The organism is Streptomyces endocoffeicus (assembly GCF_016741935.1).
Taxonomy (GTDB): Bacteria; Actinomycetota; Actinomycetes; order Streptomycetales; family Streptomycetaceae; genus Streptomyces; species Streptomyces endocoffeicus.
Genome location: NZ_JAERRG010000010.1, coordinates 284,971 through 340,816, shown reverse-complemented (window position 1 = coordinate 340,816; position 55,846 = coordinate 284,971). Strand labels below are relative to the sequence as shown.

At 70.2% G+C, this 55,846-nt stretch carries 56 protein-coding genes and 3 pseudogenes (2 of these 59 running past the window's edge); 30 read left to right on the top strand and 29 right to left on the bottom strand.

Features of this window, described 5'->3' with window-relative positions; genetic code table 11:
• Both JK364_RS25900 and JK364_RS25895 read left to right on the top strand, forming a co-directional pair.
• Positions 1-58 carry the 3' portion of a YbhB/YbcL family Raf kinase inhibitor-like protein gene (locus tag JK364_RS25900; RefSeq protein WP_201853671.1) on the top strand. The gene continues 482 nt to the left of window position 1, outside the view, so the window shows 58 of its 540 coding nt (coding positions 483-540); its start codon lies off the left edge, out of view; the stop codon is at positions 56-58.
• A gap of 106 nt (positions 59-164) precedes the next feature.
• A complete protein-coding gene (locus JK364_RS25895; protein WP_037963497.1) occupies positions 165-668 on the top strand; it encodes an HNH endonuclease in 504 nt (167 codons plus the stop codon).
• Positions 669-757: 89 nt separating this feature from the next.
• On the opposite strand, the gene JK364_RS25890 is transcribed toward JK364_RS25895, so the two are convergent.
• The 3 genes from JK364_RS25890 to JK364_RS25880 all read right to left on the bottom strand — a co-directional run bounded on the left by JK364_RS25890 (position 758) and on the right by JK364_RS25880 (position 3,169).
• On the bottom strand, positions 758-1,717 hold the full coding sequence (locus JK364_RS25890; protein ID WP_044577455.1) for an SPFH domain-containing protein: 960 nt from the start codon (positions 1,715-1,717) through the stop codon (positions 758-760).
• Between the two features lie 152 nt (positions 1,718-1,869).
• Positions 1,870-2,295, bottom strand: a complete 426-nt coding sequence (locus JK364_RS25885) for an NfeD family protein (RefSeq protein WP_121825037.1) — start codon at positions 2,293-2,295, stop codon at positions 1,870-1,872.
• A gap of 82 nt (positions 2,296-2,377) precedes the next feature.
• Entirely contained in the window at positions 2,378-3,169 is a 792-nt protein-coding gene (locus tag JK364_RS25880) for an ABC transporter ATP-binding protein (protein WP_201853670.1), read from the bottom strand.
• A 110-nt stretch (positions 3,170-3,279) separates the two neighbouring features.
• Here JK364_RS25880 and JK364_RS25875 point away from each other — a divergent pair, with 110 nt between their 5' ends.
• Positions 3,280-4,083 (top strand): Rv1486c family protein, encoded by an 804-nt coding sequence (locus JK364_RS25875; RefSeq protein WP_201853669.1) that lies wholly within the window; start codon positions 3,280-3,282, stop codon positions 4,081-4,083.
• Between the two features lie 281 nt (positions 4,084-4,364).
• Here JK364_RS25875 and JK364_RS25870 read toward each other — a convergent pair whose 3' ends face one another.
• The 3 genes from JK364_RS25870 to JK364_RS25860 form a co-directional block, all read right to left on the bottom strand.
• Positions 4,365-4,604, bottom strand: coding sequence for a chaplin (locus JK364_RS25870; RefSeq protein WP_201853667.1), 240 nt, complete (start codon positions 4,602-4,604; stop codon positions 4,365-4,367).
• Positions 4,605-4,742: 138 nt separating this feature from the next.
• Entirely contained in the window at positions 4,743-5,387 is a 645-nt protein-coding gene (locus tag JK364_RS25865; RefSeq protein ID WP_201853665.1) for a response regulator, read from the bottom strand.
• Positions 5,380-6,537: a GAF domain-containing sensor histidine kinase gene (locus JK364_RS25860; protein WP_201853664.1), complete on the bottom strand. Its 1,158-nt coding sequence runs from the start codon at positions 6,535-6,537 to the stop codon at positions 5,380-5,382. Before JK364_RS25860 ends, JK364_RS25865 begins: the two co-directional genes overlap by 8 nt.
• Before the next feature lie 445 nt (positions 6,538-6,982).
• Here JK364_RS25860 and JK364_RS25855 point away from each other — a divergent pair, with 445 nt between their 5' ends.
• A complete protein-coding gene (locus tag JK364_RS25855; protein WP_201853663.1) occupies positions 6,983-7,753 on the top strand; it encodes a transglycosylase SLT domain-containing protein in 771 nt (256 codons plus the stop codon).
• A 106-nt stretch (positions 7,754-7,859) separates the two neighbouring features.
• Here the strand turns inward: JK364_RS25855 and JK364_RS25850 are convergent, their stop codons facing one another.
• Positions 7,860-10,589, bottom strand: a complete 2,730-nt coding sequence (locus JK364_RS25850; RefSeq protein ID WP_201853661.1) for an ABC transporter ATP-binding protein/permease — start codon at positions 10,587-10,589, stop codon at positions 7,860-7,862.
• A gap of 224 nt (positions 10,590-10,813) precedes the next feature.
• Here JK364_RS25850 and JK364_RS25845 point away from each other — a divergent pair, with 224 nt between their 5' ends.
• Together JK364_RS25845 and serB are read left to right on the top strand one after the other, a co-directional pair.
• The gene (locus JK364_RS25845) at positions 10,814-12,319 is read left to right on the top strand and encodes a streptophobe family protein (protein WP_201853655.1); all 1,506 of its coding nucleotides are present in this window, start codon (positions 10,814-10,816) and stop codon (positions 12,317-12,319) included.
• Positions 12,320-12,443: 124 nt separating this feature from the next.
• On the top strand, positions 12,444-13,676 hold the full coding sequence (serB, locus tag JK364_RS25840) for a phosphoserine phosphatase SerB (protein WP_201853654.1): 1,233 nt from the start codon (positions 12,444-12,446) through the stop codon (positions 13,674-13,676).
• 130 nt (positions 13,677-13,806) lie between these two features.
• Here the strand turns inward: serB and JK364_RS25835 are convergent, their stop codons facing one another.
• The 4 genes from JK364_RS25835 to JK364_RS25825 form a co-directional block, all read right to left on the bottom strand.
• Positions 13,807-14,325, bottom strand: coding sequence for a SixA phosphatase family protein (locus tag JK364_RS25835; protein WP_201853653.1), 519 nt, complete (start codon positions 14,323-14,325; stop codon positions 13,807-13,809).
• A 115-nt stretch (positions 14,326-14,440) separates the two neighbouring features.
• Positions 14,441-14,659: a hypothetical protein gene (locus JK364_RS25830; protein ID WP_201853652.1), complete on the bottom strand. Its 219-nt coding sequence runs from the start codon at positions 14,657-14,659 to the stop codon at positions 14,441-14,443.
• A 152-nt stretch (positions 14,660-14,811) separates the two neighbouring features.
• Positions 14,812-14,928 (bottom strand): SGM_5486 family transporter-associated protein, encoded by a 117-nt coding sequence (locus tag JK364_RS57100; protein ID WP_251983317.1) that lies wholly within the window; start codon positions 14,926-14,928, stop codon positions 14,812-14,814.
• 149 nt (positions 14,929-15,077) lie between these two features.
• Positions 15,078-16,391 (bottom strand): CynX/NimT family MFS transporter, encoded by a 1,314-nt coding sequence (locus JK364_RS25825; RefSeq protein WP_230992459.1) that lies wholly within the window; start codon positions 16,389-16,391, stop codon positions 15,078-15,080.
• A 226-nt stretch (positions 16,392-16,617) separates the two neighbouring features.
• On the opposite strand from JK364_RS25825, the gene JK364_RS25820 reads away from it, so the two are divergent.
• The gene (locus JK364_RS25820) at positions 16,618-17,292 is read left to right on the top strand and encodes a FadR/GntR family transcriptional regulator (RefSeq protein ID WP_201853651.1); all 675 of its coding nucleotides are present in this window, start codon (positions 16,618-16,620) and stop codon (positions 17,290-17,292) included.
• A gap of 43 nt (positions 17,293-17,335) precedes the next feature.
• On the opposite strand, the gene JK364_RS25815 is transcribed toward JK364_RS25820, so the two are convergent.
• The 4 genes from JK364_RS25815 to JK364_RS25800 all read right to left on the bottom strand — a co-directional run bounded on the left by JK364_RS25815 (position 17,336) and on the right by JK364_RS25800 (position 20,617).
• The gene (locus JK364_RS25815; RefSeq protein ID WP_020872332.1) at positions 17,336-17,659 is read right to left on the bottom strand and encodes a hypothetical protein; all 324 of its coding nucleotides are present in this window, start codon (positions 17,657-17,659) and stop codon (positions 17,336-17,338) included.
• Positions 17,660-17,942: 283 nt separating this feature from the next.
• On the bottom strand, positions 17,943-18,713 hold the full coding sequence (fabI, locus tag JK364_RS25810) for an enoyl-ACP reductase FabI (RefSeq protein ID WP_201853649.1): 771 nt from the start codon (positions 18,711-18,713) through the stop codon (positions 17,943-17,945).
• A gap of 5 nt (positions 18,714-18,718) precedes the next feature.
• Entirely contained in the window at positions 18,719-19,423 is a 705-nt protein-coding gene (gene fabG, locus JK364_RS25805) for a 3-oxoacyl-[acyl-carrier-protein] reductase (protein ID WP_037963432.1), read from the bottom strand.
• Between the two features lie 312 nt (positions 19,424-19,735).
• Complete coding sequence (locus JK364_RS25800; RefSeq protein ID WP_201853646.1) at positions 19,736-20,617, bottom strand: MBL fold metallo-hydrolase; 882 nt, start codon at positions 20,615-20,617, stop codon at positions 19,736-19,738.
• Between the two features lie 375 nt (positions 20,618-20,992).
• Between JK364_RS25800 and JK364_RS25795 the strand changes: the two are divergent.
• The 4 genes and pseudogenes from JK364_RS25795 to JK364_RS25780 all read left to right on the top strand — a co-directional run.
• A pseudogene (locus JK364_RS25795) lies at positions 20,993-21,880 on the top strand (ThuA domain-containing protein); the annotation flags it as partial.
• Positions 21,881-22,024: 144 nt separating this feature from the next.
• Positions 22,025-22,768 carry a class I SAM-dependent methyltransferase gene (locus JK364_RS25790; RefSeq protein ID WP_201853643.1) on the top strand — a complete coding sequence of 248 codons (744 nt, stop codon included), beginning with the start codon at positions 22,025-22,027 and terminating at the stop codon, positions 22,766-22,768.
• Between the two features lie 177 nt (positions 22,769-22,945).
• Positions 22,946-23,356 (top strand): SseB family protein, encoded by a 411-nt coding sequence (locus tag JK364_RS25785; RefSeq protein WP_201853636.1) that lies wholly within the window; start codon positions 22,946-22,948, stop codon positions 23,354-23,356.
• A complete protein-coding gene (locus JK364_RS25780) occupies positions 23,343-23,867 on the top strand; it encodes a hypothetical protein (protein ID WP_201853634.1) in 525 nt (174 codons plus the stop codon). The genes JK364_RS25785 and JK364_RS25780 overlap by 14 nt, the downstream gene beginning before the upstream one ends.
• A 41-nt stretch (positions 23,868-23,908) precedes the next feature.
• Here the strand turns inward: JK364_RS25780 and JK364_RS25775 are convergent, their stop codons facing one another.
• The gene (locus JK364_RS25775) at positions 23,909-25,129 is read right to left on the bottom strand and encodes an RNA-guided endonuclease InsQ/TnpB family protein (protein ID WP_201853633.1); all 1,221 of its coding nucleotides are present in this window, start codon (positions 25,127-25,129) and stop codon (positions 23,909-23,911) included.
• A 304-nt stretch (positions 25,130-25,433) separates the two neighbouring features.
• Here JK364_RS25775 and JK364_RS57095 point away from each other — a divergent pair.
• The 3 genes and pseudogenes from JK364_RS57095 to JK364_RS25760 all read left to right on the top strand — a co-directional run bounded on the left by JK364_RS57095 (position 25,434) and on the right by JK364_RS25760 (position 30,632).
• Positions 25,434-29,912, top strand: a pseudogene (locus JK364_RS57095) (putative T7SS-secreted protein).
• A 4-nt stretch (positions 29,913-29,916) separates the two neighbouring features.
• A complete protein-coding gene (locus JK364_RS25765) occupies positions 29,917-30,300 on the top strand; it encodes a DUF5958 family protein (RefSeq protein ID WP_201853632.1) in 384 nt (127 codons plus the stop codon).
• Positions 30,273-30,632 (top strand): immunity protein CdiI family protein, encoded by a 360-nt coding sequence (locus JK364_RS25760; protein ID WP_451640079.1) that lies wholly within the window; start codon positions 30,273-30,275, stop codon positions 30,630-30,632. Before JK364_RS25765 ends, JK364_RS25760 begins: the two co-directional genes overlap by 28 nt.
• A gap of 48 nt (positions 30,633-30,680) precedes the next feature.
• Here JK364_RS25760 and JK364_RS25755 read toward each other — a convergent pair whose 3' ends face one another.
• Positions 30,681-31,313 (bottom strand): Uma2 family endonuclease, encoded by a 633-nt coding sequence (locus JK364_RS25755; RefSeq protein ID WP_230992456.1) that lies wholly within the window; start codon positions 31,311-31,313, stop codon positions 30,681-30,683.
• Positions 31,303-31,803 (bottom strand): ATP-binding protein, encoded by a 501-nt coding sequence (locus JK364_RS25750; protein ID WP_307841382.1) that lies wholly within the window; start codon positions 31,801-31,803, stop codon positions 31,303-31,305. The genes JK364_RS25755 and JK364_RS25750 overlap by 11 nt, the downstream gene beginning before the upstream one ends.
• Positions 31,804-31,953: 150 nt before the next feature.
• Here JK364_RS25750 and JK364_RS25745 point away from each other — a divergent pair, with 150 nt between their 5' ends.
• The 5 genes from JK364_RS25745 (at position 31,954) to tyrS (ending at position 37,579) form a co-directional block, all read left to right on the top strand.
• A complete protein-coding gene (locus JK364_RS25745; RefSeq protein WP_201853630.1) occupies positions 31,954-32,751 on the top strand; it encodes a helix-turn-helix domain-containing protein in 798 nt (265 codons plus the stop codon).
• Positions 32,748-32,951 carry a DUF397 domain-containing protein gene (locus JK364_RS25740; protein WP_201853629.1) on the top strand — a complete coding sequence of 68 codons (204 nt, stop codon included), beginning with the start codon at positions 32,748-32,750 and terminating at the stop codon, positions 32,949-32,951. The genes JK364_RS25745 and JK364_RS25740 overlap by 4 nt, the downstream gene beginning before the upstream one ends.
• 198 nt (positions 32,952-33,149) lie before the next feature.
• Positions 33,150-34,688 carry a TldD/PmbA family protein gene (locus JK364_RS25735; protein ID WP_201853627.1) on the top strand — a complete coding sequence of 513 codons (1,539 nt, stop codon included), beginning with the start codon at positions 33,150-33,152 and terminating at the stop codon, positions 34,686-34,688.
• Positions 34,685-36,079, top strand: a complete 1,395-nt coding sequence (locus JK364_RS25730) for a metallopeptidase TldD-related protein (protein ID WP_201853626.1) — start codon at positions 34,685-34,687, stop codon at positions 36,077-36,079. Before JK364_RS25735 ends, JK364_RS25730 begins: the two co-directional genes overlap by 4 nt.
• Positions 36,080-36,163: 84 nt before the next feature.
• Positions 36,164-37,579: a tyrosine--tRNA ligase gene (gene tyrS / locus JK364_RS25725; RefSeq protein ID WP_201853624.1), complete on the top strand. Its 1,416-nt coding sequence runs from the start codon at positions 36,164-36,166 to the stop codon at positions 37,577-37,579.
• Positions 37,580-37,728: 149 nt separating this feature from the next.
• Here the strand turns inward: tyrS and JK364_RS25720 are convergent, their stop codons facing one another.
• Entirely contained in the window at positions 37,729-38,013 is a 285-nt protein-coding gene (locus tag JK364_RS25720) for a GlsB/YeaQ/YmgE family stress response membrane protein (protein WP_201853622.1), read from the bottom strand.
• A 216-nt stretch (positions 38,014-38,229) separates the two neighbouring features.
• Between JK364_RS25720 and JK364_RS25715 the strand changes: the two genes are divergently transcribed.
• The gene (locus tag JK364_RS25715) at positions 38,230-38,619 is read left to right on the top strand and encodes a DUF3099 domain-containing protein (RefSeq protein WP_201853699.1); all 390 of its coding nucleotides are present in this window, start codon (positions 38,230-38,232) and stop codon (positions 38,617-38,619) included.
• 193 nt (positions 38,620-38,812) lie between these two features.
• Entirely contained in the window at positions 38,813-39,052 is a 240-nt protein-coding gene (locus tag JK364_RS25710) for a hypothetical protein (protein ID WP_201853620.1), read from the top strand.
• On the opposite strand, the gene moaA is transcribed toward JK364_RS25710, so the two are convergent.
• The 3 genes from moaA to JK364_RS25695 form a co-directional block, all read right to left on the bottom strand.
• On the bottom strand, positions 39,053-40,042 hold the full coding sequence (moaA, locus tag JK364_RS25705; RefSeq protein WP_201853618.1) for a GTP 3',8-cyclase MoaA: 990 nt from the start codon (positions 40,040-40,042) through the stop codon (positions 39,053-39,055).
• A gap of 102 nt (positions 40,043-40,144) precedes the next feature.
• Entirely contained in the window at positions 40,145-41,764 is a 1,620-nt protein-coding gene (locus JK364_RS25700) for a monocarboxylic acid transporter (RefSeq protein ID WP_044577384.1), read from the bottom strand.
• Positions 41,761-42,117 (bottom strand): DUF485 domain-containing protein, encoded by a 357-nt coding sequence (locus JK364_RS25695; protein ID WP_051572843.1) that lies wholly within the window; start codon positions 42,115-42,117, stop codon positions 41,761-41,763. Before JK364_RS25695 ends, JK364_RS25700 begins: the two co-directional genes overlap by 4 nt.
• A 642-nt stretch (positions 42,118-42,759) precedes the next feature.
• On the opposite strand from JK364_RS25695, the gene JK364_RS25690 reads away from it, so the two are divergent.
• Complete coding sequence (locus JK364_RS25690; protein WP_230992454.1) at positions 42,760-44,292, top strand: S8 family peptidase; 1,533 nt, start codon at positions 42,760-42,762, stop codon at positions 44,290-44,292.
• A gap of 64 nt (positions 44,293-44,356) precedes the next feature.
• A complete protein-coding gene (locus JK364_RS25685) occupies positions 44,357-44,905 on the top strand; it encodes a hypothetical protein (RefSeq protein ID WP_230992453.1) in 549 nt (182 codons plus the stop codon).
• Between the two features lie 121 nt (positions 44,906-45,026).
• Here the strand turns inward: JK364_RS25685 and JK364_RS25680 are convergent, their stop codons facing one another.
• Entirely contained in the window at positions 45,027-45,695 is a 669-nt protein-coding gene (locus JK364_RS25680) for a lysoplasmalogenase (protein WP_307841381.1), read from the bottom strand.
• Positions 45,692-46,639 (bottom strand): sterol desaturase family protein, encoded by a 948-nt coding sequence (locus JK364_RS25675; RefSeq protein ID WP_201853616.1) that lies wholly within the window; start codon positions 46,637-46,639, stop codon positions 45,692-45,694. Before JK364_RS25675 ends, JK364_RS25680 begins: the two co-directional genes overlap by 4 nt.
• A gap of 150 nt (positions 46,640-46,789) precedes the next feature.
• On the opposite strand from JK364_RS25675, the gene JK364_RS25670 reads away from it, so the two are divergent.
• From JK364_RS25670 to JK364_RS25645, 6 genes are all read left to right on the top strand, one after another.
• A complete protein-coding gene (locus JK364_RS25670) occupies positions 46,790-47,692 on the top strand; it encodes a hypothetical protein (protein WP_201853614.1) in 903 nt (300 codons plus the stop codon).
• A 186-nt stretch (positions 47,693-47,878) separates the two neighbouring features.
• Complete coding sequence (locus JK364_RS25665) at positions 47,879-48,865, top strand: DEDDh family exonuclease (protein ID WP_044577378.1); 987 nt, start codon at positions 47,879-47,881, stop codon at positions 48,863-48,865.
• A gap of 63 nt (positions 48,866-48,928) precedes the next feature.
• Positions 48,929-49,162: a metallothionein gene (locus JK364_RS25660; RefSeq protein WP_201853613.1), complete on the top strand. Its 234-nt coding sequence runs from the start codon at positions 48,929-48,931 to the stop codon at positions 49,160-49,162.
• A gap of 77 nt (positions 49,163-49,239) precedes the next feature.
• Positions 49,240-50,049: an SURF1 family cytochrome oxidase biogenesis protein gene (locus JK364_RS25655; protein WP_201853611.1), complete on the top strand. Its 810-nt coding sequence runs from the start codon at positions 49,240-49,242 to the stop codon at positions 50,047-50,049.
• 164 nt (positions 50,050-50,213) lie between these two features.
• Complete coding sequence (locus JK364_RS25650) at positions 50,214-51,995, top strand: glycoside hydrolase family 15 protein (protein ID WP_201853609.1); 1,782 nt, start codon at positions 50,214-50,216, stop codon at positions 51,993-51,995.
• 4 nt (positions 51,996-51,999) lie between these two features.
• Complete coding sequence (locus JK364_RS25645) at positions 52,000-52,755, top strand: SDR family oxidoreductase (RefSeq protein ID WP_201853608.1); 756 nt, start codon at positions 52,000-52,002, stop codon at positions 52,753-52,755.
• Positions 52,756-52,868: 113 nt separating this feature from the next.
• On the opposite strand, the gene amaP is transcribed toward JK364_RS25645, so the two are convergent.
• The 5 genes and pseudogenes from amaP to JK364_RS25620 all read right to left on the bottom strand — a co-directional run bounded on the left by amaP (position 52,869) and on the right by JK364_RS25620 (position 55,340).
• Entirely contained in the window at positions 52,869-53,423 is a 555-nt protein-coding gene (gene amaP, locus JK364_RS25640; protein ID WP_201853606.1) for an alkaline shock response membrane anchor protein AmaP, read from the bottom strand.
• A 7-nt stretch (positions 53,424-53,430) separates the two neighbouring features.
• A complete protein-coding gene (locus JK364_RS25635) occupies positions 53,431-54,123 on the bottom strand; it encodes a DUF6286 domain-containing protein (protein ID WP_201853605.1) in 693 nt (230 codons plus the stop codon).
• Positions 54,120-54,554 (bottom strand): Asp23/Gls24 family envelope stress response protein, encoded by a 435-nt coding sequence (locus tag JK364_RS25630; RefSeq protein ID WP_372461985.1) that lies wholly within the window; start codon positions 54,552-54,554, stop codon positions 54,120-54,122. The genes JK364_RS25635 and JK364_RS25630 overlap by 4 nt, the downstream gene beginning before the upstream one ends.
• A gap of 27 nt (positions 54,555-54,581) precedes the next feature.
• A complete protein-coding gene (locus JK364_RS25625) occupies positions 54,582-54,773 on the bottom strand; it encodes a hypothetical protein (protein ID WP_020872298.1) in 192 nt (63 codons plus the stop codon).
• A 41-nt stretch (positions 54,774-54,814) separates the two neighbouring features.
• Positions 54,815-55,340 (bottom strand): annotated as a pseudogene (locus tag JK364_RS25620) (Asp23/Gls24 family envelope stress response protein).
• Between the two features lie 171 nt (positions 55,341-55,511).
• Here JK364_RS25620 and JK364_RS25615 point away from each other — a divergent pair.
• A protein-coding gene (locus tag JK364_RS25615) for a hypothetical protein (protein ID WP_201853604.1) crosses the window boundary here: on the top strand, positions 55,512-55,846 show its start. 376 nt of this gene lie beyond the right edge of the window; the window shows 335 of its 711 coding nt (coding positions 1-335); its start codon is at positions 55,512-55,514; the stop codon falls past the right edge of the window.

The window sequence follows — 55,846 nt, the reverse complement described above, 5'->3', positions numbered from 1 at the left end:
CCACACGCTGGGGCGGGCCCAGTTGATCGGGGAGTACGAGGTGCCGACCGCGGGCTGACGCGGCGAAATTGCGTTGTTCTCGGCCACACTCCCGGCCAGAGTTGATCCCGGTCCCGCCGATCTCCGGCGCGGACCGGGACACCGGGATGCGGGGGGTGGTCGGGATGCGCGAGACGCTGGTTCTGAACGCGAGCTTCGAGCCGCTGGCGACGGTCACGCTGCGGCGCGCCGTGGTGCTGGTCCTCCAGGACAAGGCCGTCGTCGAACACGCCCACCCCGGGCTGCGGGTGCGGGCCGCGGACGTCGATCTGCCGCTGCCGCGGGTGATCCGGCTGTGCCGTTACGTACGGGTGCCGTTCCGAAGACGTGCCCCGTGGTCGCGGCGCGGGGTGCTGGTCAGGGACCAGCACCGGTGCGCGTACTGCGGCCGCCGGGCGACGACCGTGGACCATGTGGTGCCGCGGTCGCGCGGGGGCGGGGACACCTGGCTGAATACGGTGGCCTCGTGTGCCGAGGACAACCACCGTAAGGCGGACCGGACTCCGGAGCAGGCGGGGATGCGGCTGCTCAAGGCGCCGTTCGAGCCGACGCCTTCGGATGCGCTGCTGCTGGCGCTGGGGGCGGCGGAGCGGGACGGTCTGCCGGAGTGGCTCGCGCTGCCGGCCTGAGTCTCATCCCCTGGCACAAGGCCCTGACAGAAGGCCCTAAGGGGCCGCCCCGCCGCCGTGTCCTAAGGGGCCGCCCCGCCGCCGTCCGTTCAGTCGATCGTGGGCTGTTCGCGGCGCGGGGCGGGCTCCTTACCGGTGCCGCTGGGGGTGCCGCCGCCGTTTCCGCCGCCGGTCAGCGGGCCGAAGTTGCCCATGGCCCCGCCGAGGCCCTTGAGGGCGTCGCCGATCTCGCTGGGCACGATCCAGAGCTTGTTGGCGTCGCCCTCGGCGATCTTCGGCAGCATCTGGAGGTACTGGTAAGAGAGCAGCTTCTGGTCCGGGTCTCCGGCGTGGATGGACTCGAAGACCGTACGGATGGCCTGGGCCTCGCCCTCGGCGCGCAGCGCGGCGGCCTTGGACTCACCCTCGGCCCGCAGGATCGCGGACTGCTTCTCACCCTCCGCGCGCAGGATCTCGGACTGCCGGACACCTTCGGCCTGGAGGATCGCGGCGCGCTTGTCACGGTCGGCGCGCATCTGCTTCTCCATCGAGTCCTGGATGGAGGTCGGCGGCTCGATGGCCTTGAGCTCGACGCGGTTGACGCGGATGCCCCACTTGCCGGTGGCCTCGTCGAGGACACCGCGCAGCGCCGCGTTGATCTCCTCGCGGGAGGTCAGGGTGCGCTCGAGGTCCATGCCACCGATGATGTTCCGCAGGGTGGTGACGGTCAGCTGCTCGATCGCCTGGATGTAGCTGGCCACTTCGTAGGTGGCGGCGCGGGCGTCGGTCACCTGGTAGTAGATGACGGTGTCGATGTTCACCACCAGGTTGTCCTGGGTGATCACCGGCTGCGGGGGGAAGGGCACGACCTGTTCACGGAGGTCGACGCGGTTGCGGATCGAGTCGATGAACGGGACGACGATGTTCAGGCCCGCGTTGAGCGTGCGTGTGTAGCGTCCGAAACGCTCCACGATGGCGGCACTGGCCTGCGGGATGACCTGGATCGTCTTGATCAGTGCGATGAAGACCAGCACCACCAGGATGATCAGGACGATGATGATCGGTTCCACAGCGGCTCCCCGTGCCCTTCATGCGGCGATTCGGATGGTCGGGATGATCAAGTCTGGCGGTTCCCGAGGGTGGAGTCTGTCAGATCCATGGTCGACTCCGCAGCTCAACCGGGTCGTCCTCAACTCTTGGTAGGACACTCCCGGTACGGCGTCTACATGACGACGGCCGTCGCACCGTCGATCTCCACCACGTCGACCTGCTGCCCTGGTTCGTAAGCCTGGTCGGGGTCGAGCGAGCGCGCGGACCACACCTCGCCCGCGAGCTTGATCCGGCCGCCTCCGCCGTCGTCGACGCGCTCGAGGACGACGGCCTGGCGGCCTTTCAGCGCCTCGATGCCGCTGCGCAGCTCGGGCTGCTGACGGCGGCTGCGGACCGCCATCGGGCGTACGACGGCGACCAATGCCACGGAGACGGCGCAGAAGACGACGACTTGAAGCACGATGCCGCCGCCGAGCGCGTCAGTGATGGCACCGGCTACGGCGCCGACCGCGACCATCCCGAATTCGGGCATCGCGGTCAGCACGAGCGGGATACCCAGTCCTACGGCGGCGATCAGCCACCACACCCACGGATCCACATGGTCATGGTAGTTGTCCCAAGTCGCCGGGGACAGTGCGCGGATCACCTGCCGGTGGCACGGTGGGCGCAGGGGGCGGACATCAGGTCAGTGGCAGGCCCTGGGCGGTCCAGCGGTCGCCGTTGCGCTCGACGACCAGCGGCAGTCCGAAGCAGCGGGAGAGGTTGCGGGAGGTCAGTTCGGTCTCGACCGGCCCCGCGGTGAGCACCTTCCCCTGGCGGATCATCAGAACATGGGTGAAGCCGGGGGGGATTTCCTCGACATGATGTGTCACCATGATCATCGACGGGGCGAGCGGGTCGCGGGCGAGCCGTCCGAGGCGGCGGACGAGGTCCTCGCGGCCGCCGAGGTCGAGTCCGGCCGCGGGCTCGTCGAGGAGCAGCAGCTCGGGGTCGGTCATCATGGCGCGGGCGATGAGGGTGCGCTTGCGCTCGCCCTCGGAGAGGGTGCCGAACCTCCGGTCGAGGTACTCGGTCATGCCGAGGCGGTCGAGGAAGGCGCGGGCGCGGGTCTCGTCGACCGCGTCGTAGTCCTCCTGCCAGTGGGCCGTCATGCCGTACGCGGCGGTGAGGACGGTCTGCAGGACGGTCTGGCGGCGCGGCAGCTTCTCGGCCATGGCGATGCCCGCCATGCCGACGCGGGGGCGCAGCTCGAAGACGTCGACGCGGCCGAGTTGCTCGCCGAGGATCCGGGCGGTTCCGGCGCTCGGGTAGAGATAGCTGGAGGCGAGGTTGAGGAGGGTGGTCTTGCCGGCGCCGTTGGGCCCGAGGATGACCCAGCGCTCTCCTTCTTTGATCGACCAGGAGACCTCGTCCACCAGAGCCCGCCCATCGCGGACCACCGATACGTCCAGCAGCTCCAGAACCTCGCTCATGAGCGCGTTGTCTCCCATTGCAGTCTCGAGTCGTGCGTGCGCCTGTGGGCGCAGCCCCCTGAGGAAAACCTACGCCACACGTTGTCGGTGACAGTCCTTAGGCTGGTTCCATGCTCGATGAACCACGTTCAGGGCGCCTCGCAGCTTGGGGAAATGCCCTTATCGCCGGACTTGTCTCCCCCGATGAGGCGGCACATCGCATCGCGGGCGAGGACGCGTCGCACCGGGTGGCCGGACTTCCGGGGGAGTCCGCGCAGGTGGGGCTCACATTGGCGCTGGGGCGGCTGCGGGCGCTGGGGGCCAAGGGGCTGCGGGTGGCGCTGCCCATAGCGGGGCATCCCCTGGGGCTGAGCGGCCCGCCGGAGTTCAACGCCCACGCGCTCGACGCGGGCGAGGCGGTGATCGCCACCGGGGCGGCGCTCGGTCTGGTGCCCGAGGTGTCGGCGGCCGGGCCCGAGGGCGATCAGCACATCGAGGTGGTGTGGCGATGTCAGGCCGTGCGGGAGGCGCCGCCGGCCGACGTGCCGTCGCTGAGCGAGGCCGAGCGGGAGCTGGCGGAGGCCCTGCGGGAGGCCACGGAGGTGCTCTCGCGGCTGAACGTGGCCGGGGCGGGCCCGGTGGCCGAGGCGGCCCTGGAGGCGTATCGGGCGCGGGCCGAGCGGGGGCGCGAGGTGCTCGCCCCGGGCTATCCGCCGCGGGCCATACGGGTGCTGGAGCTGGCGCAGCGGGTGGGTGCGCTGGTGGAGATCGCGTATATGGCGGGCGGGGACGGCCGGGAGCACGGCGGGGCGGTGAGCGCGTCGGAGATCACGGCGCGGGCCGAGGCGCTGCGGCCGGTGGAGCGCACCTCGCGGCGGGCCCAGGTGGCGGCGTACAACGCGTATGTGGAGGAGCGGGAGCGGGGCGGTCTCTGACCACCGCGGGTCACCGGCCACCACAGGGCTCTGACCGCCATGGGTCTCTGGCCGCCATGGGTCTCTGGCCGCCATGGGTCCCTGACTGCCATGGGCCTTTGGCCACCGCGGGTCGCTGACCACCACGAGTCGCTGACCACCGCAGATCTCTGGCCGTCACGGGTCTCTGACCACCACGGGGGGGATGTCGCGGGGCTCGGAGGCCGACATGGGGCCGGCCCCGGAGGCGGGTGCCTCCGGGGCCGGCCGGTGGTGCGTCGGGATATCCGCCAGGGGGGCGGTCAGCGGCCGCAGGGGACGCCGTACGCCGGGTTCATGGCCCCGATGACCGAGATGGTGTTGCTGCAAGCGTTCACGGGCACGTGGACGGGCGCCTGAATGTTGTTGCCGGAAACGACACCCGGGGACGTCATCGCCCCACCGTCGGCCTGGGGGCCCTGGGCGGAGGCGACACCGGCACCGGCGACGGCGAGTCCGCCGGCCACGATCGTGAGGGCAGCGAACCTCTTGATGTTCTTCACTTCTCAAGACCCTTCATTCATCAGCGCATCACCGCGGCGGTACGCCGCGGTACGCCGTGAAGAACGGCCCGGCCGATGGCGAGTTGCGCTGTTCGAGTGATCGCCACACGTTGGTGTGATTTCACGGAGAAACGCTGTTCATGCTCCGATCCCGTGCCGTACCGCCCATAGGGCGGCCTGAGTGCGATCGGCCAGATCCAATTTCATAAGAATGTTGGACACATGGGTTTTTACGGTCTTTTCGGATAGCACCAGCGCACGGGCGATCTCCCGGTTGGACCGGCCGTCCGCGATCAGCGCCAGCACTTCGCGTTCGCGCTCGGTGAGCGACCCGCCGCGCCCCTGGCCGCCGCCGTCCTCCTGGGAGAGCAGCGCGAGGGCCACCTCGGACTGGAGCAGCACATGCCCGGAGTGGACGGACCGGATGGCGCGGGCCAGCGCCTCGGGGTCCACGTCCTTGTAGACATAGCCCGCGGCGCCCGCGCGCAGGGCGGGGACCACGGTGCGCTTCTCGGTGAAGCTCGTCACCACCAGCACCCGGGCGGGGTTGTCGAGGTCGCGCAGGGTGCGCAGCGCCTCGATCCCGTCCAGGCCGGGCATCTTCACGTCCATGAGGACGACGTCGGGGCGCAGCTCCTCGGCGCGGGCGACGCCCTCCTCGCCGTCCGACGCCTCCCCGACCACCTCGATGTCGTCCTGGACCTCGAGGAAGGTCCGCAGGCCGCGCCGGACCACCTGATGGTCGTCGACGAGCAGCACCCGAATCCGTCCCGGGTCAGCCACCGGGCACCTCCATCTCGATCACGGTGCCCTTGCCGGGCGCCGACTCCACCGTCAGACCGCCGCCGACGCCGCCGGCCCGGTACCGCATCGACACCAGCCCGAGGTGGTGCCCGGCGCGCCGTACGGCCGAGGGGTCGAATCCCCTGCCGTCGTCGGCGACGCGGAGCCGGGCGCCCTGGCCGCGCCGGGCGAGGGTGACGTCCACCTGCCGCGCGTCGGCGTGGCGCAGCGCGTTGTGCAGGGCCTCCTGGGCCACCCGCAGCACGGCCTCCTCCTGGGCGGCGGGCAGCGCCCGTACGCCGTGACAGGCGAAGGTGACATGGGCCGAGTGCGCCCGGTCGAGCACCTGCACCTGGGTCCTGAGGGTCGCCACGAGGCCGTCCTCGTCGAGGGCGGCGGGGCGCAGCTCCACGACGGCGGAGCGCAGTTCGTCGGCGGCCTCGGCGGCGAGCAGCGCGATTTGCTGGAGCTCGTCCTTGGCGCGGCCGGGGTCGCGGTCCACCAGGGCCGTGGCCGCCTGGGCGGTCAGCCGCAGCGAGAAGAGCTTCTGGGAGACCGCGTCGTGCAGCTCATGGGCGAGCCTGGCCCGCTCCCCGGCGATGGTGAGCTCGCGACTGCGCTCGTAGAGCCGGGCGTTGGTCAGGGCGATGGCCGCGTGCTGGGCCAGGATGGACAGCAGTTCCTCGTCCTCGGCGGTGAAACCGCAGCCACCCTCGGGCTTGGGACATCGCTTGTTGGCGAGGAATACCGCGCCGAGAACTTCATCGCCGTCGGCAATGGGAAGTCCCAAGAAATCCGACATAACGGGATGAGCTGATGGCCATCCCTCAAAACGGTCATCCAGCCGCACATCGGCGAGTCGCTGCGGAGTGGCGTCCTTGAGCATCGCGGCGAGAATGCCGTGCTGCCGAGGCAGCGGTCCGATGGCCCGCCACTGCTCCTCACTGACCCCATCTACTACGAACTGGGCGAAACCCCCGTGATCATCCGGAACCCCCAGAGCGGCATACTCCGCATCGAGCAGCTCACGGGCGGACACAACGATGGTCTTTAGGACATCACGGACTTCCAGATGTCGGCTCATGGCGAGCAGCGCCGCGCTCACCCGGCTCAGCCCGGCCTCGGCTCCGCCACCCCGTCCTTTCGTCATGGGCATTACCGTACCCACCGCCATCCGTGGGCATATCGGCCGGTCGGCGGCCACCCGATAAGACCTGAGCCCTAGGTCGAACGGCGCACACGAGGCCCCCAAAGGGGCTGTTACAGGGGTGGAAAAAACAAACACCCTGAGCATTTGCGTGGGCACAGCGCGCAATATGAGAAGCTCCGCGATGTGAGCCCGGACACACGACCGAAATCACGTACGAACGCGCTTAGTGGACGTTTCATAGGCGACTGAGCGGGGATGACGGCCGTCCGCGTGGGCATGAGCGGCCTACTTATCCACTAAGCAGCATCGTATGTCACGCCTTTGCGACAACTTTTTGCGGCAGCTAAGAATTTCACCCAGTCGCACGGCGCCGTAGATCCAGGAACGGCGCTCTGCGCGCCGATATGGCCTGCGACTCAAGCGATTGGAAGAGGTCTACTCCGCCATGCCCCTGCCCAAAATCCCCGGTTACAGCCGTCTCAACAAGACGCACAAGTACTCCGCCGCCGGAATCGCAGCCGCCGGTGCGGCCGCCATAGCCTTCGCCGTCGTCCCCGGTGGTGACGCCAGCGCCAAGACCACGGCCCAGGACCTGCCGAACAAGCCGGTCGCCCTCACCTCGCAGAAGGCCGACGCCCAGGCCCACCACGAGGTCCTGGTGAAGCAGTCCGCCCTCGCCTCCAAGCAGGCCAAGGAAGAGGCGGCCAAGAAGGCAGCGGAAGAGGCCGCCGCGAAGAAGAAGGCAGCGGAGGAAGCCGCCGCGAAGAAGGCGGCGGAAGAGGCCGCCGCGAAGAAGGCCGCCGAGGCCAAGGCCGCCAAGGAGCGCGCCGTCAAGCAGGCCGCGAGCCGCTCCGCCACGCGTATCGAGACGGTCGCCGTCCAGAAGAAGACCTACCCGGACAACCTCGACGGCTGGATCCGCGAATCCCTCGACATCATGAAGAAGAAGGGCATCCCCGGCTCCTACGAGGGCATCCGCCGCAACATCATCCGGGAGTCCGGCGGCGACCCGCGCGCCATCAACAACTGGGACATCAACGCCCAGAACGGCGTGCCCTCCAAGGGCCTGCTCCAGGTAATAGCCCCGACCTTCCAGGCCTACCACGTCGAGGGCACCGCCTGGGACGCCTACGACCCGGTCGCGAACATCACCGCCGCCTGCAACTACGCCGCCGACCGGTACGGCTCCATGGACAACGTGAACGGCCCGTACTGAGCCTGAAGGGCCCATCAAGAACCCGGCGTTCCGACGCCGAAGGGCGACGGCACCCCCTGTGTGCGAGGGGTGCCGCCGCCCTTCGGCGTAGCCGTGCTTTTCGCGGCTACTTGCGCATGACCTCCGGCTCATGGCGGCGCAGCAGCCGTGCGACCGTGATGCCGCACACGATGCCCAGGACGATCAGCGCGACCATGTCGATGCCCCACTGGGTGGTGGTGTGCTCCCACAACGGGTCGGTGTCCAGGGGCTTCTTGCTGTCCCACGGCGCCATCATGTGACCGACGCCCGGGCCGAGGTCCAGCGTGGCACCGGCCGCGCCGATCGCCCAGCGGGACGGCATCAGCCACGCGAACTGCTCCACACCCGGCGATCCGAAGATCTTGAACAGCACACCGGTGAAGACCACCTGGATGATCGCGAACATGACCAGCAGCGGCATGGTCTTCTCGGCGGTCTTCACCAGGGACGAGATGACCAGGCCCACCATCATCGAGGTGAAGCCGATCGCGATGACGGCCACGCAGAGTTCGGCGGCCGGCGGCATCAGCAGGCCCTCTTCGGGCAGCTTGCGCGTCGAGAGACCGATGGCGGAGATGATGACGCCCTGGCATGCGGTGATCACGCCGAGCACGATCACCTTGGACATCAGATACGCGGAGCGGGACAGGCCGACCGCCCGTTCCCGTTCGTAGATGACCCGTTCCTTGATCAGTTCTCGTACGGAATTGGCCGCGCCGGTAAAGCACATACCGACCACAAGGATCAGCAACACCGTCCCGGCGGCCTGGTTGAAACTGCCCTTCGGGGCCAGCTGAAGGCCGAACTTCGCCGGGATGACGACGCTCACCGCCCCCAGCACGGCGGGCAGGATCACCATCAGCCCCATGAAGCCCTTGTCGGAGCCGATCACCGACAGATAGCGGCGGATCAGCGTCCACAGCTGCGAACCCCAGCTCTGTGGCTTCTGCATCCGGGTCGGCGGCGCCTGGACATGGACGGACTGCGGGGCGACGGAGTCCAGGTCCGCGGCGTACATCTGGTAGTGCTGCGAACCGCGCCAGCGGCCCGCCCAGTCGTAGTCGCGGTAGTTCTCGAACGCCGAGAAGACATCCGCCCAGCTGCTGTAGCCGAAGAAGTTGAGCGCCTCGTCCGGCGGGCCGAAGTACGCCACCGAGCCGCCCGGCGCCATCACCAGGAGCTTGTCGCACAGCGCGAGCTCGGCGACCGAGTGGGTGACCACCAGCACCGTACGGCCGTCGTCGGCCAGACCGCGCAGCAGCTGCATGACATCGCGGTCCATGCCCGGGTCGAGACCGGAGGTCGGCTCGTCCAGGAAGATCAGCGACGGCTTGGTGAGCAGCTCCAGCGCGACCGAGACCCGCTTGCGCTGACCGCCGGAGAGGGCGGTGACCTTCTTCTCCCGGTGGATGTCCAGCTTGAGCTCGCGCAGTACCTCGTCGATCCGGGCCTCGCGCTCGGCCTCGGCGGTGTCACCGGGGAAGCGGAGCTTGGCGGCGTAGCGCAGGGCCTTCTGGACGGTCAGCTCCTTGTGGAGGATGTCGTCCTGGGGCACCAGACCGATGCGCTGGCGCAGCTCGGCGAACTGCTTGTAGAGGTTCCGGTTGTCGTAGAGGACATCGCCCTCGTTGGCCGGGCGGTAACCGGTGAGCGCCTTGAGCAGCGTGGACTTGCCGGAGCCGGACGGGCCGATGACCGCGACGAGGGACTTCTCCGGGACGCCGAAGGAGACGTCCTTGAGGATCTGCTTGCCGCCGTCGACCGTCACCGTCAGATGGCGGGCCGAGAAGGAGACCGCACCGGTGTCGACGAACTCCTCGAGGCGGTCGCCGACCAGCCGGAAGGTGGAGTGACCGACGCCGACGGTGTCGGCGGGGCCGATGATCTGCTGCCGGACCGGCTGACCGTTGACATAGGTGCCGTTGTGGCTGCCGAGGTCACGTATCTCGAAGCGGCCGTCGGGCAGCGCCTGGAACTCGGCGTGGTGGCGCGAGACCTGCAGATCGGAGACGACCAGCTCGTTCTCCAGCGCACGACCGATGCGCATCACCCGGCCGGCGGCCAGCTGGTGGAAGGTGGTCGGGCTGCGATCGCCCTGGGCGGTCGCGGTGCCGGCCGGGCCGGAGGGACCGGCGCCGGGGCCGCTCTGCGCGAGGTTGCTCTGCGGGGCCTGGGGCTGCTGCTGGTGCGGCTGGGGGGCCTGCTGCTGCGGCTGCTGATGGGGCGCCTGCTGCTGCGGGATGAACGGCTGCTGCTGGTGCGGGGCCTGGGGCTGCTGCTGCCAGCCTTGGGGCTGCCCCTGGGGCTGCGCCTGCGGCTGCCCTTGGGGCGGCTGTCCGCCCTGCTGCGGCCAGCCGCCGGGGCCGGGCTGCTGCGGCTGCTGCTGGGCGGGGGGCTGCTGGCCCTGGTGAGCCTGCTGGCCCTGCTGGGGCATGCCCATCGCCGCCTGCTGGCCGTACGCGCCCGCGGCACCCGCGGCACCCATCGAGGGCGCACCGCCCGAGGGGGCACCGCCGCCGGAGACGCTGAGCCGGGGGCCATCGGTGGCATTGCCGAGATGGACGGCCGAACCAGGGCCGATTTCCACCTGTTGAATTCTCTGGCCCTGCACATAGGTGCCGTTGGTGGAACCCTGATCCTCAATGATCCAACTGCGCCCACCCCAGCGCACCGTGGCATGTCGCCAGGAGACCCTGGCGTCGTCCAGCACCATGTCGCCCTGCGGGTCACGCCCCAGGCTGTACGACCTGGATGGATCAAGTGTCCAGGTCTGTCCGTTCAATTCCAGTACGAGTTCCGGCACTCCGCGCCCCACTAGTTGTCCCCCGAGTTACCCCCTGACACAGGGAGTCTAGGGATGGCGAACATCGTGAGGAACTATTTCAGGCTCAGTCCCTTCACCGGAAGTCGGGTTTTGACAAGACCGCATCTCGGGCGTCATTGACTCATCCGAAAGGCCCTCGGAAAGTGGTAAGCGCTCACGGATAGTGCGGATCATGGTTTATCCGGGCAACTCGCGACGATCGGGGGGTCGGCGGTATGAGCGCGAGCGGCGGCGTACGAGTGCCCTGGGGGCCCGCGCTGCTCGCCGCGATCGCCTCGGTGAGCTGGGCGTTCCTGGCCATGGTCGGCATCGCCGCGCTCGGTCTGCATCTGATCGGCGCGGACGGGGCGGGCGCGCTCGGGCCGATGGCCGCCGCGGCGACGGTGCTGGCGGTCGGCGGTTCCGTCACTCCGTCCGGCGATGTGGGCGTCTTCGGGCTGGAGGGGGCCCAGGCTCACGCCGCCATCGATATCGCGCCACTCGGGGTGAGTCTGGTCGGCGCGCTGCTGCTGGGATGGCTGTTCGTACGGTCGTTGCGGGGCGCGGGGGCGGTGATCGGCCGGGCCGAACTCGCGGCGCGGGCGGGCCTGGTGGCCCTGCTCTTCCTGCTGCTGCTCGCCGGGCTGACCTGGGTGGGCAACGATACGGTCACGATCGACGGCGCCACGCTCGTCCGCCGCGGCCTCGGCACCGAGCAGGCCGAGCATGATCTGCTGAGCCGGCTCCCCGAGCAGCTGGGCGATATCGCGGACATCGGCGGCGGGCTGCTGCCGGACCGGCTGTCCGACCTCGTCGGCGCCAAGGCGTCCGTCGGCTTCACCGTGGTCCCCGGCCGCTCGCTGCTGGGCGGCGTGGTGTGGGTCGTCGCCGTCCTGCTGCTCGCGCTGCTCGCCTCGCGCCGTACCCCGCTGCCGCCCGGTACGCGGGCGCTGCACCGCACGGTCCGGCCGGCGGTGTCCGCGCTGTGCGGGGTGCTGCTGCTCGCGGTCGGCGCGGGCCTGGTGGCCGGAATCTACGCGGCGATCGGGGACGACCATCCGGGGCTGGTGCTCGGGTCGGCGCTGCTCGGCGCGCCCAACGGAGTCTGGATCGGGGTACCGCTCGGGCTGTTCGTCCCCTGGTACGGCCGGGCGAGCGGTGCGCTGCGGCAGGTGCTGCCCGACCCGGTGGACGAGCTGCTCGCCGGGCCGGGCGGGGAGCGGCTCACGGTGGGGCGGCTGGCCGAGCTCGACGGCCGGGTCTGGCTGCTGGTGGTCGCGAGTGTGCTGCTGATGCTCGCCGCCGGGGTACTCACGGCGGCCCGTACGCCCGTGGGGGGCTCCCGGCCGTCACCCACCGGGGGCTCCCAGCCGTCACCCACCGGGAGCTCCCAGCCGTCACCCACCGGGAGCTCCCGGCCGCTCGCCTTCGCGGGGTGGTGTGCGCTGCGGCTGGCCGTGGTGACCGCGCTCGCGCTGCCGCTGCTGGTGGGGGTGACCCGGGTCTCGGCGGGGGCGAGCCTGTCCGTGCTCGGCTTCGACGCCTTCGGGGCGGGGATCGAGCTGTACGGGAACGCCGCGTCGGCGCTGGCGCTGGGCGCGGGGTGGGGCGCGGTGACGGGGGCCGCCGGGGCGCTGGCGGCATGGGCGACGGGGGCGGCGGGGCGCCGGGCGGTGGCGCTCGCGCGGCCGGACGAGGGCGACGGCGGGCCCCGGGAGCAGGGCGGCGGGCGTGGCGCATGACGCCGCCGATCATGCGAGGGGTGACATCATGGCGACCGGGACATGAATGTTCCGCCTCGGATGGCCGTCCACGGTGCGGGCTGCCGCGCGCACCGCGCGAACAGCCGGATACGGTGGGAAGACCATGAGCGCATCGCGGATCCCCCCTGTCACCACCGTTCCGGACGATGATGTCCCGACCCTCCTTGTCAAGATCTTCGGCAAGGACCGCCCCGGTATCACCGCCGGGCTCTGCGACACCCTCGCCGCCTACGGCGTGCACATAGTCGACATAGAGCAGGTCGTCACCCGGGGCCGCATCGTGCTGTGTGTCCTGGTCACGGCGCCCAAGGCCGACGGAGCGGAGGGCGATCTGCGGGCCACCGTGCACAGCTGGGCGGAGTCGATGCGGCTCCAGGCCGAGATCATCTCCGGCCGGGGCGACAACCGGCCGCGTGGCACGGGCCGGTCGCACGTCACCGTGCTGGGTAATCCGCTGACCGCCGAGTCGACGGCCGCCATCGCCTCCCGGATCACCGGCACCGGCGGCAATATCGACCGGATCTTCCGGCTGGCGAAGTATCCGGTGACGGCCGTGGAGTTCGAGGTGTCCGGCGCCGAGACCGAACCGCTGCGCACCGCGCTGGCCACCGAGGCCGCCGATATCGGCGTCGATGTGGCCGTGGTGGCGTCGGGGCTGCAGCGCCGGGCGCAGCGGCTGGTGGTCATGGACGTGGACTCCACCCTGATCCAGGACGAGGTGATCGAGCTCTTCGCCGCGCATGCGGGCTGTCAGGCCGAGGTCGCCGAGGTCACGGCCCGGGCGATGCGCGGTGAGCTGGACTTCGAGCAGTCGCTGCACGCGCGGGTCGCGCTGCTGGCGGGGATCGACGAGTCCGTGGTGGAGAAGGTGCGTGCCGAGGTCCGGCTCACCCCTGGCGCCCGTACGCTGATCCGCACCCTGAAGCGGCTCGGCTATCAGGTGGGCGTGGTCTCCGGTGGCTTTACGCAGGTCACCGACGACCTCAAGGAACGTCTTGGCCTGGACTTCGCCTCCGCCAACACCCTGGAGGTCGTGGACGGCAAGCTGACCGGCCGGGTGATCGGCGAGGTGGTGGACCGGGCGGGCAAGGCCCGGCTGCTGCGGCGCTTCGCGGCCGAGGCGGGGGTGCCGCTGGTGCAGACGGTCGCGATCGGCGACGGGGCGAACGACCTGGACATGCTGAACGCGGCCGGTCTGGGGGTCGCCTTCAACGCCAAGCCGGTGGTCCGGGAGGCCGCGCACACCGCCGTGAACGTGCCGTTCCTCGACACCGTGCTGTACCTGCTGGGCGTGACCCGCGACGAGGTCGAGGCGGCGGACGCGCACGTGGACTGACGGGCCCGGTCCGGAACGCGGAACGGCCCCCGCTCCCCCGTACGACTACGACGACGGTGGAGCGGGGGCCGGTCCGTTGGGACGTGGCATCACGCCCGGGGCGGCACGTCCGGCGAGCGGCTCGCTCGGCTCACTCGTGGGGCGCCCAGAAGCTGGTCAGCCGCCCGCAGCCGATCTCGACCGACTTCCACGAGCCGCTGAACGTCACGACCGCGAACGCGGAGGTGGGGAAGGCACCGCGGTCCATGTGCTCCTTGGCGTCCTCGTCGGCGTCGCCCGCCAGCGCGTCGGCGAGGCCGTGCATCCCGGGGTTGTGACCGACGACCAGCAGGTCGGTGATGTCGTCCGGAGTCTCGTTGATCACCTCGATGAGCTGACCGACCGGGGCGTCGTACAGCCGCTCCTCGTAGACGGTCTTGGGGCGCCGCGGCAGCTCGTGGACCACCAGCTTCCAGGTCTCACGGGTGCGCAGTGCGGTGGAGCAGAGGGTGAGTTCGGGGGTGAGACCGGCGTCCGCGATCCGGCGCCCGGCGAGCGGGGCGTCATTGCGGCCGCGCTCCGCGAGCGGGCGCTCATGGTCGGCCACCTGGGGCCAGTCGGCCTTGGCGTGTCGAAGGAGGACAATCCTGCGGGGCACATCGACGCTCATGCGTCCCAGCTTCGCATGAATCGGTGCACGAGGCGCAGGGTGTTGGAACGACCTCGTCAAACGTGAGCACACCCGCGATACGGCGGACACAACTGATCTCCACCACCTACGGTGGTCACGGTGCCGCCTCCCCGAAGGCCCGCTGCACCAACTCCACGACCTGCGAGACCGGCCCTGAGCCACCGCTGTCGGCATGGGCGTCGGTGGGTCCGGTCAGCAGGAGCAGCAGCGCCGCGAAGGCCACGGCCGGGAGGGCGACGGCCCACCACGGCAGCCGGGTGTCCATGCCGCTGTCCACCGGATGCGCGGGCCGGGTATGGGTGCGGGCGGACATGGGATCGCCTCCGGGGTCGCCGAACGTGTCGATGGTTCGACGGTACGGAGCGGGCGGGGCGTCTCCCATCCGGTGAGCCACCCAGTTACCCCTGAGCCCAGCCCCCTAGGGGATGGTGGGGCCAGCCCCACCATCCGGCGTCTCGCCCCAGGTCAGGGTGAGGCGATGGTGGCGATCACGCCGATGATCACGGTGATGCCCAGCATCACGCCGAAGATGACGAGGAGCTTCTTCTGGCCGTTCGGGGGGTTCTCATCGAGCACTGGCATGGCACCAGTGTCCCATCCCCGGTACGCGAGACCGCGCGAGCCTCGCCCTGCTCGGGCTTGGCGCTGGTCAGGCCTCGTCCTCGTCCGGCTTCGAGCTCGTCCGGCTTCGAGCTCGTCCGGCTTGCCTTCGTCCTCGTGCTTCGCGCTCGTCAGGCCTCGTCCTCGAGGTGGCGGTCGCGTCCGGCCAGTACGCCCGCGACGATCTGCGGCACCATGAACCCGGCCATCAGCGCGATGGGCTGCCCCCAGCCGCCGCTGTGCTGGTAGAGCACGCCGACCAGCAGCGGGCCGGGGATGGACAGCAGATAGCCGACGCTCTGTGCGAAGGCCGACAGCCGGACGACGCCCGCGTGGGTCCTCGTCCGCATGCCGATCATGGTGAGGGCGAGCGGGAAGGCGCAGTTGGCGATGCCGAGCAGCACGGCCCACGCCCAGGCGCCCTCGGCCGGGGCCAGCCACAGCCCGGCGTAACCGGTGAGCCCGAAGACGCCGAGGATGACGACCAGGACGCCCTGGTGCCGCAGCCGGGCGGCGATCCGCGGCAGGACGAAGGCGAGCGGCACGCCCATCGCCATCATCACGGCCAGCAGCAGACCGGAGGTGGAGGCGGAGACCCCGGCGTCCCGGAAGATCTGCGGCATCCAGCCCATGGAGATGTACGCGGCGGTGGCCTGGAAGCCGAAGAAGACGGCCATGGCCCAGGCGAGGGGGGAGCGGGTGATGCGCATCGCGGGGGCATCGGCGGGGGCCGCGGCGGTCTCGGCCGCGGCGGGTGCGTCCGTATCCGTACCGCCCGCCTCCGAGCCGCTCCCACCGGCTCGGGCGAGGAACAGCCAGGGCACCAGTGCCACCGCGGCGAGCAGCGCCCACACCCCGAGCCCGCTCCGCCAGGAGCCGCCCAGTGCGTCGGTCATCGGCACGGTGGCCGCCGCGGCGGCGGCCGTGCCCAGCGACAGGCCCATCGAGTACAGCCCCGTCATCGCGCCGACCCGGTCCGGGAACCAGCGCTTGACGATCACCGGCATCAGGATGTTGCTCACCGCGATCCCGGCCAGGGCGAGCGCGCTGGCGGCCAGGAAGACCACGGTCCCGCCGGCGAAGGGGCGCAGCAGCAGACCGGTGGCGATGGCGGCGAGCCCGGCGCAGACGACGGCCCCCGCCCCCCAGCGCCGGGCCAGCCGGGGCGCGGTGAGCCCGAAGAGCGCGAAGCAGGCCGCGGGCACGGAGGTGAGCACTCCGGCGACGGTGCCGCTCATCCCGAGGTCGTCGCGGACCTCCTCGAGCAGTGGACCGAGACTGGTGACGGCGGGGCGGAGATTGAGCGCGGCGAGCATGAGCCCTGCCGCCATGACGCGGCCGCGCCAGGGCGAGGCCGCGCGGCGCGGTCCTCCGTGTTCCGCCGGGCGGGGCGCGGAGGCGGCGGTCTCGGGCGTCGCGAGGTCGTCAGTCGGGGGCGTATGCATGCCGACCATCATAGAATCATGGGATGAATGCTCGTCCAGTGGATAGCGACCACCCGGTAACGGCCGGGCGGCATCATGGAAGGGTCGTCGTCCCTTCGCCCACCTCGGGCCCCATCCGCATCGCATCCGCGTCCGCGTCCATATCCACGTCCGTATCCACGTCCGCATCCGTATCCGCGTCCGCCGCAAGCACGCCCGCAAGCACAGCCGTAAGCACAGGAGAGTCATGCCGCTGACCTCGCCCCGGCGCTCCGCCCTCGCCGACCAGGTGATCGCCCAGCTGCGCGCCCAGATCACCTCGGGCGAGTGGCCGGTGGGCTCGCGGATCCCCACCGAGCCCGAGCTGGTCGAGCAGCTCGGGGTCGCGCGCAACACCGTGCGGGAGGCCGTGCGCGCCCTCGCGCACAACGGACTGCTGGACATCCGCCAGGGCTCGGGCACCTATGTGCTGGCCACCAGCGAACTGGCCGGGGTGATGCACCGCCGCTTCGCCGGTGCCGACCCCCGCCATGTGGCCGAGCTGCGCAGCGCGCTGGAGACGAAGGCGGCCCACCTGGCCGCGGAGCGCCGTACCGAGCAGGACCTCAAGCAGCTGGACGCCCAGCTGGACCGGCGCGAGCGGGCCTGGGAGGCGGGCGACCCGGACGCCTTCGTCGAGGCGGACGCCACCTTGCACATGGTGGTCGTGGCCGCCGCGCACAACGATGTGCTGGCCGAGCTGTACGCGGATCTGGGCGCGGTCGTACGGGACTTCCTGCGCGCGGACGTCGACAGCGGGATGGGCCCGGACACGTATGTGGACCACGGACGGCTGGTGGAGGCGATCCGGGAGGGGGCCGGGGAGCGGGCGGCGGCCGAGGCCAGCACCCACCCGTTCGGCTGCCGTTTCCGGAGCGGCTGAGCGACCTGGCCACGGGCTGACGCATGCGTAGTAGCCCCCGCGCTCAGCGGTGGCTCACCCAGGCCTTCCGTATCTCCTTCCAGCAGCGCTCGGCGAGCCGCACATACTGGGCTGGGCCGACCTCCACCGGGCGGGCGTCCATGTCCGGGTCCCACCAGTGGGCGCATTCGACGTGCAGCTGCACCCGGTCGGCGCGGGGATTGGGGTTGAAGCAGCTGGCCGTGGCGTGCGAGCCGCGCACCGTGGTGCTGCAGGCGGCCTCGCGCGGCCGGGGGCGGTCCTGCGCGGCGGAGCTGGAGGCGGCGATGATCAGACCCACCGTGGCGACGAGCAGCACCGCGGCCGCGACACGGCGGGTCGTACGCATGCGGGACCTCCTCGGCCGTGTCGCTGGCGCGGGCGCTCCGGTGAGTCGGTTCGTCGTATCAGGCGTATCGGGGGTATCGGGGGTATTAGGCGTTACGGGGTGTATGACTCCACAGTGCGTGTATCCACCACCCGTACGCGCGTCCTGCTCCCCCGAACGGGTGAACGTGAACGCGGACACGGAACGTGAACGCGGACACGGAACGGCCGCCGCCCGGACCCGCGGTGCGCGGGAGCGGGACGGCGGCCGTCACGCGGAAACGCCGTGGGCGCGGCCGGTGGGCTCAGGCACCCATCATGTGCACACCGCCGTCGACATGCACGATCTCGCCCGTGGTGCGCGGGAACCAGTCGGACAGCAGGGCGACGACGCCGCGGCCGGCCGGCTCCGGGTCGGTCAGGTCCCAGCCGATCGGGGCCCGGTGGTTCCACACGTCCGCGAGCTCCTCGAAGCCGGGGATGGACTTCGCGGCCATGGACTTGATGGGCCCGGCGGAGACCAGGTTGCAGCGCACGTTCTGCTCGCCGAGGTCGCGGGCGAGGTAGCGGTTGGTGGACTCCAGCGCCGCCTTGGCCACGCCCATCCAGTCGTACTTCGGCCAGGCGAACTGGGCGTCGAAGGTCAGGCCGACGATCGAGCCGCCCCGCGGCATGACCGGCAGGCACGCCATGGTGAGCGCCTTGAGGGAGTAGGCGGAGACGTGCACGGCCGTGCCGACGTCCTCCCAGGTGCCCTCGAGGAAGTTGAACGCGCCCTGGGGGCCGAAGGCGATGGAGTGCACCACGCCGTCGAGGTCGACGCCCTCGCCCAGGTGCTCGCGCACCTTGTCGGCCAGGCCGTCCAGCTGCTCCTGATTCTGCACGTCCAGCTCGATGACCGGGGCGGGCTTGGGCAGCCGCTTGGCGATCCGCTCGACGAGGGAGACGCGGCCGAAGCCGGTGAGGATGACCTCGGCGCCCTCCTCCTGGGCCAGCCTGGCGGCGTGGAAGGCGATGGACGCCTCGGTGATGACGCCCGTGACCAGGATGCGCTTACCAGCGAGAATTCCACTCATGACGTTCAGTGACCCATGCCCAATCCGCCGTCGACAGGGATGACGGCTCCAGTGATGTACGCGGCCTCGTCGGAGGCCAGGAAGCGGACCGAGGCGGCGATCTCCTCGGGCTGCGCGTAACGCGCGAGCGGTACCTGCTTCACGATGTTCTCGCGCTGATCGTCGTTGAGCGCGCGCGTCATGTCCGTGTCGACGAAACCGGGCGCGACCACATTGACGGTGATGTTGCGCGACCCCAGCTCACGGGCGAGGGAGCGGGCGAAGCCCACCAGACCCGCCTTGGACGCGGCGTAGTTCGCCTGACCGGCCGAACCCATCAGCCCGACGACCGACGAGATCAGCACCACGCGCCCCTTACGGGCCCGCAGCATCCCCCGGTTGGCCCGCTTGACCACGCGGAACGTGCCGGTGAGGTTGGTCTCGAGGACGGCGGCGAAGTCCTCCTCGGTCATCCGCATCAGCAGCTGGTCGCGGGTGACCCCGGCGTTGGCCACCAGGACCTCGACCGTGCCGTGCTTCTCCTCGATCTCCTTGTACGCCTGCTCGACCTGCTCCGGCTCGGTGATGTCGCACTTCACCGCGAGGAAGCCGGCCGGCGGCTCACCGGACCGGTAGGTGATGGCGACCTTGTCGCCAGCGTCGGCGAAGGCACGGGCGATGGCGAGGCCGATGCCGCGGTTGCCTCCGGTGACGAGAACCGAGCGGCTCAAGGGACCACCTTCTCTTGTCGATCTCCGTCGACGTCTGTCGACGATGTCTGTCGGGGTCCGCCACGGTTCTGACGCGGTCTGACGCGGTCTGTCCATGGACCGCCGGACGTCACGGACGTCACCATGAGTGCCGACCCCTACCCCCGCAAACTATCGGTCCCAGGCCCTCGAGGAGGAATCGGGCACCCACAGGGGCGGGTGCCCCTCCCTGTCGACTTCCTACAGAAACCCAGTGGTCACCGACCTCCGCCGGACCCGGTCCCGGTTTCCCCCAGCTCCCTCACCACCGGACGGCCTCACCCCCAGAGGGCCTCACCACCGGACGGCCCCGAAGTCGATCGGCCGGGGCCGCAGCAGCCCCGTGCGCTCCGCCAGCGCCCGCAACCGCCGGGACATCTCGTCGGCGCCCAGATGGCACCGATCCCCGTGGCCCGGCAGGACCCACTCACAACGCAGCCGTCCGGCCACCCTCGCCAGTGAGGCGGCCAGCTCCTCGATGGAGTGCCAGGTCACGCTCTCCGCCACGGCCAGATCTCCGAGCGCGCGCGACCAGTAGATGCTGTCACCGCTGAAGCAGTACCGGTCGTCCGCGAGGTAGAGCACACTGCCCAGAGTGTGGCCCGGCAGCGGATGGGCGGTGACCCCCGGGCCGATCTCCACGGGCTCCAGGCCCCGGATCACCTGGTCCGCGTCGGGCGCCGCGTCCAGGTCGCCCTCGTGGATCCACAGCCGGGCGCCGAAGTGATCGGCGTAGCGACGGCCGTGTGCGGCGTGGTCGCGGTGGGTCAGCAGCACATCGGTGACGGGGCCCGATGCCGCGTAACGCCCGGCCAGCTCCCGGCTCCAGCGCGGCGTGTCGATCATCATCGCCGTGCCGGACGGCCGCCGCAGCAGATAGGAGTTGGCCCCGGCGGTGTGCTGGGAGTTGTGACCGCAGATGAGCACGCCGTCGTCCAGGGCCATGGGGAACGGGTCGAGCGCCCGGTCCGGCTGCCCGGACGCCGGGCGGATCGAGCGGGTGGGGCAGGCGAACACGGCGGCATGCAGGCGCCGGGTCTCCGCCTCGTCGCGCGGCTGACGCACGATCTCCGACCGCCCGCCGACCTCGCTGATCAGCTCGGGCGCGAACTGCCGGGCGACATCGCAGTTGGTACAGCGGTCGTCCACATACCAGTCGTCGTACCAGTCGTCCATGACTGGGCTCCTTCCGGGAACGCGGCCCTGACCGGGACCGCCCTTCCAGGGATAGCCAGCCGCGGACAAAACCGGTAGGCCCTGCCGATCTTGTACTTCCGGGCCCGAGCCCCTCTGACGGGCCCGATGGCTCCCGAGCGATCTGTCATCAAAAGCATTGACATTTACCCATTGAGAAAAAGCTCCGCGCATCGGCTGAACGGCGGAATCTCTTGACGGGATTGGTTCAGACCTTTACGTTCACCTCGCCCATCTGCGAAGGGCCGTGCCTCTGCGGTGGTGAACGACCCGCTCCGCAGCCGTGTCGGCGTTCGCCGTCAATGTCCTGATCCCCCACCCGTGACAGCGGCATCATCCGTACAGCGAGGAGCACGCATGCGGAAGAGCGAAGACCTCAGATCGTCCAGGACGCCATCCGTGGCCATACGGCTGCTGGTGTTGCTGGCCACGCTGCTGGGGCTGGCGATCACCCCCGTCCACGCGACGGCGCGCGGCGCGGCCGCGCCGTTCAAGGTGTTGGCCCTGTACAACGGGACGTGGGACGCCGCCCACATCAACTTCGTTCACGAGGCGAACGACTGGTTCCCGAAGCAGGCCGAGCAGAACGGTTTCACCTATACGGCGAGCAACGACTGGAACCAGCTCAACGACATCGGGACCGACGACTACCAGGTGGTGCTGTTCCTCGACGACCTGCCGCAGACCGCCGCCCAACGGTCCGGGTTCGAGCGCTATATGCGCGCCGGCGGCGCCTGGATGGGGTTCCACGTGGCGGCCTTCACCACCGAGGCGCAGAGCTGGCCCTGGTACCACGACGAGTTCCTCGGCAGCGGCAACTTCAAGTCCAACACCTGGGGCCCGACCACGGCCACCCTGCGGGTCGAGGACCGGACCCACCCGTCCACCAAGGCGCTGCCCGCCACCTTCACCTCGTCGGTCAGCGAGTGGTACAGCTGGTCGAAGGACCTGCGGAAGAACCCGGACATCAAGATCCTGGCCTCCGTCGACCCGAGCAGCTTCCCGCTCGGCACCGACCCCGATCAGACCTGGTACGACGGCTACTACCCGATCCTGTGGACGAACAGCAAGTACAAGATGCTGTACGCGAACTTCGGGCACAACGCGATGGACTACGAGCACAACACCCCCCTGTCGTCCACCTTCGCGAGCCAGACGCAAAACCGGTTCCTGCTCGACGGGCTGAAGTGGCTCGGCGGCGCGGGTGGCTCCCGGCAACCGGCCGAGTCCATCGCCGGAACCGCCTCGACGCCCTGATCCAGAAGCTCGACGCCCTGATCAAGAAGCTCGGCGCCCTGATCCAGAAGCAGGCCCCGTAGCGGCACAGCGAAGGCCGCCCCGGACAACCGGGGCGGCCCTCTCCGTTCTCCCGAGAGCAGGTTCAAAGGCATGGCGATCTATGACACGCTCGGCGCGACGTACAGCCGGACGCGGCAGCCGGATCCGCGGATCGCCGCGCGGATTCACACCGCTCTCGGGGACGCCGCAGACGTGATCAACGTAGGAGCGGGCACCGGTTCCTACGAGCCGGCGCGGACAGTTCTCGCCGTCGAGCCCAGCCAGGTCATGCTTGCCCAGCGCCCACCCCGGTCAGCGCCCGCCGTAGCCGCGGTCGCCGAACGCCTTCCGCTGCGCGACAACGCCGCCGACGCCGTCATGGCACTGCTGACCGTCCATCACTGGAGTGACCTCGCGGCCGGCATCGCCGAACTCCGCCGGGTCGCGCGCCGTCGCATCGTCGTCCTGACCTGGGACCAGCGGATCTTCCGCGAGCGGTTCTGGCTGGTACGCGAGTACCTCCCCCAGGCCGCCGCCTTCGACGACACTCGCGCCATCCCGACCGACCGGCTGGCCAGTCTGCTCGGCGGGGCGCGTCAGGAGCCCGTCCACATCCCGCACGACTGCACGGACGGGTTCGGCGCGGCGTACTGGCGCCGCCCCCACGCCTACCTCGACCCGCGGGTCCGCGCCGGAATCTCCATGCTCGCCCAGACCGGAGACGACACCCTCGCCCCCGGCCTGACCATGCTCGCCGACGACCTCACAACTGGCCGATGGCATGACCGCCACACCGACCTGCTCGCACTCGACACCCTCGACGTCGGCTATCGGCTCCTGGTGGCGGACGCCTGACCTGGACGGGCGGCGGCCGCGGGGATCCGGCTGCGGGGAGCGGCGCGCCGGTTACCGAAAGTGTCGGTCAACTGTGTGAAGATAGCCCTCATGTTTGGCGGAGGGGACAGCAGACCGCCTGCTCAGGCTGGCAAAACGACGCTGGCGGACCTCATCCGCCAGGAGACCGCCGCGCGGATGCCGGAGCGGGAGAAGTGGGCGGCGCTGCGGAAGGCGCGGCTGTACTTCCAGCGTCCGGAGGAGCCGGGCTTCCTGGTCTCGGAGACCGCCGAAGACGGCCCGCTCATACCGGTCTTCACCTCGGTCGAGGGGCTCGCCCGCTTCGCGGGGGCGTGCGGATGGGCGTCCACGACCGTCGAGGACCTGGTGGGCCTGTTGCCCGAGGGCGTACGGGCGCTGGTGGATCCGCTGGGCGAGCGCCCCTTCCTGCTGGACGCGCGGACGCTGCGCGACGCGGACGGCCAGGAAGCGGAGCCCCACCAGGAAGCGGAGCCCCAGGAAGCGGAAGCTCAGGAAGCGGAAGCTCAGGAAGCAGACGGCCAGGAAGCGGACGGCCGCGAGGAGGGGGCCGAGCGTGGCGGATCCTGATGCCCGGAATGTGAACCGCGCCCCCAGCGAGGGCGGCGAACACGGCAAGTACGGCGGCAACGAGGGTGCCGACGGCTACAAGATCGAGATCGCTTCGGTGAAGGGCCTAATCGCCCCGCTGGAGGAGTCGGTCATCGGGGCCCGGGCCGTGAAGAACGGCCAGGAGAAGCTGACGTCCTATCTCCAGCACTGCGGCGCGCCCGAACTCCTCGAATCGGGCAAGGGGTTCCTCAAGGAGTGGGGCTTCGGCATGGGCGAGCTGGCCGATCACGCGGACGCGGTGGTGGAGCGGCTGTACGAGGCGATAGCCGGGTACATGCTGGCGGACCTGATGCGGATCAAGGACTTCTGGCCCTCGGACGAGAACATGGCCAAGCTCCCCTCGGGCACGGCCGGCAAGTGGTCCTGGGAGCACGTGGGCGCACCGGAGATGGAGAAGCGCCCGGAGGACACGGCGCTGTCGAAGTTCGCGCGCACATTGCAGAGTGAGTACGGGGACGAGTCCTGGTGACTCCGCCCACACGTAAACGCGCGGGCTTCCTGCGTCGCTGGCTAAGCAGCGTCGCAGAGGACCAGCCCGGCCCTATCGAGGACGTTCAGAGCGCCGACATGGTCCGCGTTCGCCGTGAACCCGCACGCTCTGCACTGGAACTTCGCTTGAGTAACGCGGTTCTCCCTCGCCACGTGGCCACACCCTCCGGCAGAGGGCGGGCACGTGCGGGAGGTGTTGCGGGCCTCCACCGGGATCACCAAGCGACCGGCACTCTCAGCCTTGTTCGCCAGGATTCCGAGGAACTGCCCCCAGCCCGCGTCGAGGATCCCCTTGTTGAGCCCGGCCTTGGCTGCCGCGCCGTTCGGGAGGAACGCACCGTTCTGGTGGGGGTCGGGCTTGGGTGCGGGCGCTTTCGTCATGCCCGTCAGGTTCAGCCGCTCGTGCGCGATGACGTCGTAGTGGCGGATCAGCGCGCGGGCGATCTTGTGGTGGTGATCGAGTCGCCGCCGCCGGATCTTGGCATGAAGCTTGGCGACCTTCCGAGCCGCAGCGCGGTGCTTTTTAGTGCGTTGGCGAGTCCGCCTCGGGAAGGTCGCAAGGTGCCGCTGGGCTGCGGCCAGCTCCTCGGCCGCGTCGTCGAGGAACTTCGGGTTCGGCTCGTGCACGCCGTCCGAGGTGGTGAACAAGTGAACGGTGCCCATGTCGATGCCGACGACCGTACCGGTGGGCGGCAGCACCTCGGCGGGGATCTTGTCGCACGCCATGATGACGTACCAACGCTTACCCTCACGCTTGATGCTGATCGTCTTCACCCGGCCCTGTACCGGCCGGTGCTGGTGCACCCGGACGTGCCCGACCCCCTTGAGACGCACACGGGTGTGCGGGTCGTGCGGGGTGGAGTCCCAGCGGCAGCCGTCCCCGTTCTTGGGGAAGACCACAGTGTCGAAATGCCCCACGCCCTTGAAGCGGGGGTAACCGGGTTTCTCGCCGTTCCTGACACGGCGGAAAAAGGCGGCGAAGGCGTTGTCCAGGCGTCGAAGCGTGGCCTGCTGGGAGGAGAACGACCAGCGGCCCTGCTGCTCAGGGTCGAACGCCCGGATCTCCTTCAACTGAGCCGACTGGTCCCCGTATTTGATGCTCGTCTTCGATCTATGCCGCCAGGCTTCCCGCCGCTCCTGCAACGCCCCGTTGTACAGCGAACAGTGGTCTTGCAGCATCTCTCCCAGCGCAGCCGCCTGACGGGCTGTGGGACGCAGGAGGAACTTGTAGGCGCGGATCACGAGCTGTCCTCCTTCGCCTTCCTTCAGGGGGGTTCCCACTGGATTTCGATCTACCGCTGTGCTGTCACCACACCACGTGCGGCGCGAGGTCACACACGGCGCCTGGGAACCGACGGACCTTCGCGGTCACAGCTGCAGGGCGAATATAGAAGCATCGTGGGTAAGTCCAGCATCGGTCTCCCGAACCTCACACATACGTGTGAACCGGCCGCCCCGGCTATACCGGGCCGACCTCCAAAGGGGCCTTCGATTCCCCACCGGCTCCCCACCGGCCAAAGCCGGTGACCCCCTCGAAGGAGAACTGATGGGCGATCCGGACGCTGGGCGGCCACCGCAGATACGGATACCGGAGGACGCCAAGCCCAAGGATCTGATCCCCGGCAATCCGGACGACATCGACGACCTGGTGCTGGAGCTGCGCGCGTACGCGGGGGCCTTCCAGGACGGCAAGGACAAGCTGCGGCCGCTGGAGCTGGCGGACTGGTCGGGCAAGGGGGCGAACGAGTTCCGGAAGTCGGTCGACCGGCTGCCGAAGGAACTGACCTCGGGCCATGACCAGTTCACCCATGCGGCGAGTGCGCTGGCGGCGTACCACCAAGCTGCGGTCGGTGCAGAAGCGGTGTGAGCCGATCATCGAGGACGCGGACGCGGCGCGGGCGGCGTCCAAGGCGTACGGCAAGAAGGTCGAGTCGTACAACGACGCGGTGACGCGCGGCGACGAGCAGCTGCCGGAGAAGCCTTCGGAGACCGATCCGGGCATCGCCGCGATGGAGGGGTGTGTCGGTCGGCTGGACAAGCTGATCGAGGAGTTGCAGCTGGTCGTCGACGCGTCCAAGAAGAAGATCGACAAGGCGGCGGAGAAGGCCCCGAACAAGCCGAGCAACTGGCAGAAGGTCGGGGACGGCCTCAAGGACGGGCTGTGGAAGGCCCACTACGGCATCCTGGGCATGGCCGAGCTCCCCGCCTCGCTCCTCAAGGGCGACGCCCAGGGCTTCGCGATGCAGCTGGCCGGCATGGTGGACGGCGCGGCGTACGCGGCCCAGCACCCCAAGGAGTTCGCGAAGGCGGTCACGAACTGGGACATGTGGTCCAAGGACCCGCTGCGCGCGGCGGGCGAGATCACCCCGTCGCTGCTGCTCGCCCTGGCCACGGGCGGCGCGAGCGCGCTGCGCAAGGAGCTGCGGACGGGCCAGACCGCCGCCCAGCGGCTGGCGGCCCGTAAGAAGGTCCTGGGCCGGGACGGCGAGGCGTCCGGGCGGGCGGACAGCGAGGGTACCCACGACCGGCACACCCACGACAGGGACTGCGAGGACGACCCGGTCGACGTCGCGACCGGCGAGATGGTCCTGCCGGCCACGGATGTGTCCCTGCCCGGGGCGCTCCCCCTGGTCCTGGAGCGCACCTTCGTCTCCGGGCACACCTGCGGCGGCTGGTTCGGCCGCACCTGGGCGGCCACGCTCGACCAGCGGCTGGAGCTGGACGCGGACGGGATCGTGTTCGTCACGGCCGACGGGATGGTGCTGCGCTACGGGGTGCCGACGCCCGGGGAGGACACTTATCCGGCGCGGGGCCCGCGCTGGCCGCTGCGCTGGGACGGCGCGGCGGGCGGCACGATGCGGATCGAGATTCCCGAGCGGGGCCGCACGCTGCACTTCACTCCGCTGGGCGGCAACGGCAATGAGCTCCCCTCGAGGTGATCGAGGACCGAAATGGCCGGTCCATCACGTTCACCTACGACGAGGAGGGCACCCCGCGCGAGGTGGCGCACTCCGGCGGGTATCGCATCGCGATCGACACCGATCCGGAGCTCGCGCGCATCACCGGACTGCGGCTCCTGGGCGTCGGCGCCGCCGAGAGGGGCACCACGCTGGTGTCCTTCGGCTACAACGGCGCGGGCGACCTGACCGAGGTCTTCAACTCCGCCGCCGAGCCGATGCGGTTCACCTACGACGACCAGCACCGCATCACCTCATGGACCGACCGCAACGGCACCAGCTTCGGGTACGTCTATGACCACCGGGGCCGGGTGCTGCGCACCATCGGCTCGGACGACATGATGACCGGCCGCTTCCACTACGACGAGGCGTCCCGCACCACCGTCTACACGGACTCGCTCGGCCACCGCATCACCTACGTCTTCGACGAGGCGTACCGGGCGGTGTCCCGCACCGACGCGCTGGGCCACACCACCCGCACCGAATGGGACTCGGAGACGCGCCGCCTGCCGCTGTCGGTGACGGACCCGCTGGGCCACACCACGCGTTACGCGTACGACGACTCCGGCAACCTCATACGCGTCGACCGCCCGGACGGCACGTCGGCCACGGCCAGGTACGACGGGGACGGCCGGCCGCTGGAGGTGTGCGAACCGGACGGCGCGGTGTGGCGCCACGCCTATGACGACCGGGGCAACCGCGTCCGGACGACGGACCCGATGGGCGCGGAGACGCACTACGCCTATGCCGAGTCGGGGAACCTGACCTCGGTCGTCGATCCGCTGGGCCATGCGGTGACCGTGGTGTGCGATGCGGCGGGCCTGCCGGTGGAGGTCACCGACGCGTTGGGCAACACGACCACCGTCCGCCGGGGCACCCATGGCCGTATCACCCGCGTCACCGACCCCCTGGGCCATGTCACCCGCCAGGGCTGGACCATCGAGGGCAAACCCGCCTGGCGCACCCGGCCGGACGGCAGCCGCGAGACCTGGGCCTGGGACGCCGAGGGCAACCTCGCCGAACACACCGACCCCGCGGGCAACACCACCCGCCACACCCACACCCACTTCGACCTCCCGGCGACGCGGACCGACCCGGACGGGGCGACGTACGCCTTCACGTACGACACCGAGCTGCGCCTGACCGGGATCACGAACCCGCAGGGCCTGACGTGGACGTACACGTACGACGAGGCGGGGCGGGTCACCGCGGAAACGGACTTCAACGGCCGCACGCTCAGCTACCGGCACGATGCGGCAGGCCGCCTGATATCCCGGGAGAACGGCGCGGGCGAAGCGCTGGCCTACACGCGTGACGCGCTGGGCCGCACGGTCGCCACCCGCACGGCGGACGGCACGGAGACGACGTTCGCGTACGACGCGGCGAGCCGCCTGACGCGGGCGGCGAACCCGGACACGGAGCTGAACCGCACGTATGACGGGCGGGGCCGGGTCCGGACGGAGACGGTGGGCGGTCGTACGACGTCATACGCGTACGACGCGGCGGGCAACCGCACCGAGCGGATCACCCCGAGCGGTCTGCGCTCGGCGTGGACGTACGACGCGGCCGGCCGGCCGCTGTCCCTCACCACGGCCGGCAACTCCCTGCACTTCGGGTACGACGCGGCGGGCCGCGAGACGACACGCGCCTTCGGCGACGACGTGACCCTGACCCAGGGGTGGGACGCCCTGGACCGCATGACGGGCCAGACCGTCACCGGCCCGGCCAACGCCCTCATCCAGCACCGGGCGTACGCCTACCGCCCGGACGACCACCTCACCGAGATCCGCGAGCTGACGTCCGGGACCCGCCGTTTCGACCTGGACCCGGTCGGCCGCGTAACAGCGGTCCACGCCCACGGCTGGACCGAGACCTACGCCTACGACGCGGCGGGCAACCTGACGCACGCCACGGCCCCGGGCCACGAGGCTCCCGGCGACCGCGAGTTCACCGGCACGGTGATCCACCGCGCGGGCCGCACGTTATACGAACACGACGCCCAGGGCCGCCTCACCCGCCGCACCCGCAAACTCCTCAACGGCCAGACCCGCACCTGGACCTACACCTGGAACGCCGAAGACCGCCTGACGGACGCGACAACCCCGGACGGCGAACGCTGGCACTACACGTACGACCCACTGGGCCGTCGCACGGCCAAGCAGCGCCTGGCCGAGAACGGCACGGTCGCCGAATCGGTGGACTTCGCCTGGGACGGCACGAGGCTGGCAGAACAACTCACGCCGGAGGGCGTGGCAACAACCTGGGACTACGCCCCAGGAACCCACCGCCCGATAGCCCAGACCGAGCACCGCCCATCGCGTGAGCCAGTGGAGGAAGCTTCATCGCTTCTCCGCCGCCTGACCGAGACGACTGCCCAATCGGAATACGACGCCCGCTTCTACGCCATCATCACCGACCTCATCGGCACCCCCACCGAACTGGTCACCCCCGACGGCACCCTGGCCTGGCAACACCGCACCACCCTCTGGGGCACCCCCCTCCCCGCCCCACCCGGATCAACCGACTGCCCCCTCCGCTTCCCGGGCCAATACGCCGACCCGGAAACGGGGCTGCACTACAACTACTTCCGCCACTACGACCCCGAAACAGCGCGATACGCCTCCCCTGATCCTCTGGGCCTCGCACCCGCCCCCAACCCGGCGTCCTACATCCGCAATCCCCACAGGTGGGCCGATCCCTTCGGCCTCGCACCGGAGTGCGGCGATAAGTGGAGTGGTCCAGGATCTAGAACGCCATCAGAGGCGGGCATAAGCCCGAACGATGCTCGGCGAATTCAGAATGCTGCCGACAAAGCAGGGCAGCCCATCATTGTGGTTGGAAGCCGCGCGGGAGGAACAGCCAACCCTGCATCTGACTGGGATTACATCCTATCCGGCCCGTCCAGGACTCGACACAGCGTCCAGAATTCTCTACCAAGAGGAACGGGTGACGGTGAAGGCAGTGGGCGCGGCCGAGACTTCTGGCAGACTTATAATCCAAACCGGCCAGACTATGCAGAGCTGGAAAAGGATAAGCCGTATGTCGTATTCGAGCCAGGGAGCGGGTGATCACATGAATGAGTCCGAGCGAATGATCAATGAGGTTGCCCAAGGTCTACGCGGCATGGACGAGGCCGCGAATTGGTTCGGTTCGCTGGACCAGGCCGAGCAGCGGGCTGTGCTGAAGGAGGTGGTTCGATATTCGATGCAGGCGCACGCAACAGCAGAGGATGGACGAAACGGCCTGGCGCAGTCGGGGGTGAAGCCGACGATGACCCCTGCTGTCTTGATTGTCCGAGAACCAATCCTCGAACAGATGGGGAAGATCATCAATCTCCCACCAAACGAGTACATAAAGTCCTTCCGCATTCTTCTCTCGACGTTCGCAGTTGCTGACACGCGGCGAAGAGAAACAGAGTGTCGCGGCGCATGCAATCACGCCTGGCACAACCTGTGAATTTCACAGCGAAGCATACGGTGCGTCTTTCCGTAGATTACGAGTGCCATCCCGTATGGGTCGTGACTGAACAAGGGCTGGATAACGTAGCACCCGAATCGCTTCTTCTCAGCAAACAGCTCATCGAGGATCTGGATCGCTGGGGGGACGAGTACGAGGCAACCTACAACCGGGATGACCCGATAACCTCCGGATTCGCTTCGGAAGAGGCAGAGCAAAGCTTCTTTGAACGGGGACATGGATTGGCTCGCCGCCTACGAGATGAGCTCGACGAGACCTGGCGTGTCTCCTACTTCGATCAGTCGACAGCGACACACGTCGAGATCGGTTGAACGCCGAGTGGAGCGAGCGATTGCCGACCGCCGACGGCGGTCAGCAGGTCAACGGTCCTCGGGATAGGTCCGCAGATCCGTGGCGGCGAGTGTCCAGTCACCAATGGTCACCTCGTCGCCAAAGGCGTAATCACTGCGGGTGCGGTAACGGGAGCCCTCCCCGCCGAGCCCGGGCCCCGGATCGGACAGGGCCGCGATCGTGCCCTTCCGTGGATCGACGAGAAGATAGAGCGGGATACCCATCGCCGGGTAGTCGTGCATCTTCTCGACATAATCGGTGGAGTGATTCGACGGCGAGACGATCTCGGCGACCAGAGCGACATCTCGAGGATGGAACGGCGCCATCGTGTTCTCGGCGAACACCGCGTCGGGAACGACGATCAGATCAGGACGCCGAAGTTTCCCAAGAGAGGAATCTTCCACCTCACCGCCCGTGTGAGCGACCAGAAAAGATGGGATTTTCCGGTCAAGCTGCTGGCGGATACGCAAAGCGATGAACTCGTGCGGACGCGAGGTCGACATCATCATGACGATCTCGTCACCACTGATCTCATAGCCCCGGAACGGGTCGGGGGCGTGCTCGGCGAGCCGCTCCGCGATTCCCCGTAGACGACCGTACTCCACGGCCGACGCCCCTTCACCACCGCGAACCTGCTCGTCTGTGCCCCCATCATCGCGCATCGCCGACTCCAGTGTCTCCCGTGACCTGCTGCGACCGGCACTCCTCGGACGCGAGAGCGTATTCGCACCACACCGTCTTACCGACGCCTCGTTCGGCCACTCCCCACTTCGAGGCCAGCGCGTCCACGAGCAGCAGCCCGCGTCCGCCCTCCGCCTCGTCTCCTTGGTCACGGAGCACAGGACGCCGCTCGTCGCGGGCGTCGGACACCTCGATACGGGCCGAGGCAGGGGCCCGACGGCCATCGGGACCGGGCGGCGGCTGAACGCTGAGCCGCAGATGGAAGTGCCGACCGGGCACGTGCCCATGGCTCACGGCGTTCGCCGTGAGTTCCCCCGCGATCACCGCAAGGCTCTGCGAGGCGTCACTGTCGCGGGCAATGCCCCATTCCTCCAGTCTGCGAACGACGAGGCGCCGGGCGAGCCGGGCACCGCGCCGCGAAGAGGTGAAGAACATCTCGAACGTACCGCCAGGGGGATTTTCGCCATTCACGTCACCGAGCGTGGCGAAGCGCGCCTAGCCTGACCAGACGGGCGGCGGGTACGCAGGGTCGCGGTACGGGCACGGCCGGTGCCCGTACGGGAGGACCGCCGTGACGCCGAGGGGAAGGGGCGCGTTCTCGCGCAAGGAGGTGGGTGGGTCATGGCGGGTGACATCGTCAAGTGCATCGGCAGGCAGGTGAAGCTCTTCCGCGAACGGGCGGGGCTCACACAGGCACAGTTGGGTGAGGCGATCGGGTACAGCGAGGAGCAGGTCTCCTCGGTCGAGCAGGGACGTCGAGTGCCCCAGCCGGATTTCCTGGACGCGGCGGACGAGGCGCTGGAGGCGTTCGGAGTGCTGCGGGCGGCCAGGGAGGAAGTCGCCAACGTACAGCTCCCGGCGTTCTTCCGGGGCGCGGCACGGCTGGAGGCGCAGGCGGTCGAGTTCCACGCGTACGAGAACCAGGTGATCAACGGGTTGCTCCAGACCGGCGATTACGCCCGCGCTGTCTTCACGATGCAACGCCCGATGCTGGGCGAGGAGATCATCGAGCAGCGGGGCACCGCCCGGTTGGCACGGCAGGAACTCATCACTCGGCAACCCCCGCCCATCATGAGCTTCGTGACCGAGGAGGCGGTGTTGCGCCGACCGTGCGGCGGAACACCGGTGATGCGCGCGCAGTTGGAACATCTGCTGCACATCGGCCGGATGCGAAATGTAGATCTTCAAGTCATGCCGACGGGGCTGGAAGAGCACGCCGGAGCGGGCGGCCCCTTTGCCTTGCTGGAGCCCAAGGGGCGCCAGATGATGGCCTACGTAGAGGCCCAGGACATCAGCAGATTGCTGACGGATCGCAAAGCGGTCCGCACCCTCGAACAGCGCTACGGGATCATCAGGGCCCAGGCTCTCACTCCACGGGAGTCGCTGGACTTCATCGAGAAACTGCGGGGAGAAACGTGAACGACAACGACATCGAACTGTCGTGGTTCAAGAGCAGCTACAGCAGCGGTGAGGGCGGCATGTGCGTCGAGGTGGCCGCCACCGCCGACACCGTCCACGTACGGGACTCCAAGGACCGCCACGGATCACAACTCGCCTTCTCCATACGCCAGTGGGACGCGTTCATCGACCGTCTCACGGCTGAGGAGTTCGGCGCGTAACCACCCACCCTTGGGGGCCGCCCCGGGCAACCGGGGCGGCCCTTGTCGTCTTCATAGAACAGAGCGGTGCGGCCGGAGGCCGAGGGCGGCGACCTCGACCCGGCGGGCCGGTGGCAATTACCGCGCCCAATGTCGTAGCGACATGGTTCACTGCCGACGGACAACATCATCGACAGAACCGACGAAGGGGAGTCGCCCGTGGCGCACGAGATTGATCCGTCCTTCCTCGCGCTGCCCCTGAGGGCGCTCGCCGACGCGGCGCTCGCGCGGGCTCGGGCGCTCGGGGCCGAGCATGCCGACTTCCGGTTGGAGCGGGTGCGGAGTGCCGCGTGGCGGTTGCGGGATGCCAAGCCCGCGGGGGCGGCCGACAGCACCGACCTGGGGTATGCCGTACGGGTGGTGCACGCCGGGGCGTGGGGGTTCGCGTCGGGGGTGGATCTGAACATGGACGCCGCCGCGCGAGTGGCCTCGCAGGCGGTGGCGATGGCGAAGCTGTCGGCCAAGGTGATCGAGGCGGCCGGGTCCGATGAGCGGGTGGAGTTGGCGGACGAGCCGGTGCACGCCGACAAGACGTGGGTGTCCTCGTATGAGGTCAACCCGTTCGATGTGGCCGACTCCGACAAGACCGGACTGCTCGCCGAGTGGAGCCGGCGGCTGCTCGCGGCCGATGGGGTCGCGCACGCGGACGCGTCGCTGCTGACCGTGCAGGAGAACAAGTTCTACGCGGACACGGCGGGCACCGTGACCAGCCAGCAGCGAGTGCGGCTGCACCCGCAACTGACGGCCGTGGCCGTGGATCCGGCGAGCGGGGAGTTCGACTCGATGCGCACCCTGGCTCCGCCGGTCGGGCGCGGCTGGGAGTATCTGACCGGTGGGCCCGGCGCGGGCGGCGGCTGGGACTGGGACGCGGAGCTGGCGGAGATCCCGGAGCTGCTGGCCGAGAAGATGCGCGCGCCATCCGTCGAGGCCGGGTCGTACGACCTGGTGGTGGACCCGTCCAATCTGTGGTTGACCATCCATGAGTCGATCGGCCACGCCACCGAACTGGACCGCGCGCTCGGCTACGAGGCGGCGTACGCGGGCACCTCCTTCGCCACCTTCGACCAGCTCGGAAAGCTGAAGTACGGCTCCGAGGTGATGAATGTGACCGGGGACCGGACCGCCGAGCACGGGCTGGCCACCATCGGCTACGACGACGAGGGCGTGGCCGCCCAGTCCTGGGACCTGGTGAAGGGCGGCACCCTCGTCGGCTATCAGCTGGACCGCCGGATCGCCCGGCTGACCGGTTTCGAGCGGTCGAACGGCTGCGCCTTCGCCGATTCGCCGGGCCATGTGCCGGTGCAGCGGATGGCGAACGTATCGCTGCGGCCCGCCCCCGGTGGCCCCTCGACGGAGGAGCTGATCGGGGATGTCGAGAACGGTCTGTATCTGGTCGGCGACCGCTCCTGGTCGATCGATATGCAGCGGTACAACTTCCAGTTCACGGCGCAGAGGGCGTATCGCATCAGGAACGGCGCTCTCGCCGGGCAGGTGCGCGACTTCGCCTACCAGGCCACCACCACCGACTTCTGGGGTTCGATGACGGCCGTGGGCGGCCCGCGGACGTATGTCCTGGGCGGCGCCTTCAACTGCGGCAAGGCCCAGCCCGGGCAGATCGCGGCGGTCTCGCACGGCTGCCCGTCGGCGCTGTTCCGCGGCGTCAACATCCTCAACACCACCCAGGAGGCCGGACGATGAGCGTGCAGCCCCATGAGATCGTCGAGCGCGCCCTGGAGCTGTCCCGCGCGGACGGCTGTGTGGTGATCGCCAACGAGACCTCGACGGCCAATCTGCGCTGGGCGGGCAACGCCCTGACGACCAACGGCGTCACCCGCGGCCGCACCCTGACCGTCGTGGCCACCGTGAACGGCGGGCAGGGCACCGCCTCGGGCGTGGTGTCCCGGTCCGCGGTCACCGCCGAGGAGCTGGAGCCGCTGGTCCGGGCCGCCGAGGCGGCGGCGCGGGAGGCGGAGCCGGCCGAGGACGCCCAGCCGCTGGTGGAGCGGGATCCGGGCGCGGCGGTCTCCCCCGGCTTCGCCGACTCCCCCGCGGTGACCTCCTCCGAGGTGTTCGCCGGCTTCGCGCCCGCCCTCGGCGAGTCCTTCGCCCGGGCCCGCGCGGGCGGCCGGGAGCTGTACGGATTCGCCCACCATGAGCTGGTCTCCAGCTATCTCGGCAGCTCCACCGGGCTGCGGCTGCGCCATGACCAGCCCACCGGCACGCTCGAGGTCAACGCCAAGTCACCGGACCGGACGCGTTCGGCCTGGGCCGGGCGGGCCACCCGGGACTTCACCGATGTGGACCCGGCCGCGATCGACGCCGAGCTCGCCCGGCGGCTCGCCTGGGCCGAGCGCAGGGTCGAGCTGCCGGCCGGCCGCTACGAGACGCTGCTGCCCCCGAGCGCGGTGGCCGATCTGCTGATCGACCAGCTGTGGTCGTCCTCGGCCCGGGACGCGGCGGAGGGCCGTACGGTCTTCAGCAAGCCGGGCGGTGGCACCCGGGTCGGCGAGAAGCTGTCCGAGCTGCCCTTCACACTGCGCAGCGACCCGGCCGCGCCGGGGCTTGAGGCGGCGCCGTTCGTGATCGCGCACTCGTCCGGGGACGACACGTCGGTCTTCGACAACGGTCTGCCACTGTCCGGCACCGACTGGGTCCGGGACGGGGTGCTGCAGCAGCTGATCACCACCCGGCACACCTCCGCCCTCACCGGGCTGCCGCTCGCCCCCGCGGTCGACAACCTGATCGTGGACGCGGGCGGCACCCGCTCGCTGGAGGAGATGGTCGCGTCGACCGAGCGCGGGCTGCTGCTGACCTGCCTGTGGTACATCCGCGAGGTCGATCCGGCGACGCTGCTGCTCACCGGGCTGACCAGGGACGGCGTCTATCTCGTGGAGAACGGCGAGGTGGTCGGCGAGGTGAACAACTTCCGGTTCAACGAGTCGCCGGTGGGTCTGCTCGCCCGCGCCACCGAGGCGGGCCGCACCGAGCGGACGCTGGCGCGGGAGTGGAGCGACTACTTCAACCGCGCCGCGGTGCCGCCGCTGCGCATTCCGGACTTCAATATGAGCTCGGTCAGCAAGGGGGTGTGAGGAGCCGAATAGACTGGTCCAGGCCCATCCGAAGCGACCGTTTCGGATCCATCCATATCCGTTTCGTCTATCACCAGGAACGCCATGACACGCCTCGGCGAATCCGTCGCCCGCGCCAGCGAGCTCCTCAGCCAGGACCTCTCCTCCGACAAGACCGTCGAGCGGCTGCTCGAGGAGACGGGCTCGCGGCGCTATATCGACCTGACGGATCTGTCGCCGACGGAGCAGGCCGAGCTGATCGCGTCCCGTACGGTCGAGATCCTGCCCGGTGTGGCGGAGCTGGCCAAGCGGATCGAGGAGCGCCGCGGCGCCGGCCAGGGCCTGGCGATCAAGCTGGGCATCGACCCGACGGCCGCCGATGTGCACCTCGGCCATGTGGTCCCGATGATCATCCTCAACCGCTTCCAGCGCATGGGGCATGACGTCACACTGCTGATCGGCGACTTCACGGCCAAGATCGGCGACCCGTCGGGCCGTACGGCGGAGCGCCCGCCGCTGACCGACGAGGACATCGCCCGGAACCTCGCGGGCTACCAGGACCAGGTCCGGCCGTTCTTCGACTTCGAGAAGGTCAACTTCCGGCAGAACAGCGAGTGGCTGGCGCCGTACACCTTCCCGGAGCTGCTGGGGCTGCTCTCCCAGGTGCCGGTCTCCCAGCTGCTGCAGCGCGAGGACTTCCGCAACCGGCTGGCGGCGGGCTCCGGGCTGACCATGTCCGAGCTGCTCTACCCGATCGCGCAGGCCCTCGACTCGGTGGCCCTGGAGTGCGATGTGGAGCTGGGCGGTGCGGATCAGCTGCTCAATCTGCAGATGGGCCGCAAGCTGATGGAGCTGCGCGGGCAGCGGCCGCAGCTGGTGGTCACGATGCCGCTGATCGAGGGCACGGACGGCACCGGCGCCAAGATGTCCAAGTCCAAGGGCAACTATGTGGCGCTCTCCGCGACCGCCGACGATGTCTTCGGCAAGATCATGTCGATTCCGGACCGGCTGATGAAGCCGTACCTGGAGGCATGGACCGAGTGGACGGACACCGAGATCGCCGCCTCGATCGCCCGGGTCGAGGAGCGGTCGCTGCACCCGATGGATCTGAAGAAGGTCCTGGCGGGCGAGGTGGTGGCGGCGCTGTACGGCCTCGAGAAGGCGATGGCGGCCCGTGCGGGCTTCGTCGCCCAGTTCTCCAAGAAGAGCTTCACCGACGTCGAGACGCCGGTGGTCGACGCCGAGGAACACGGCACCGAGTCCATCGCGACCGTGCTGAGCAAGGTGCTGGAGTTCCAGCCCAGCGCCTCGGCCGCCCGCCGGGTGGCCAAGCAGAACGGTCTGCGGCTGGTGATCGAGACCGAGGGCGGCCAGGAGTCGGTGGTGCTGCCCGAGGCCCAGGCGGTGCGCCCGCTGGCCGAGGTGGTCGCGGAGACGCTGGCGTCCGCCGGGCTCACGGGGGCCTCCGGCGCGGTCTACCTCAAGGCCGGGCGGAAGATCGCCCAGGTGCGCGGGGTGTAGTCCAGCCCCCGGCCCACAGCCGTAAGGGGGCGGCGGCCGGTGCGCGTCCACCACGCGCACCGGCCGCCGCCGTCGTACCAGCCGTCGCATCGGCCGCCGTCGTACCGGCCGCCGCCGTCGCGCACCGGATCACACCGCCGCCGCGCCCCTCAGGTCGTACTACGTCTGCGTCCGCCACCGCGGATGGAGTGCCACAGCGGGGTGCCCATGGCCACGATCGCCACCGCAAACCCCAGCTGCAGCAGATGCCGGATCCAGTCGAAGCCGCCGGTGGTCCTGACCCCGATCCAGCCGGCCACCGCGTTCCCCAGCATGCCGCCGAGGATGCCGTAGACGCAGGTCAGCCACAGCGGAATGGCCTGTTTGCCGGGCAGGATCGCCCTGGCGATCACACCCAGGATCAGGCCCACGACGATCGCCCATAGCCAGTTCATGTCGCCTCCCTGACACGCGGCGAGGGGATGCACATCCCTCCCAGTGTTCGACCACTTCGGGTACGGCGCACGCCGGAGAGCCGATACGCCCTCTGGCGTAGCCGGAGACGGCACCCATCAGGGTGCCCCGGTCTCGAACCGACAGCAGGCGCGGCGTAACGTTGAGTACGTCCCAGAGCGGGGTAAGCCCGCTCGGTGATCAGGTGGTGGAACGTGATGCGGAAGCACGGCGATGCGGAGGTCTTCCGAATCACCGGAGCGCGACAGGGGCTGGCCGACGACGTACGCGGCCGGCAGCGCCGCTATGTGATCTCGATGTCGGTCCGGACCCTCGCGGTCGTGCTGGCGGCGGTGTTGTGGAACGTGGAGCGCCATGTGGCGATCGTGGCTCTGGTGCTCGGCGCGGTGCTGCCCTACATCGCGGTCGTGATAGCCAACGCGGGCCGGGAGAACGTCACTTCGCTGCCCACCACCTTCATCCCGACCCCGCCCCGTCCGATGCTGATCGCCGGGCGCGGAGAGGAGCCGAGCGATCCCGATGGGGCGGAATCCGTCCCGGAGGACGTCGGACATATCAGCGAGCCTGGACGCGGTGAGCGTGGCTGACCTGCCACGTTTCCGTAAGCTCAAGAAAACCTCAGATCAATAGTGCAGTACCGGTGCACCGGGCCCCATCCCTCGTGACATACTGCGTACGCGCTCCGCATCCCCCGTCGGAGCGACGGACCGACGCCGGGCGGCTCCCCCCGTGGCTGCCCGGCGTCGTCATGTCCGGCGCGCTTTTCGTAGAGTCTGCGGTGTGAACACCCGTGAGACCGCCGCCGAGACCGACACCGTGATCTGCTCCGCCAAGGGCTGCCACGCCCCCGCCGTATGGGTGCTGGCCTGGAACAACCCCAAGATCCACACCCCGGAGCGGCGCAAGACCTGGCTCGCCTGCGAGGAACACCGCGAATATCTCTCGGAGTTCCTCGGAGTGCGGGGCTTCCTCAAGGACGTGGTGACGCTGGAGGAATGGTCGGCCACCGAAGACCAGTGATCAGCCGCCGATCGCCGACATCGGCCGGTCCGGCTGGAGGAACGACGGGTCATCGAGCCCGGATCCGGCCTTCTTGCCCCACATCGCCAGCCGCCACAGCCGCGCGATCTCCTCGTCCGGGGCGCCGGAGCGCAGCGCTCCGCGCAGATCGGACTCCTCGCGCGCGAAGAGGCAGGTGCGCACCTGCCCGTCGGCGGTCAGCCGGGTGCGGTCGCAGGCGCGGCAGAACGGGCGGGTGACCGAGGCGATGACGCCGACCCGGGCCGGGCCGCCGTCGACCAGCCAGCGCTCGGCGGGCGCGGAGCCGCGCTCGTCCTCGCCCTCGGCGGTGAGGGCGAAGCGGGTGCGGAGACTGGTCAGGATGTCCCCGGCGGTGATCATGCCGTCGCGCTTCCAGCCGTGCTGCGCATCGAGCGGCATTTGCTCGATGAAGCGCAGCTCATAGCCGTTTTCCAGGGCCCAGGCGAGCAGCTCTGGCGCCTCGTCGTCGTTGAGCCCCGGCATCAGCACGGCGTTGACCTTCACCGGGGTCAGCCCGGCGGTGTGCGCCGCGTCGAGGCCGCGCAGCACATCGCCATGGCGCTTGCGCCGGGTGATGGCCTGGAACACCTCCGGACGCAGGGTGTCGAGCGAGACATTGACCCGGTCCAGGCCCGCGTCGCGCAGGGCCTGGGCGGTGCGCTCCAAACCGATGCCGTTGGTGGTCAGCGACATCCGGGGGCGCGGGTCGAGGCCCGCGCAGCGCTCCACGATGCCGACCAGACCGGGGCGCAGCAGTGGCTCACCGCCGGTGAAGCGGACCTCGGTGACCCCGAGCTCGGTGACGGCGATCCGGATCAGCCGGACTATCTCGTCGTCGGTGAGCAGATCCGGTTTGGCGAGCCACTGCAGGCCCTCTTCGGGCATGCAGTAGGTGCAGCGCAGATTGCAGCGGTCGGTCAGGGAGACACGCAGGTCGGTGGCTACGCGACCATAGGTGTCGATCAACATGGTGGCGGCCCCTCCACGGTTGGTGTGCGTGCACTGCTCAATTGTCTCGCAGCGTACGTGACAGGTGTGACATGGAGGGGCCGCGCGGGTGGGAGTGACCGCTCAGTGGGCTCCGTGCCCGGTGAGCGAGCGCACCTCCAGCTCGGCGTACTTCTCCTTGTCGGGCTGTTCCTTGGAGACGACGGTGCCCAGCCAACCGAGCAGGAAGCCCAGCGGGATGGAGATCAGTCCCGGGTTCTCCAGCGGGAACCAGTGGAAGTCCACGTCCGGGAACATCGAGGTCTCCTTGCCCGAGACGACGGGCGAGAAGAGCACCAGGAAGACCGAGGAGATCAGTCCGCCGTAGATGGACCACAGCGCGCCCTGGGTGGTGAAGCGTTTCCAGAACAGGCTGTAGAGGATGGTCGGCAGGTTGGCGGACGCGGCGACCGCGAAGGCCAGTGCCACGAGTCCGGCGACGTTGAGATCTCGTGCGAAGACGCCGAGGACGACGGCGACGGTGCCGATGCCGACGGTGGCCCAGCGCGCCGCCGAGATCTCCTCCTTCTGCGTCGCCTCGCCCTTGCGGATCACGTTGGCGTACAGGTCGTGGGCGAAGGAGGACGAGGAGGCGAGGGTGAGTCCGGCGACCACGGCGAGGATCGTCGCGAACGCCACCGCGGAGATCACCGCGAGCAGGATGGCGCCGCCCGTGGAGTCCGGTCCGCCGCCGATCTCCTCGGCGAGCAGCGGGGCGGCGGTATTGCCCGATTTGTTGGAGGCGATGATGTCGTCGTGCTTGAGCAGCGCGGCGGCGCCGAAGCCCAGCGCGATGGTCATCAGGTAGAAGAGGCCGATGATGCCGATGGCCCAGTTGACCGAGTTACGGGCGGCCCGCGCCGTGGGCACGGTGTAGAACCGGATGAGGATGTGGGGCAGGCCCGCGGTGCCCAGGACCAGGGCGATGCCGAGCGAGATGAAGTCCAGCTTGGTGGTGGCGTTGACCCCGTACTTCAGCCCCGGCTCCAGGAACGACTCTCCGATGCCGCTGTTCTTGGCCGCCTCGCCCAGCAGGTCGGAGATGTTGAAGTTGAACTTCAGCAGCACCAGGAAGGTGATCAGCAGCGTGCCCGCGATCAGCAGCACGGCCTTGACCATCTGCACCCAGGTGGTGCCCTTCATGCCGCCGATGGTGACGTAGAGCATCATCACGACGCCGACGAGGACGACGATGAGGATCTTCCCGGCCTCGCTGGTGATGCCCAGCAGCAGGGAGACCAGCACCCCCGCGCCCGCCATCTGCGCCAGCAGGTAGAAGATCGAGACGACGATGGTGGAGACGCCCGCGGCGGTGCGCACCGGGCGCTGGCGCATCCGGTAGGCGAGCACGTCGCCCATCGTGTAGCGGCCGGAGTTGCGCAGCGGCTCGGCGACCAGCAGCAGGGCCACCAGCCAGGCGACGAGGAAGCCGATCGAGTACAGGAAGCCGTCGTAGCCGGAGAGCGCGATGGCGCCGGCGATGCCGAGGAAGGACGCGGCGGACATGTAGTCGCCGGAGATGGCCAGGCCGTTCTGGAAGCCGGTGAACTGGCGGCCGCCGGCATAGAAGTCGGTGGCGTCCTTGGTCTGCCGGCCCGCCCAGACGGTGATGACCAGGGTCGCCACGACGAAGACCGAGAAGAGCGTGACGATCAGCGGCCGGTTGTCCGAGGCGCTCTCGGCAGCGAGCAGATAGGTACTCATGAGCGCTCCTCCAGGCGGGACTTAATGGCCTGGGCGCGCGGGTCCAGCTTGGCGGCGGCGTGCCGGGAGTACCACCAGGCGATGAGGAAGGTGGTCAGGAACTGGGCGAGCCCGAACACCAGGGCCACGTTGATGTGGCCCACGACCTTGGTGCCCATGAAGCCGTCCGCGTAGTTGGACAGCAGCACGTAGAGCAGGTACCAGCTGACGAACGCGATGGTGAGCGGAAAGGCGAACGAGCGGTGGGCACCGCGCAGTTCGCCGAACTCCGCGCTCGCTTGCACCTCGGCGTAGGCAGAACGGTCAAGTTGCCGCTGATCGTCGGGGCGATCGTTGGCCGGTGCGGTATCCACGGTCTCTCCTGGTGAGTGGGTCCGACGGGAATGCGGCGGCGAGTGATCCAGATCACGCATGGTAGGGCGGCGCGGACCCGTACGACAGAGGCCGGTTGATTGAAAGACGGATAAGAATTCGGGGGAGGGATCGGCTCCGGGTACTGTGGCGGGTTTTCTTCCGGAATGCATTGATGTCCGACCTTGATCAGCGATAGCTTCCTTCGTCATGTACCCGCCCAGCCGCGGACGGCGTTCGGGCGGCCCGTAAGGATGAAGTGGAGACCCCATGGCTCATCTGAGATCGGCTCCTCCAAGACCCGGACGGCGGGTTTTTGACGGCCCGTCGGCTTCGCACCACCCCCTCACCACTCCCCGCCGCCGCTGCCCCGGTTCCGCGGCGTCCCGGGGCATCGAGGCGGCGCGCGGGAGCCGCGCCACGAGGGCGCGCACATTCGCTTGTGCGGATGACCCCGGCCGGACCGCCGCCGTTGACGCGGCCCGCCGGACCGCCGCCCGCGCCCGGGGGCTCCACGTCCCCCGAGTGGCGCGCTGAGCGCGCGTCCGCGCCCCCGGTCCGGAACGCTGACCATCCAGCCCGGTCCGCCCGCCCAGAGCCTTCTCAGCCACCTCGAGAGAACCGTCGAGAGAACCGGAGTACCCATGACGCCGCGCCGCACCTCCCTGCCGCTGCGCACCGCCGCGATACCCGCCGCCATGGCGCTCACCACCGCGCTGGCCTTCCTGCCCACCACCGCCACCGCGCTCGGACGGGACGGCCACGCCGCCGCGGCCACCACGGCCGACGGTCCGTCCCTGAGCTATGTCGTCAACACCCGCACGGGGCAGGACCCGTCCCGGATCCGCAAGGCCATCGCCCAGGCCGGCGGCACGGTCGTCGTGTCCTACGACCGGATCGGCGTCATCGTCGTCCACTCCGCCAACCCGGACTTCGCCAAGACCGTCCGTAAGGTGCGCGGTGTCACCTCCGCCGGGAACACCCGCACCGCCCCGCTGCCCGCCCAGTCCACCGACGACATCGACACGCCGAAGCTGCTGAGCGAGAAGCAGCGGCAGGCGGTGGCGGCGAAGGCGAAGGCCGGGCAGGACCCGCTGGAGCCGCTGCAGTGGGATCTGCCGGCGATCAAGGCGGACAAGGCGCATGAGAAGAGCCTGGGCAGCCGTAAGGTCACCGTCGGGGTCATCGACACCGGTGTGGACGACACCCACCCCGATCTGGCCCCGAACTTCGACCGTAAGGCGTCCGTCAACTGTGTGACGGGCAAGCCGGACACCGCCGACGGCGCCTGGCGGCCGAGCGCCGAGGAGTCCCCGCACGGCACGCATGTGGCGGGTGAGATCGCCGCCGCGAAGAACGGCATCGGCGTCACCGGCGTGGCACCGGGCGTCAAGGTCTCCGGGATCAAGGTGTCCACGACGGGCGGGTTCTTCTACACCGAGGCGGTCGTCTGCGGTTTCATCTGGGCCGCCGAGCACGGCGTGGACGTCACCAACAACAGCTATTACACCGACCCGTGGTACTTCAACTGCACCACCGACCCGGACCAGAAGGCCCTGGTCGAGGCGGTGCGCCGGGCCTCGTCGTACGCCGAGCGCCGGGGCGTGGTCAATGTGGCCGCGGCGGGCAACGAGAACTACGACCTGACCTCGGACACCATCACCGACCCCTCCAGCCCCAACGACACCACCCCCGGTGACCGGGAGGTGGACCCGAGCGTCTGCCTGGACATCCCGACCCAGCTGCCGGGCGTCGTCACGGTCGCCTCGACCGGCGCCAAGGGGCTCAAGTCCTCGTTCTCCAACTACGGCCTGGGGGTCATCGACATCGCGGCCCCCGGCGGCGACAGCACCATCTACCAGAAGCCCGAGCCCCCGGCCACCAGCGGCCTGATCTACAACACGCTGCCGGGCGGGCAGTACGGCTACATGGCGGGCACGTCGATGGCCTCGCCGCATGTGGCCGGTGTCGCGGCGCTCATCAAGAGCACTCATCCGCACGCCTCCCCCTGGCAGGTGAAGGCGCTGCTCAAGGCCGAGGCCGATGACCTGGCCTGCCCGACGCCGTACGACATCGACGGCGACGGCACGGTCGACGCGGTGTGCGAGGGCGGCAAGCGGTACAACGGCTTCTACGGCGCCGGGCTCGCGGACGCCCTGGACGCCGTCGAGAAGTGACCCGCTGACACAATGCACGGGCCGCCGGGGCGGAGCAGCCGCCCGGCGGCCCGTGTGTGTTCCCATGAAGCCGCGAGAGGACCCCGTTCCCGTGCACCACGACGACTCCTGGGGACCGCTGCCCCCGCGGCCGGCCTTCTCGCTGCTGATCCGGTTCGTGCTGACCGTGCTGCTGCTGCCGCTGTGGTGGGTGCTGATCGTGGTGATCTTCCTCTGCTTCCTCGCCTTCGGGCTCGTGGCCGAGATCCTTACGGTGATCCCCGGGTTCGAGAAGGGGTTCCTCGGCCTGATCGACAAGTTCGGGGACAGCGTGCAGGTGTGGCCCGCCTGGTGTGTGACGCTCCCGGAGCTGCGGCACGAGGGCGACGCGGCCTTCTACCGGGCCCGGGTCGACAAGCGCATCGCGGCCTGGACCGCCAAGGAACTGGCCGCCCAGAAGGCGAAGAAGGCCCCGCCGCCGGGCCCGCACGACATCCCCGTACGCGAGTACCGCGGGGTGGGCGCGGGCTATGTGGTCGAGGCAGCCCGCGCCCGGGACTGGGAGCTGAGCCATGACCGCCACTCGGACCCGCTGCGCGTGGTCCGGCTCAGGCGGCTGCCGGTCATGGACTGACGGGGGTCACGGCCTTACGGGCGCCACGGGCTGACGGGGTCACGGCCGTACGGACGCCACGGGCTGACGGGTGTCGCTGCCTTACGGGCGTCACGACTTACGCGTCACGGCCTTACGGACGTCACGGGCTGACGAGCGCCCGTTCCGGCGCGGGGCGCGGGATCGTGTCGCGCGTCGCCCCCGCCGCCAGCAGCCACTGGGCGGCTATGTAGGTGGCCATGATCCAGAACTGGGGCACCGGCGGTCGTGGCCAGTCAGCGAGCCCGGCCGCGATCAGGGTGTCGGAGAGCATGAACAGCGCCCCGCCGAGCCCGGTCCACACACCCGCCCGGAGCGCGGCCAGCGCCATGACCGTCAACAGCAGGCTGTAGCCCGCGACAGGAAGCCGCAGATGCGGGGCGAGACCGGGCCACAGCAGCGCCACCGTGCCCAGCCACGCGGCCCCGTACCCGACGGCCGCCCAGGGCCGCGTACGGCGCCGCCCGGCGCGGGCGAACAGCGCCAGATAGCAGAGGTGCCCGGCGGCGAAGCAGCCCATTCCGGCCAGGAACGCGGTCTCGCCGCCGATCTGCAGCAGCACATCGCCCCCGCAGCCGCACAGCAGCGCGGCCGGGAGCGGCCACGGCCCGCCGCGCGCCACGGCCCATACGGCGAGCACGGGCATCAGGGCGGGCTTGGTGAGGTGGACGACGGTGGTGGCGTCCATGAGCAGGGCGCCCAGGTGAACGGCGGTCAGCAGCGCGAAGAGGGCCTGAAGGACCGTCGTCGCGCGCCCTGCGGCGGCCGTCACCGCACGCTCTCGCCGACCGGCTCCGGCCGCCCGGCCTCCGGACCCGTCTTCGGAGAACCGGCGTCCGGACCGGTCTTCGGGGAACCGGCCTCCGGGAGACCCGCCTCCAAGACCGTCGCGGGCTGCCAGCCCGGTCCCCGGAAGACCCGGCCCGCCCGCTCGCGCCAGTCCCGCGCCGCCGCGATGTCGCGGGCGATGGCCGCGTACTCGTGCGTGGCCACGCGCAGCGGGTTGTAGGTGTCGATGTTCTTCGTCAGGCCGTAGACGGGCCGCTCGGTCTCGGGGACGAAGGACCCGAAGAGCCGGTCCCAGACGATGAGGATGCCCCCGAAGTTGCGGTCCAGATAGCCGCCTTGGGAGGCGTGGTGGACGCGGTGGTGCGAGGGGGTGTTGAAAAGGAACTCGATGGGGCGCGGCAGGGTGCCGATCCGCTCGGTGTGGATCCAGAACTGGTAGACGAGGTTCACCGACGAGCAGAACGCCACCGCCGCCGGATGCACCCCGAGCGCGATCATCGGCACGTAGAACGGCCAGACGGTCCAGGTGGTCCACGGCTGCCGCAGGGCGGTGGTGAAGTTGAACTTGCGGCTGGAGTGGTGCACCACATGGCACGCCCACAGAATGCGGATGACATGGTGCCCGCGGTGCGACCAGTAGTAGAAGAAGTCCTGGGCGAGCAGCATCAGCGGCAGCGTCCACCACACCACCGGCACGCGCAGTGGGGTGAGTTCGTAGATGGCGGCATAGATCGCCACAATCGGGATCTTCCACAGCAGATCGAAGACCAGGCTGCCGAGCCCCATGGTGACGCTGGTCGCGGCGTCCTTCGCCGCGTAGCCCTCGGCGTCGTCGTCGGGGTGGAAGCGGTAGCTCACCATCTCCACGACGGCGAGCAGGACAAAGGCCGGTATCGACCACATCACGGCATTGGGCAGGTGCGGCATGTCCGCAACATAGAACCGCCCGTAAGGCCGCCGCTAGGGGTAGTTACCAACAAGTATGGTAGATGCGGCGTCAACAACAGGTCCCGCCTCGGACGGCATGACCGATGGCGGCATGACCGATGGCGGCATGGCCGATTAAGCTCCCTGCCTGTGCGCAGAGCCAGAGAACGGTTCCGGATCGGTGGCATAGCCTTCGCCTGCCTGCTGTCGGCGCTCACCACGGGGTGCTCCTCCGGGCCGGGCGGCGATGACTCCGCCTCAGCCCTGATGGACGCGGTGGGGCACATCTCGACCGCGGGCGCGCAGGGGGCCCAGGTCTCCTATCTCGATGCCGCCCGGGTGCGGTCCCTGGAGAAGGGCGGCTCCCAGCGGTTCCGCGCCGTCGGCCAGGCGGGCAGTCCGCTGCTGACGGGGTACCGCTTCAACGCCCATGCCTATGGCCTCGATCCGGCCATGATCGACACCGATGTGACCAATGGATACGCCGGGCGCTGGCAGGGCTCCTTCGACGCCGGCCGCGTCACCGCCAAGCTCAAGGCGGGCGGATTCGCCCGGCGCGCCTGGCACGGCGAGACGGTCTGGGCGAAGGACGGGATCACCCTCCAGGTCGCCAAGGACGAGATCTCGTTCGGCTACGCCGGTAAGGACCTGTCGGCGGTGCGCCCGGCCAAGGGCAAGTCCGTGGCGGACGACCCGGACTACCGGGCGCTGGGCGACTGCCTGGGCGATGTCTACCGCGTCGACTTCGGCGGGAGGAACCCCAAGGACCCGGTGCGCCTCTCGGCCACCGGACAGCTGGCGAAATCCGCGAAGCAGACATCCGGGGTCATCTGCGCCCTCACCGATGGCAAACGGACCGCCGAACGGGCCGCCGAACGCCTGAAGTCCGTCATCCATCAGCGGGCCCCGCGCTTCGACGGCGCCAAGGTGACGGTTCTCACCGGGGATTCGCCCGGGGTGAAGGTGACGGTGCCCGACCGCCCGGGCGACAAGCGCGCCGGCCGCCTCCTCATCAGCGACATCGATCTGCAGCTGGCCCTGTCCAGGCTCTGACCCCGCCGCGTCCGGGCTCTGACCCGCCGGGTACCGGTTCTGACCCGCCGGGTACCGGTTCTGACCCGCCGGGTACCGGTTCTGACCCGCCGCCCGGGCCCGACGCCCCGTCAACCCCCGGGCGGCGGACGTCCCGACCGGCCCGCCGGTCAGGGTTGTCGGTGACGGCCCGTATCCTCATTGACCATGCTCGAAGACCCCACGGCAGCCGCCCCGCACCTCGCCCCGCCGTCCTCCTGGCCGGCCACCTATCCGCAGGGGTACGCGGTCGTCGACGTGGAGACCACCGGCCTCGCCCGCGACGACCGGATCGTCTCCGCGGCGGTCTATCAGCTCGACGCCCGGGGCGCGGTGCAGGACCACTGGTACACGCTGGTCAATCCGCAGCGCGATCCGGGCCCGGTGTGGATCCACGGCCTGACCGAGGAGATGCTCGCGGGCGCCCCGCGCTTCCCCGAGATCGCCGCGGAGCTCTCCGAGCGCCTGGCCGACCGCGTCCTGGTCGCGCACAACGCCGCCTTCGACTGGTCGATGCTCGCCCGCGAGTACGCCCGCACCCGCGGCGCCGCGCCCGTACGGCAGCGGCTGTGCACCATCGCCCTCTCCAAGGAGCTGGGCCTGCCGCTGCCCAACCACAAGCTGGAGACCCTCGCCGCGCACTACGGAGTGGTCCAGCGGCGCGCCCACCACGCCCTGGACGACGCGCGGGTGCTCGCCGAGACCTTCCGGCCCAGCCTCCACCGGGCCGCCGAGACCGGGCTGCGGCTGCCGCTGCTGGCCTGCCAGCCGCTCACCGAGTGGTCCGAAGGACCGGCCATCGGCCGCCAGCGGTCGTACCAGCAGACCTGGCGCCCCAGCCGTAAGCGCCCCGCCTGCCCCTACCCCAACCCCGGGCGCTACGAGCCGGGCGGGCAGCTGGTCCAGGGCATGCGGGTGGCGTTCTCCGGGGACACCTCCGTGGACCGCGAGCTGCTGGAGGACCGGGCCATCGAGGCCGGGCTGCACGTGGCCACCAGCGTCTCCCGGCTCACCAGCGTGCTGGTCACCAACGATCCCGAGTCGCCCACGTCCAAGACCACCAAGGCCCGCTCCTTCGGCACACCCGTGATCGACGAGGCGGCCTTCATGCAGCTCCTCCAGGACGTCACCCCCGCGCCGCCGACAAACAGGTGAAGTCGGCGCGACGCGCCCGCCCGCCGCTCGCCCGCCACCGCGCGGCCCCGCACGCTGAGGCGCATGGCACGTTGTGAGGTCTGCGGAAACGACTACCGGATGACATTCGAAGTGCACGCACAGGGCAATGTGCACGTCTTCGACTGTTTCCAGTGCGCCATCCACCGCATGGCGCCCATTTGCGAGCACTGCCGGGCCCAGATCATCGGGCAGGGCGTGGAGGCCGACGGCCACTTCTACTGCTGTGCGCACTGCGCGCGGGCGGAAGGGAAGGTGGGCATCGTCGACCATGTGTGAACCCGGCCACCTGCGTGGATTGTCCTGGGGCGCCCCCAGCGGCCGAGGGACAATCCACGCCGAGTAGGGTCAACGATGTGTACCGCTTCCTGTTGACCCGGCAGTGGGTGATCCTCACACTCGTGGCCCTGGCCCTGATCCCGACGATGATCAGGCTGGGTTTCTGGCAGCTGCACCGCCATGAACACCGGGTCGCGCAGAACCAGCTGATCGGGGACAACCTCGACGCCCCGGCCGTGGCCGTCGAGAAGTTCACCGCCCCCGGCCGTACGGTCCCCCGCGACGACACCTGGCGCACGGTGACCGCCACCGGCACCTATGACACCGCCCATGAGGTCGTCGTCCGCCAGCGCACCGGCTCCGACGAGCAGTCCATCGGCTACTTCGTGCTCACCCCCATGCTGCTCCGGGACGACCGCGCGGTGCTGGTCAACCGGGGCTGGATCCCGGCGGGCACGGACCTCACCAAGTTCCCCAGGGTCCCCGCCGCCCCCTCCGGCAAGGTCACCGTCACCGGCCGGCTGAAGGCCGACGAGACCACCGGCAACAGCGGTATCAAGGACAAGCAGGGGCTGCCACCCCGCCAGGTCTCGCTGATCAACAGCGAGCAGCAGGCGAAGGCGCTGTCCCGGCCCGTCCTCGGCGGCTACATCGAGCTCACCTCGTCCTCCCCCAAGGGCGGCAAGCAGCCCCAGCCGGTGGCCGCGCCCAACCACAGCGACATCGGCCCGCATATGGCGTACGCCGTCCAGTGGTGGCTGTTCTCCGCCGGTGTGCCCATCGGCTGGTTCGTACTGGCCCGCCGCGAGCGCCGGGACCGCGTCGCCGAGGCCGCGAAGGCGGCGGCCACACCGGAGAAGGTCCCCGCCACGGCCGCGGCGGACTGAGCGCTCCGCTGGAAGCGCCCTGACCTGCCGTCGATCGTCCGCGGCAGCGTCGTGGACGATATGCGGCTCCGCCGCGTGGCCCGCCGGACACCCCGTAGGCCCTCGCCCAGCGGATCTCGGCCGGGCAGGGTCTAGGAACCGCTTCCCCGGGAAGGCGCCCGGACATGGCCCAGCACATCGACGACTACGCCCTCATCGGTGACCACCAGACGGCGGCACTGATCAGCCGCCATGGCTCGATCGACTGGCTGTGCCTGCCCCGCTTCGACTCCCCCGCCTGCTTCGCCGCGCTCCTCGGCGACCGCGACAACGGCCACTGGCGGCTCGCCCCCAAGGGCGCGGGCGCCTGCACCCGCCGCGGCTACCTCGACGACTCCCTCGTCCTGGAGTCGGTCTGGGAGACGGAGACGGGCACGGTCAAGGTCATCGACTTCATGCCGCAGCGCGACCGCGCCCCCGACGTCGTGCGCATCGTCGAGGGCGTCTCCGGCAGCGTCGAGATGCTCGGCGTCCTGCGGCTCCGCTTCGACTACGGGCGGGTCGTCCCCTGGATGCGCCGCACCGACGGCCACCGGATCGCGATCGCCGGGCCGGACTCCGTATGGCTGCGCTCGGAGCCCGAGGTCCGCACCTACGGCGAGGACTTCAGCACCCGCTCCGAGTTCACCGTCTCGGCCGGGGACCGGGTGGCCTTCGTACTCACCTGGCACCCCTCCCACGAGCCCCGCCCCCGGCTCATCGACCCGTACCACTCCCTCCGGACCAGCCTGGAGGACTGGCGCGGCTGGGCCGCCCGCTGCCGCTACGAGGGCCCGTACCGGGACGCCGTCATGCGCTCCCTGATCACCCTCAAGGCGCTCACCTACGCCCCGAGCGGCGGCATCGTCGCGGCCCCCACCACCTCGCTGCCCGAGCGGCCGGGCGGGGTCCGCAACTGGGACTACCGCTACTGCTGGCTGCGCGACTCCACGCTCACCCTGAACGCCCTGCTCCGCGCCGGCTACCACGAGGAGGCCGTCGCCTGGCGCGACTGGCTGCTGCGGGCGATCGCCGGCGACCCGGCCGAGCTGCAGATCATGTACGGCCTGGCGGGCGAGCGCCGGGTCCATGAACAGGAGCTGACCTGGCTGGAGGGGTACGAGCGCTCGACCCCGGTCCGGGTCGGCAACGACGCGGTCGACCAGCGCCAGCTCGACATCTACGGCGAGGTGCTCGACACCCTCCACCTCGCCCGCGCCTCCGGGCTGCCCGCCGAACCGCACGCCTGGAAGATCCAGACCGCGCTGATGGACTTCCTGGAGTCCGCCTGGCGCGACCCCGACGAGGGGCTGTGGGAGGTCCGCGGGCCCCGCCGCCACTTCGTCCACTCCAAGGTCATGGCCTGGGTGGCCGCGGACCGCGCCGTCCGCGCGATGGAGGCCGACCCCCGGCTGGGCGGGGACGCGAACCGGTGGCGCGCGATGCGCGACGCCGTCCACCGCGAGGTCTGCGAGAAGGGCTACGACCCCGAGCGGTCCACCTTCACCCAGTCCTACGGCTCGGCCGAACTCGACGCCGCGACCCTGCTCATCCCGCGCCTGGGCTTCCTCCCCGCCACCGACCCCCGCGTCCTCGGCACCATCGACGCGGTCCGCCGCGAGCTCAGCGAGGACGGCCTGATCCGCCGCTACACCACCGACGGCGGCGTGGACGGCCTCCCCGGCTCCGAGGGCGCCTTCCTCGCCTGCTCCTTCTGGCTCGCCGACGCCCTCCAGCTGGCCGGCCGCCACAAGGACGCCCTGGCCCTCTTCGAACGCCTCCTCGCGCTCCGCAACGACGTCGGGCTGCTCGCCGAGGAGTACGACCCGGCGACCGGCCGGCAGCTCGGCAACTTCCCGCAGGCGTTCAGCCACATCGGACTGGTGGGGACCGCCCTCACCCTCGCGGAACGGCCCAGGGCAGACTGACCCCATGGATCTTGGACTCAAAGACCGGGTGTACATCGTCACCGGAGCCACCCGCGGGCTGGGGCTCGCGGCCGCCCGTGAGCTGATCGCCGACGGTGCGAAGACCGTCATCACCGGCCGTGACGCCGATACGGCGGCCGCCGTCGCCGCCGACCTCGGGCCGAACGCGGCCGGGGTCGCCGCCGACAACGCCGACCCCGAGGTGGCGGCCCGCCTCATCGCCACCGCCCGGGAGCGCTTCGGCGGCTTCGACGGCGTCCTCATCAGCGTCGGCGGCCCCCCGGCCGGGCTGACCGCCGACATCACCGACGCCCAGTGGCAGACCGCCTTCGACTCCGTCTTCCTCGGCGCCGTCCGCCTCGCCCGCGCCGCCGCGGAACAGCTCCCCTCCGGGGGCGTGATCGGCTTCGTCCTCTCCGGCTCCGTCCGCGAGCCCATCCCCGGCCTCACCGTCTCCAACGGCCTGCGCCCCGGCCTCGCGGGCTTCGCCAAGTCCCTCTCCCTCGAGGTCGGCCCCCGCGGCATCCGCGTCGTGGGCCTCCTCCCGGCCCGCATCGACACCGACCGGGTGCGCGAGCTCGACGCCCTCTCCGGCGACGCGGAGGCCTCGCGGGAGCGGAACGCGGCGGCGATTCCGCTGCGCCGGTACGGGACGCCCGAGGAATTCGGCAAGGCCGCGGCGTTCCTGCTCTCGCCCGCGGCGTCGTATCTGACCGGGCTGATGCTTCCGGTGGACGGCGGGGCCCTCCACAACATCTGAGGGGGCGTGGGGGTGGGTCCACGGACCTGGGCATGACACGGCACGGGCACGACACTGCACAGCACGGCCGGACGCCAAGCGCGGCCCGTGTTCGCCTCCGGCGGCCACAGCCGTCAGCGTGCTCGTTCCGCCCCGTGCCGGGCCACCCTCAGCCGCACCTCCGCCGGGAGGGCTTCCAGGCCCGCCGAAGTGCGGGCGCGTTCCAGGGCCTCCGCTCGCACCGCGTCCAGAGTCGACAGCGGGTCCGCCCGCGCGTCCAGCGCCAAGCCCATCCGGGCCTCCGGTGTCGTCCGGCGGCCCCGTAGCAGGACGTGGGCGCGCTCCACGCCGTCCAGCGACTCCGCGTCCGACAGGAGGGCGGCCTCCAGGGCGCGGCCGCGTAGCAGGGCGCCCTCGCCGTCGCCCGTCTCCACGAGCACTTCCTGGAGCCGACGCCGTCGCAGTTGGACCAGGAACCAGCACAGGGAGAGCACGAACAGCACCGCCAGCGCCCCGATGACGGCCGGCCACCACCATCCGGTGTCCCGCCACCGCATGCGGTCCGCCCGGCTGAGCAGCACATCGGCGCGGCCGTCGAACGGCGGCCCCCCGGTCAGGACCACCGCGCCCGCGGCGGCCAGCACCAGACCCACGAGCCCGAGCAGCACCCGGTTGACGACACTCAGCATGGCGCGCTCACCCCTTCGACTTCGCGGAGCGCCGTACGTGGACGGAGAGGGCGGGTGGCCGGGCCAGGCCGAGTTGGCGGATGCCCTCGTGGAGGGCGGCGTCGAGATCCGCGCGTACCTCGTCGAGGTCGCGGAAGTGGGCCAGCGCGCGGGCCCTGATCCGCCGTCGGCCGACGTCCACGCGGGCCGACCGGACACCGGGCACCTCCATCGCCCGGTCCCGCAGCACCAGCCCCGCCGACGTTCGGTCGATTCCCGCTCGAACGGGGGCCTCAGCTTCCGCCCCCGGACCCGACCCCGGCCCCGACTCCGGCGCTCGCATCGGCAGCAGCCCTCGCAGCCCCGGCGCCATCGCGAGGATCACCATCCACACCCCCAGCGCGGCCAGCAGCGCCGCACCGCCCATGATCCACGCGTTGTCCAGCGGGCGCGAGGCGAGTTCATCGGCGAGCCAGTCCCGCCACCCCATGGCGCGCCGGCCCGAGCGCACGGCCGCCACGTCGTACAGCAGCAGCCCGCTGACGGCGGCGATGGCCAGGGCGACGATGCCGGCCGGCACCCGCCGCTCGGACCAGAAGCGCCGGACGCGCCCGGCCGGATCCCCGTCCCCGGTGCCGGAGCCGATACCCGTCCCCGTCCCCGCCCTCGCGCCGTACGCCGACGCCGAGGTGGACTGACGCATCTTCTGGTCCGCGTTCATCGCACCCTGTCCCTCCCCCGACGCGCCCTGCGCTCCGGGCGCTCCCACTGCGGCACATGCAGCCGTTCGACCGTCACCGCGACCTCGGGCACCTCCATGCCCGTCATCTCGCTTACCCGTTCGATCACCTGGCGACGCACCGCACCGCAGTGCGCGCCGATGTCCGAGGGATAGCCGAGCTCGACGGCGACCCGGACGCGCGCGACGCCCCCGCGCACCGCGGCGACCGCGTACGGCCGCGCGCCGACGGCATCGGCGAGGGCGACCTCATCGGCACCCGCACCGGTATCCGTATCCGTATCCGCACCGCCATCCGCACCGGCATCCGCGGCGCCACCGCCCCGCAACGCCTCCCGTGCCGCCTGCGAGGCGATCTTCGCTACGACCCGGTCCGCGATCCGCGTCGCACCCCGCTCACCCGGCTCCACCACGGCACGTCCTTACGGTCGTCATGGCGTTCACCGTGGCCGTCCGTCACGGCCACGGGAACGGAAGAAGTCGCCCGGTTCCAGATCACCGTCCAGGAACCGGCCGACGATGAACCCGACGGCTCCCAACGCCGCCACCAGCAGAAAGGCCCCGAAACCACCGAAGTAACCTGCGAAAGCCAGCGCCATTCCCGCGATCATCCCGACCACGGCCATGCTCATCGTGTGCTCCTTCGCTGGAGCCGACCGGAACCGCTGCCGGCCTACTGGAGCCGCGGCTCCGGCGATTCCTCTTCCTCGTCCGGCAACTTCACATCGCTGACCGCGATATTGACCTCGACGACCTCGAGGCCGGTCATCCGCTCGACCGCCGCGATCACGTTCTCCCGTACGGCCCGTGCGACATCGGCGATGGAGACGCCGTAGTCCACCACGATCTCCAGGTCGAGGGCCGTCTGTACCTCCCCCACCTCCGCCTTCACCCCGCGGGTGACCGACCGGCCGCCGGGCACCCGGTCCCGTACGACTCCGAAGGTACGCGCGAGACCTCCGCCCATCGCATGGACGCCGACCACATCGCGGGCCGCCATTCCCGCGATCTTCTCGACGACGCCGTCGGCGATGGTGGTGCGCCCCCCGCACGGCCGGGTCGCCTCCGCCCCGCCTGGTCCGATCGGTGGCGGCGGCTGCCGCGGCGATGCCGGGCCCGTTGCCCAGTGTCTTGGGCGTACCGGCGGCGGGTTCCGTGGCGGGGTTCTCGGGTCGGTTCCGTGGTGCGGTCTCGGACATCACCGATCGTCCCTTCCGAGGCGAAGAGCGGTGGAAGCGATTTCCGCTCGCTCTAATTGCCACCTTAAAGGCGCCTTCCCCGAACCGCTTCGGAGATGCGGCACTCGCGCGATCAATACGGCAGGCTGAGAGCGGTAGGGCTCACGTCCGTACGGCGTAAGGGGTGGCACGGTGGTCACGGACCGGCTCGCGCAGACCGTAAGGGAGCAATTGCGGATCGGTCGGCTGCTGCCCCTTGGCGAGCGGGAGGACGGCTCCTGGATCACCGAACGCGCGGCGAGCGACGTGCTCGGGCGGGCCGCCGCCGAGGTCCCCGGCGCACACCTGGGAGCGCTGCGGATCGGGCCCGTCGACCCCGGCGCCGCCGGGACGCCCGCGGTTCCGCCTCCGCCGAGCGCACTGCCGCCGGGGCCTCTGCGCATCGCGGCGGAGTGCGGGGCGACGCTGGAGGAGCCGATTCCGGTGACGGCGGACCGGCTGCGCGGCGTACTGCTCGACGCGGCGAC

Excerpts from the sequence above, each read along its gene's own strand:
- JK364_RS25895 (WP_037963497.1), top strand. The coding sequence starts at position 165 with ATGCGCGAGACGCTGGTTCTGAACGCGAGCTTCGAGCCGCTGGCGACG.
- JK364_RS25880 (WP_201853670.1), bottom strand. The coding sequence starts at position 3,169 with ATGAGCGAGGTTCTGGAGCTGCTGGACGTATCGGTGGTCCGCGATGGG.
- JK364_RS25875 (WP_201853669.1), top strand. The coding sequence starts at position 3,280 with ATGCTCGATGAACCACGTTCAGGGCGCCTCGCAGCTTGGGGAAATGCC.
- JK364_RS25860 (WP_201853664.1), bottom strand. The coding sequence starts at position 6,537 with ATGACGAAAGGACGGGGTGGCGGAGCCGAGGCCGGGCTGAGCCGGGTG.
- JK364_RS25855 (WP_201853663.1), top strand. The coding sequence starts at position 6,983 with ATGCCCCTGCCCAAAATCCCCGGTTACAGCCGTCTCAACAAGACGCAC.
- JK364_RS25845 (WP_201853655.1), top strand. The coding sequence starts at position 10,814 with ATGAGCGCGAGCGGCGGCGTACGAGTGCCCTGGGGGCCCGCGCTGCTC.
- serB (WP_201853654.1), top strand. The coding sequence starts at position 12,444 with ATGAGCGCATCGCGGATCCCCCCTGTCACCACCGTTCCGGACGATGAT.
- JK364_RS25835 (WP_201853653.1), bottom strand. The coding sequence starts at position 14,325 with ATGAGCGTCGATGTGCCCCGCAGGATTGTCCTCCTTCGACACGCCAAG.
- JK364_RS25830 (WP_201853652.1), bottom strand. The coding sequence starts at position 14,659 with ATGTCCGCCCGCACCCATACCCGGCCCGCGCATCCGGTGGACAGCGGC.
- JK364_RS57100 (WP_251983317.1), bottom strand. The coding sequence starts at position 14,928 with ATGCCAGTGCTCGATGAGAACCCCCCGAACGGCCAGAAGAAGCTCCTC.
- JK364_RS25825 (WP_230992459.1), bottom strand. The coding sequence starts at position 16,391 with ATGCATACGCCCCCGACTGACGACCTCGCGACGCCCGAGACCGCCGCC.
- JK364_RS25820 (WP_201853651.1), top strand. The coding sequence starts at position 16,618 with ATGCCGCTGACCTCGCCCCGGCGCTCCGCCCTCGCCGACCAGGTGATC.
- JK364_RS25815 (WP_020872332.1), bottom strand. The coding sequence starts at position 17,659 with ATGCGTACGACCCGCCGTGTCGCGGCCGCGGTGCTGCTCGTCGCCACG.
- fabI (WP_201853649.1), bottom strand. The coding sequence starts at position 18,713 with ATGAGTGGAATTCTCGCTGGTAAGCGCATCCTGGTCACGGGCGTCATC.
- JK364_RS25800 (WP_201853646.1), bottom strand. The coding sequence starts at position 20,617 with ATGGACGACTGGTACGACGACTGGTATGTGGACGACCGCTGTACCAAC.
- JK364_RS25790 (WP_201853643.1), top strand. The coding sequence starts at position 22,025 with ATGGCGATCTATGACACGCTCGGCGCGACGTACAGCCGGACGCGGCAG.
- JK364_RS25785 (WP_201853636.1), top strand. The coding sequence starts at position 22,946 with ATGCCGGAGCGGGAGAAGTGGGCGGCGCTGCGGAAGGCGCGGCTGTAC.
- JK364_RS25765 (WP_201853632.1), top strand. The coding sequence starts at position 29,917 with ATGAATGAGTCCGAGCGAATGATCAATGAGGTTGCCCAAGGTCTACGC.
- JK364_RS25760 (WP_451640079.1), top strand. The coding sequence starts at position 30,273 with ATGCAATCACGCCTGGCACAACCTGTGAATTTCACAGCGAAGCATACG.
- JK364_RS25755 (WP_230992456.1), bottom strand. The coding sequence starts at position 31,313 with ATGCGCGATGATGGGGGCACAGACGAGCAGGTTCGCGGTGGTGAAGGG.
- JK364_RS25745 (WP_201853630.1), top strand. The coding sequence starts at position 31,954 with ATGGCGGGTGACATCGTCAAGTGCATCGGCAGGCAGGTGAAGCTCTTC.
- JK364_RS25730 (WP_201853626.1), top strand. The coding sequence starts at position 34,685 with ATGAGCGTGCAGCCCCATGAGATCGTCGAGCGCGCCCTGGAGCTGTCC.
- tyrS (WP_201853624.1), top strand. The coding sequence starts at position 36,164 with ATGACACGCCTCGGCGAATCCGTCGCCCGCGCCAGCGAGCTCCTCAGC.
- JK364_RS25720 (WP_201853622.1), bottom strand. The coding sequence starts at position 38,013 with ATGAACTGGCTATGGGCGATCGTCGTGGGCCTGATCCTGGGTGTGATC.
- JK364_RS25715 (WP_201853699.1), top strand. The coding sequence starts at position 38,230 with ATGCGGAAGCACGGCGATGCGGAGGTCTTCCGAATCACCGGAGCGCGA.
- moaA (WP_201853618.1), bottom strand. The coding sequence starts at position 40,042 with ATGTTGATCGACACCTATGGTCGCGTAGCCACCGACCTGCGTGTCTCC.
- JK364_RS25700 (WP_044577384.1), bottom strand. The coding sequence starts at position 41,764 with ATGAGTACCTATCTGCTCGCTGCCGAGAGCGCCTCGGACAACCGGCCG.
- JK364_RS25690 (WP_230992454.1), top strand. The coding sequence starts at position 42,760 with ATGACGCCGCGCCGCACCTCCCTGCCGCTGCGCACCGCCGCGATACCC.
- JK364_RS25685 (WP_230992453.1), top strand. The coding sequence starts at position 44,357 with ATGAAGCCGCGAGAGGACCCCGTTCCCGTGCACCACGACGACTCCTGG.
- JK364_RS25675 (WP_201853616.1), bottom strand. The coding sequence starts at position 46,639 with ATGCCGCACCTGCCCAATGCCGTGATGTGGTCGATACCGGCCTTTGTC.
- JK364_RS25665 (WP_044577378.1), top strand. The coding sequence starts at position 47,879 with ATGCTCGAAGACCCCACGGCAGCCGCCCCGCACCTCGCCCCGCCGTCC.
- JK364_RS25660 (WP_201853613.1), top strand. The coding sequence starts at position 48,929 with ATGGCACGTTGTGAGGTCTGCGGAAACGACTACCGGATGACATTCGAA.
- JK364_RS25650 (WP_201853609.1), top strand. The coding sequence starts at position 50,214 with ATGGCCCAGCACATCGACGACTACGCCCTCATCGGTGACCACCAGACG.
- JK364_RS25645 (WP_201853608.1), top strand. The coding sequence starts at position 52,000 with ATGGATCTTGGACTCAAAGACCGGGTGTACATCGTCACCGGAGCCACC.
- amaP (WP_201853606.1), bottom strand. The coding sequence starts at position 53,423 with ATGCTGAGTGTCGTCAACCGGGTGCTGCTCGGGCTCGTGGGTCTGGTG.
- JK364_RS25635 (WP_201853605.1), bottom strand. The coding sequence starts at position 54,123 with ATGAACGCGGACCAGAAGATGCGTCAGTCCACCTCGGCGTCGGCGTAC.
- JK364_RS25625 (WP_020872298.1), bottom strand. The coding sequence starts at position 54,773 with ATGAGCATGGCCGTGGTCGGGATGATCGCGGGAATGGCGCTGGCTTTC.